Genomic DNA, 56,393 nt, shown 5'->3' with positions numbered 1-56,393 from the left:
GCATCCAGTCCATCCCCACGCTGATGATCGTCCGTGACCGTGTCGCCGTGTTCGCGCAGCCGGGCGCCCTGCCGGAGGCCGCTCTGGCGGACGTCATCGGGCAGGCCCGCGAGCTGGACATGGACGAGGTCCGCAAGTCGATCGAGGAGCAGCAGGCCGCCGGTCAGGGCTCCCAGGCCGCCGCCCAGGGCGAGTAGAGCGCCCGGGGCGCACGGGCGCCGGGGGAAGCGTCAGAAGGGGTACGGCGCCACGTCGCCGCGCACCGTCGTCCAGCGCACGTCGGTGAAGGCCTCCAGGTTGGCCTCGCCGCCGAAGCGGGCGCCGGTGCCGGAGGCGGCGACCCCGCCGAAGGGGGCGACGGCCTCGTCGTTCACCGTCTGGTCGTTGACGTGCACGATGCCCGTCGGGATGCGTTCGGCGAGGTCGAGGCCGCGGGCGGCGTCCCGGGTGACGATGCCCAGGGAGAGGCCGTAGGAGCTCGCGGCGGCGAGCGCGGCGGCTTCGTCGGGGGTGGTGAAGGCGCGTACGGGGGCGACGGGGCCGAAGACCTCCTGCGCGTAGGCGGGGGTCCGTTCGTCCACTCCGGCGAGGACGGTCGGGCGGTAGAAGAGGCGCTCGTGGGCGCCGCCCGCCGCGAGCCGCGCGCCGGCGGCGGTGCTGGCCTCCACCAGGGCGTGCACCTTGTCCCGTTGGCCGTGGTCGATGAGCGGGCCGAGGTGGACCTGGTCGCGGTGCGGGTCGCCGACGGCCAGGGAGTCCGCCTTCGCCGCGAGCCGTTCGACGTACTCGCCGTAGAGCGAGGCGTGCACCAGGTGGCGGCCGGTGGTCATGCAGATCTGGCCCTGGTGGAAGAACGAGCCCCAGGCGGCCGTGGAGATCACCGCGTCGAGGTCGGCGTCCTCCAGCACGATCAGGGCGGAGTTGCCGCCGAGTTCCAGGTGGGCGCGCTTGAGGTGGCGTCCGGCGGCCTCGCCGACGGCCCGCCCGGCCGCGGTGGACCCGGTGAAGGAGATCACCGGCACCCGCGGATCGGCGACCAGGGCCGCGCCGGCGTCGGGGCCGCCCGGCAGGACGTGCAGCAGGCCGTCGGGGAGACCGGCCTCGGCGAGGACGGCGGCCAGGGACAGCCCGCCGCAGACGGCCGTGCGCGGGTCCGGCTTGAGGACGACGGCGTTGCCGAGCGCGAGGGCGGGCGCCACGGAGCGGATGGACAGGATCAGCGGGGCGTTGAACGGCGCGATCACGCCCACCACCCCGACGGGGACCCGACGGGTGTACGACAGCCGGGGCGCCTCGCTGGGCAGCACCTGGCCGACCGGGCGGGAGGCGAGCGCGGCGGCCTCGTAGCACTCCTGGGCGGCGACGTGCAGCTCGAAGTCGGCCTTGCCGGGGACGGACCCGGACTCGCGCACCAGCCACTCGCGCAGTTCGCCGGCGTGCGCGGCGAACAGGTCGCCCGCCCGGCGCAGCACGCCCGCGCGGACGAAGTGCGGGGCGCGGGCCCAGGCGGCCTGCGCGGTCCGGGCGGCCTCGGCGGCCGGTGCGACGTCCTCGGCGGCGGCCAGGACGACGGTGCCGAGCCGCTCGCCGGTGGCGGGTTCGGTGACGGCGTACTCGGGACCCGACAGGGGACGGGACTGCCAGGTCGTGGGGTCGAGCAACGGCATGACGGCTCTCCGATCAGTGCCCCGCGGGAACCGGGTGGGAGCCACGTCCCGTGGTGGTGCGCCGCCGGTCCGGCGGGCGCGTGGCGGGACGTGGTGCTCCGGCACGGCGGCCGGGCGAGCCGCGTCCGGTGGTCGAACGCCTCCCATCCGGTTGAGCGTGCAACATCCTAGGTCCGCGGACCGCGTTCGGCGGGGTGCGTGCCCCCCATGTCTCCGGTGTCTCCGGTTTCTCCGGTTTCTCTGGTGTCTCCGATGTCTCCGGTGTCTCCGGTGTCTCCGATGTCTCCGAGCACGAGTACCCGTCGGGGGCGTACCCAGCCCGTGGTGGACGGAGGCTGGGCGGGAGGTGGGCCGGCAGCCCGCCTCCCGGTCGGTCACGTGGAGTCGCGCTGCACCACCGTGGCCTCGAAGAGCTCGTGCGACTCGGGTTCGGCGCCGGGGTCGCGGACGGCCCGGTCGACCAGGCCGGCGAGGTCGCGGCCGGAGGGCAGGGCGATCCGGACGGTGCTCAGCCGCGGGCGCAGCAGCCGGCCCAGCATCAGGTCGTCCGCGCCGATGACGGCCGTGTCCTCGGGGATGCGCACGCCCGCGTCCTGGAGGGCGCGCATCAGCAGCATCGCGTACTCGTCGTTGTAGGCGACGACCGCGTCCAGGCCGAGGCCGGGCCAGCGGGCGGCGAGGGCCGCCGCGGACTCCTCCGTGTGGGCGAGGGGCAGTTCGGTGACGGTGGCGTCGGTACCGCGCAGGGTCTCGCGAACGCCGGCCAGGCGGGGGACGGCGAACACCTCCAGTCCCGGGTCCTCGGGGACGACGACGCCGATGCGGCGGCGGCCGCGCGCGTACAGGTGCCCGGCGGCGCTGCGGCCGACGCCGGCGTGGTCCATGAGCAGGGCGTGGGCGCCCTGGACGGCTTCGGAGCCGAGGGTCACCACGGCCCGGGCGCCGGAGCGTTTGAGCACGGCGACGCCCTGCGGGCCGAGCCCGGGTCCCGGCACCAGGACGGCCACCGGCCGCAGTTCGGCCCAGGCGCGGGCGGCGGCGTCGCCGAACGGGCCACTGGCGCCGTACTGGACGACGGTGTAGTCGAGGCGGCTGAGCGCGCCCTGGAAGTCGTGCACGAACTGCGTGTAGAGGGGTCCCGCCGGGGCGGGCGGGGTGGGCATCAGGACCATACGGCTGTGTCCGCTGCGCAGGCTGCGGGCGGCCGCGTGCGGGACGTAGCCGAGGTCCTTGGCGGCCTGGCGGACCCGGCGGCGCGTGGGTTCGCTGATGCGGACGGCGCTGGTGTTGTTCAGCACGTAGGAGACGGTCGCGCGCGAGACGCCGGCCAGGCGGGCCACGTCGGCGCTCGTGGGCACGGAGTGCGGCGCCGACGACGGTGTCGGCGCGGGCGGATTCGGTATCTGCACCATGACGTACGGCATCTTGGCAGAAGTCCGGCCGGGGCCGCCGGGCGGGTCCGGACCGGGCCGGGACGCGCTCCCCGCGGCGCGGACGGACCAACTCCCCTTTCCCGCAGGGGAGGTGAGTGGTCGTCAGCCTTTGGTGACCCGGTCGACCAGGTCGCACCAGGCGGCCTCCAGCCGGGCGAGCGGCAGGTCGCGCTGCCGGGTCAGATGGTGGATCAGGGCGGGGTCGAGGTGGCCCATGAGCGTGTGGGCGAGCAGCTCGGCGTCCGCGTCCGGTGCCGCCTCGCGCAGCAGCAGCGCGACATGGCTGTGGTGGAGGCGGCGGGCCGGCACGAGGAAGCGGCGGTGCGCGTCGGGTTCGGCCGCCAGTTGCAGGTCCAGCTCGTCGTGGGCGCGCCGCATCAGGGCGGCCCCGAACGCCCGGAGCCGCTCCACGGGCGGCGCGCCGGGGCCGAGGGGCGGGGGGCCGCTGAGGAAGGCCGCCTGGAACTTCCGCTCCGAGTGGTCCAGCAGGGCCGTGAGCAGACCGGTGCGGTCGCCGAAGCGGCGGAAGACCGTCCCTTTGCCTACGTCGGCCGCGGCGGCCACCGCCTCCATGGTGACGGCGCCCGCGCCGTGCTCGGCGATCAGGCGGGCGGCGGCATCCAGCAGCCTGGCCCGGTTGCGGGCCGCGTCGGCACGCAGACAGGGCTCGTCCGCGGTCGGCCCGAGCTGGAGCAGCAGGGGCTCGCCGATGGTCTCCTCGGGCCCGTCGAAGGGCGGCACGACGGTGGACATGAAGACAGCGTAAAGCACCGGGAATGAAACTGGACCCCGGTCCGTTTGCAGTGATAGAACTCAAACGGACCCCGGTCCGGATCGTTACGGCCCTGTTTCAGCCCCCCTGGGAGTTACCCATGTCTGTTCGCATCCTCGCGCTCGTCGGCAGCCTCCGCGCCGGCTCGCACAACCGCCAGCTCGCCGAGGCGGCCGTCAAGCTCGCTCCCGAGGGTGCCGAGGTCGAGCTCTTCGAGGGCCTGGCCGACATCCCCTTCTACAACGAGGACATCGACGTCGAGGGCAGCGTTCCGGCCGCCGCCGTGAAGCTGCGCGAGGCCGCCCAGGCCTCCGACGCCTTCCTGCTGTTCTCCCCCGAGTACAACGGCACCATCCCGGCCGTCCTGAAGAACGCCATCGACTGGCTGTCCCGCCCGTACGGCGCCGGCGCCTTCGGCGGCAAGCCCGTCGCGGTGATCGGCACCGCCTTCGGCCAGTACGGCGGCGTGTGGGCGCAGGACGAGACCCGCAAGGCCGTGGGCATCGCCGGCGGCAAGGTGATCGAGGACCTCAAGCTGTCGATCCCCGGCTCGGTGACCCGTTTCGCCGACACCCACCCGGTGGACGACGCCGAGGTCGCCGCGCAGCTCACCGAGGTCGTCGCCCGGCTGCACGGCCACGCGGGCGAGCCCGCTGCCGCCTGACCCGCACGGCCCCGCGCGGGGCACGGCCGTCCGACCGCCGTGACCTGGCGGGACACACGGCGAAGGGGCCCGGAGTGATTCCGGGCCCCTTCGCCGTGTGCCGCGGTCGGACGGCCGTCGGTCAGACGGCGGCCTGGGCCGGCTCGGACGCCGGGTCGGCCGTCCGCTCACCGGACTCCGCGGTGCGGGCGGCGGGGATGAGGGCGGCGATGGCGGCGGAGACCAGGGCGAGGCCGCCGCCGACGAGGAGCGCGGTGCGGAAGCCGTCCTCGGAGGCGAAGGTGTGGCCGCCCAGGGTCGTCGTCATCTGGGCCAGGATCACGCCGATGACGGCGGCGCCGACCGAGGTGCCGAGCGAGCGCATCAGGGTGTTGAAGCCGTTGGCGGCGGCGGTCTCCGACAGCGGCACCGAGCCCATGATCAGGGCGGGCATCGAGCCGTAGGCGAGGCCGACACCGCTGTTGATGACGATGCCCACCACCATCAGGCCCCAGGCGGAGCCCATCAGCGCCATGGACAGGCCGTAGCCGGCCGCGATGACCAGCGCGCCGCAGATCAGCGTGAACTTCGGCCCGCGGGCGTTGGTGAGCTTTCCGCCGAGCGGGGAGACGAACATCATCATGATGCCGCCGGGCGCCATCCACAGGCCGGCCGCGAGCATCGACTGGCCGAGGCCGTAGCCGGTGGCCTCCGGGAACTGCAGCAGCTGCGGCATGACGAGCATGCTCGCGTACATCGCGAAGCCGACGAAGACCGAGGCGATGTTGGTGAGCAGCACCCGCGGGCGGGCGGTGGTGCGCAGGTCGGTCAGCGGGTCGGTGGTGCGGGTCTCCCACAGCCCCCAGGCCGCGAACACGACGACGGCGGCGGCGAACAGGCCGAGCGTGAGGCCCGAGCCCCAGCCCCAGTCGGCACCCTTGGAGACCGCGAGCAGCAGACTGACCAGACCGGCGCCGAGGCCGAGCGCGCCCGGCAGGTCGAAGCGCTGGCCCTTGGCCGCGGCGGGCACGTCCGGGATCAGGAACCAGATCAGCACGGAGACGGCTACGGCCATGCCGGCCGAGCCCCAGAACAGCACGCGCCAGTTCGCGTACTGGGCGATCGCCGCGGCGATCGGCAGACCCAGGCCGCCGCCGATGCCCATGGAGGCACTGACCAGGGCGATGGAGGAGCTGAGCTTCTCCGCCGGGACGACGTCGCGCAGCAGGGCGATGCCCAACGGCACCATGCCCATGCCCATGCCCTGCAGACCGCGTCCGACGATCATCGTCACGACGTCGGAGGCCAGGGCGCAGACCACCGAGCCCACCACCAGCGGCACCGCGCACACCAGCAGCATGCGCCGCTTGCCGACCAGGTCGCCGAGCCGGCCGACGACCGGTACGCAGACCGCGCCGGCGAGCAGGGTGACCGTGATCACCCAGGCGGCGTTCGAGGACGAGGTGTGCAGGATCTGCGGCAGCTCGGCGATGAGCGGGGTGACCAGGGTCTGCATGATCGCGGCCGTGATGCCGGCGAGCGCGAGCGTGGCGACCACGCCACCCGCGCGGGCCGTGGGCTGGGGGGCGTCCATGGGCGGACTCCTCGACTTTCTCTCGGTCCCGGAACGTGCGCCGGAGGTCTCGGAGCAGGTGCCGGAGGTCTCGGGACAGGTGCCGGAAGGGAAGGATGTGCATCATACATGCGGCATGTATCCAGCACATGATGTGGCTGGTGCACGACGGTGTGCCAGGATGGAGTGGCCGCCCCGGGACGTGCCGCGGGACGGTCGCACGAACAGGAGGCTGGGCACATGGAGAGGCCGACGCACGAGGTCGAGTACGAGCAGATGCTGCTCAGCCGCCACACGTTCCTGAACCAGCGCGGAGGCCGCCGCAAGGACGGCGTGCTGGAGCGCAGCGCCTACATCCTGCTGAGCCGGATCCGGGTGCAGGGGCCGATGTCCATCGGCGAGCTGAGCGACGCCTTCGGCCTGGACGCCTCCACCCTCAACCGGCAGACCGCGGCGGCGGTGCGGGCGGGACTCGTCGAGCGGATCCCCGACCCGGCGGGCGGGATGGCCCGCAAGTTCCGGATCACCGACGACGGCCTGCGGCTGCTGGACGAGGAGCGCGAGGGCATCGTCGAGACCCTGGACCGGGTGATGGAGGACTGGTCCGACCACGACATCGCCGCCTTCGCGACGTACCTGCGGCGCTTCAACCACGGCATCGAGCGCATCGGCGGCCGCCCGTGGCCGCGCCCGTCCGAGCCGGGGGCCGTCGAGGGCGGCCGGGAGGCGCCGACGGGGCAGGCATCGGCGGGAGCCGGCCGGCGCTGACCGCTCCCGGCCTCCCCCGACCGCCCTGGGCCTCCCCTGACCGTCCCGGGCCTCCTCCCGATCGTTCCCAGGCCCCCTGACCGTCCCGGGCCCCCGACTGTTCCCAGGCCCCCTTTCCGGTGCCGCGCCGCCGCCGACCGGTCCCGCGCCGCCGCTCACCGGCTCCGACCCGGTCCGGCACCTCCGCTCACCGGTGCCGCACCTCTGCTGACCGGGTCCGCGCCGCCGCCCGCCGGGCGCCCGTCGCCCGCCGCCGACCGGTCCCCCGCCGCCGCTCACCGGCTCCGACCCGGTCCGGCACCTCCGCTGACCGGTGCCGCACCTCTGCTGACCGGGTCCGCGCCGCCGCCCGCCGCCGACCGGCCCCCGCCGCCGCTCACCGGCTTCGCCCCGGTCCCGCACCTCCGCTGACCGGTCCCGCACCTCCGCCCGGCGTCGCCCGGCGTCGCCCGTCGGCGCTGACGGCGGGCTCCGGCGCGGGGCCGAGTCGGGCGAGGGTGCCCGAGGGTGTTGCCCTTCCGACCGTCCTGTGCCCTAATCGGATGGCCCATCAGTACGGATCTTGGCGCTACGGTCCGCCGCGCCGGAGGGAGCGGCTCGTATGCGCGGGGTTGTGTCCACCGACGACGAGGTCACGACGGCGCCGGGCGGCCTGCTCGACCTGCTGAAGGTCGCGGCCGTGGTCCTGGACGCCACCGGGCACATCGCCCTGTGGAGTCCCGAGATCGAGCAGCTGCTCGGCCACTCCGCCGACGAGGCCCTCGGACAGCGCGCCGACGCGCTCCTCGTCGAGCCCCCGAACCGGCCCCGGGCCAGGGAGCTGTTCGCGCAGGTCCGCTCGGGAAAGAGATGGGCGGGCGTCTTCCCGCTGCGGCACCGGGACGGCACCGAGCGCCCCGTCGAGTTCCGTACGATGCGGCTGCTCGACCGCGAGGGACAGCCGCACCTGCTGGGGCTGGCCGCGGACGCGACGACCGTGCGGGGCCTCGAGCGGGATCTGGCGCTCTCCCACAGCCTGGTCGACCAGACGCCCGTCGGCATCGCCGTCTTCGACACCGACCTGCGCTGGGTGGCCGTCAACCCCGCGCTGGAACGCATGAACGGCGTGCCCGAGTCGGTGGTGGTGGGCCGCCGGCTGGGCGAGGTGCTGCCCGGTCTGGACGTGGACGCCATCGAGGGCCGGATGCGCCACGTGCTGGAGACCGGCGGATCCCTGCTCGACCAGCAGACCATCGGCCGTACCGTCGCGGACGCCGAGGACCGCGCGTACTCGGAGTCGTACCACCGCATCGAGGACACCGACGGCCGGGTGCTCGGTCTGGCGGTGGCCGTCCTGGACGTCACCGAACGCCAGCAGGCCTCGGCCGAGATCGCCCAGGTCCGGCAGCGGCTCTCCGTGATCGCGGAGGCCGGGGTGCGGATCGGCACCACGCTGGACCTGCGGCAGACCGCGCGGGAACTGGCCGACGTCGCGGTGCCGCACGTGGCCGACCTGGCCGCCGTCGACGTCCTGGAGTCCGTCGTCGCGCACGGCACCATCACGCCCGTCACCGGCAGGTCCCCCGCCGAGTTCCGGGCGCTGGCCGTCGCGTCCGGCTACCCCACCGACGCACTCCACGCCGCCGACCCGGTCGGGGAACTGGCCACCTACGGGCCCTCGCGGATCATCACCCGGTGCGTGCGCAAGGCGCGGCCGGTGCTCGTCGAGCGCGTGGACGGGCGGACCATGCGGCGCATCGCCCGGGACGCCCGCGCCGCCCGGACGCTGGAGGAGGCCGGCGTCCACTCCTACCTCGCGGTGCCGCTGATGGCCCGCGGGAAGGTGCTCGGCACCCTCAGCCTGTACCGCACCGTCAACGACCGCCCCTTCGACGAGCAGGACCGCGTCCTCGCCCTGGAACTCGCCGCGCGGGCCGCGATCTCGATCGACAACGCCCGCCTCTACGGGCGCGAGCGCACCACCGCCCTCACGTTGCAGCGCAGCCTGCTGCCGTCCGCGCCGGCGCGGCGGGAGGGGCTCGACATCACCGCCCGCTACCGGCCCGCCCTGAGCGAGGTCGGCGGCGACTGGTACGACGTACTGCCGCTGGGGCCGCGGCGCACCGGGTTCGTGGTGGGCGACGTGATGGGCAAGGGCGTCCAGGCCGCCGCGATCATGGGGCAGCTGAGCACCGCCACCCGCGCGCTGGCCCGCCTCGACCTGCCGCCCGCCGAGCTGCTGCGGCACCTGGACGACATCGCGGGCTCGCTCGGCGACGCGATCGCCACCTGCGTGTACGCCGTGTGCGACCTGGAGCGCGGGACCTGCGCCCTGTCCAGCGCCGGTCATCTGCCGCCGGTGCTGGGCCGCGGCGACGGCACCGCGGACCTCGTCGAGGTGCCCGGCGGCGTTCCGCTCGGGGTGGGCGGGGTGGACTTCGGCACCGTGGAGGTGGAGCTCACCCCCGGCACCCTGCTCGCCCTGTACACCGACGGGCTGGTCGAGAACCGGGCCGAACCGATCGACACCGGCCTCACCACGTTGACCCGGCTCCTGCAGAGCCCGGACGACTCGCTGGAGCGGACCGGCGACACCCTCCTCGGCGCCCTGCGCCCGGAGCCCGACGACGACGTCGCCCTCCTCCTGGTCCGCACCCACGTCTGACCCCGGAACGGAGGCCGCGCGGGACCCGGCAACCTGGACGGCTCCGCGGTCCGCCTCACGATGGCCTCCCTGTTCCTGCCCAGGCCATGGCCATGGGCATCGACTGATCGACACCGGCACGCCCTTCGGCGCCGGCGAAGACCTCGCTCCGCCTCAGTGCCTCGGGCCAGGTGACACTCTCACCTGCGGCGGCGAAAGACTTGGCGGCCGGCGCCGGAGCGTCGTCGCCGGCCGCTGATCGGACACACGAAGCACAGGCAAGGAAGAGGGATGCTGGGAGTTCTCACCGGCTTCACGGTGATCGCCGTCGTCGTCGGCGTCGGATACGCCATGGGCCGCCGCACATACCTGGGCGACGAGGGACGGCACGTCCTGACCAGGCTCGCCTTCAGTGTCGCCACGCCCTGTCTGCTCTTCACCACGCTCGCGGGCGCCGACCTGTCCATCCTGCTGTCGACGCGGCTGCTCGTCACCGCCGTCGCCACGGCCGCGGCAGCCGTCCTCTTCGCCGTCGTCGGCCTTCGCAACGGCTGGAGGGCGGGACCCCTCACCATCGGCGCCCTGTGCTCCAGCTACGTCAACGCCGGCAATCTCGGCATACCCATCGCCGTCTACGTGCTGGGGGACGCGTCCCTCGTCGCGCCGGTCCTGCTCTTCCAGCAGATCATCGTCACCCCGCTCGCCCTGACCGTGCTCGATCTGACCCGCCCCGGCGAACGCCTGCCCCTCTTGCGACGGCTGGCCACGCCCCTGCGCAACCCGATGGCCGTCGGCTCGCTCGCGGGCGTCACCGTGGCCGCCACGGGCCTGCCCCTCCCCCGGCCCGTCCTCGAACCCCTCACCCTCATCGGGAACATGTCCGTTCCGGCCGTACTGCTCGCCTTCGGCATCTCCCTGTGCGGCAGCGGCCTGCCCGCGTGCGGGGACGACCGGCCGGCGATCTGGCTGTCCGCCGTCATCAAGACCGCCGTCCAGCCCGTCATCGCCTGGGCCCTGGCGGCCGGGGTCTTCCACCTCCAGGGCGCGGCACTGCTCGACGTCGTCGTGGTCGCAGCCCTGCCCGCCGCCCAGAACCTCTACACCTACGCCTCCCGGTACCGCGTCGCCGAACAACTCGCCCGCGAGTCCATCCTGCTGTCCACTCTCCTGTCCGTCCCGGCGCTCATCACCGTCGCGGCGCTCTTGGGATGAACCAGGACCCCTTACCCCACGACCCGGCCGACGTCGATGCGGTCGAAGTCCGGGGCCCACCCGCGCGCGTTGGCGAAGGTCACGCCGTCGGGCCCCTTCCGCAGGTCGACGGGCACGCCCACGGTCCAGTGGTCCTCGCGGCTCCAGGTGTTGCGGAAGGTGGCCGTGAGGGGGTCGCCGGCGCCGACGGTGATGTCCGCCGTGCGGGAGACGACGTCGGTGTTTTTGTAGGCGTGGCCGCTGTCGCGGCGGTCGTCGTGCGCGTAGTGCACGACCAGCAGATGGCGGCCGGCGCGGGGGGCGTCGACCGTCCGTGCGGGCGCGGTGGGCTCCGTTCAGCGTGGACGGGTAGGTCACGGTGACCGGGTCGCTGCCGTCGGCCGACTCGGCGGACGGCGGCTGGTGGGACGGCGTCGGCGAGTGGCTGCCCTCGCGGCGCCGCTTCCCCGGCGGTCTCGGGGTCGTCCTGGACCGGATCCGGGAGCGGGGCATGGTTCCCGGGCTGTGGCTGGAGCCGGAGGTCGTCGGCGCGCGCAGTCCGGTCGCGGCCGCGCTGCCGGCGGACGCCTTCTTCCAGCGGGACGGCGTACGCCTCGTCGAGCAGGGCCGCCACCAGCTGGACCTGCGGCACCCGGCCGCCCGCGCCCACCTCGACCGGGCGGTGGACCGGATCGTCGGCGACTGGGGCGTGGGCTACCTCAAACTGGACTACAACATCGTGGTCGACCCGGGCACCTGCGCCCCGGGCGACCTCGCACCGGGCGCCGGACTGCTGGGCCACGCCCGGGCGTACCTGGACTGGCTGTCCCGGGTACTGGACCGCCACCCCGGGCTGGTGATCGAGAACTGCGCCTCGGGCGGCATGCGCATGGACGGCGCCACCCTGGCCGTCGCCCAGCTCCAGTCCACCAGCGACCAGCAGGACCCCCTGCGCTACCCGGCCGTCGCCGCCGCCGCGCCGACCGCGGTCCCGCCCGAGCAGGGCGCCGTCTGGGCCCACCCGCAGCCCGAGTACGACGACGACCTGATCGCCTTCACACTGGGCGGCGCCCTGCTCGGCCGCGTCCACCTGTCGGGCCGTCTGGACCGGATGTCGGAACGTCAGCTCGCACTGGTCCGAGACGCGGTGAGCACGTACAAGGCGATCCGCGGCGATCTGGCCCACGCCGTGCCCTTCTGGCCGCTCGGTCTGCCGGGGTGGACGGACCCCTGGCCGGTCTGGGACGGGGAGGCGCTACGGGTGTCACTGCCGCGCACACCCGCCGTGCTGCTGGTGCGCCTCACCGCGAAGCCGTAGCGGCGCTGTTGCCGCGCCGTAGCGGAGCCGTAGCGGAGCCGGCGCCGGGCTCCGGCCGCTCCGCCACGGCGGACCGACGGCCGTCGCCCGCTCAGGCCCAGGCCGTCACCGGCACGAACGAGCTGTCCTGCCGGAACAGGTCCGTGCCGTCCGCCTGTTCCACCCGCAGCTGGTAGTCGTAGTGGCGCAGGTAGTGGCCGGGGTAGTTGTACGACTCGAAGCGCACGGAGCCGCTCGCGGTGCCCGTGCGGGCGACGAACGTGGCGTCCCGGGCGAAGGTCGTCGTGCCGTCGTGGGCGTCGAAGCGGGCACGGAAGGCGTAGTGGCGCAGGTAGTTGCCGGCCGCGTCGCGGAAGGAGCAGCCGTTCGCGTCGGCCAGGCCGGGCACGACGGTGAAGGTGGCGTTCTGCTTCTCGGCGGCCGTGCTGGAGGCGCTCACCACCGGCAGGTTGAGCAGTGCGGACTGCGCCTGCCAGTAGCGGGTGGTGTAGTTGGCCGACCGGAAGGAGCGGGCGACGTTCTTCGTGACGCTCACCCCGCCGGACACCGTCTCCTTGAGGACGGTGAAGTGGCGTGCGGTGCCCGAGACGGCCGGCAGGGCCTCGGGGGTGCTCCAGGTGGCGAAGGTGTCGTAGCTGTCGCTGTAGTAGTAGGTGCCGTCGCCGTAGCCGTCGAAGAAGATCCGCCAGGCGCCGTTGTCGAGCTGGACGAGCGCGGGGCCCTCGCGGTAGCTGCCCCAGCCCGCCCAGTCGCCGGTGCGGGAGATGGTGTAGGGGCCGGTGAGGCCGGTGGCGGTGGCGTACTCGATGTACTTGGTCGTCTCGTTCTTGGTGAAGGCGTGGTACGTCGAGCCGAGCCGCACGACGTAGGTGTCGATGTGGTTCTCGCCGATGCCGGCCAGCGCGACCGGCGCGCTCCACGCGGTGAGGGTGGAGTCGGTGGCCCTCAGCCGGTACGGGGTGAAGATCCACTCGTCGTCGGTGGTCGAGCAGGACACGATGACGTTGACGCTGCCGTCGCCGTCGACGAACCACTCCGGCGCCCAGGCACGGGAGAGGCCGGCGATCGGCACGGTGTGGTCGTACAGGAACGTCCAGGTGACCCGGTCGGTGCTGCGGGCGAAGCCGATGGTGGTGCTGACGTCCTGCCAGGTGTGGGTGGTGTAGGTGAGGTAGTAGGCACCGTCGGTGTGCTTGAGGACGCTGGCGTCCCGGATGCGGTTGGCCGGCGGGGTGTAGGCGGAGGACTTGACCAGCCGGAAGTCGGTGGCGTCGTCGGACTGGTAGACGTTCACGGTGCCGTCGTCGCTGTCGAGGAACGGCACGATGGTGTAGCGGGTGGCCGAGCCGCCGGGCGGGGCCGCGGCGAGGGCGGTGCCGAGCAGGCCGGGCGTCTCGCCCAGGACGAGCGCGGTGGCGGGCAGGACGGCCATCGCGCGCAGCAGGGTACGGCGGGACGGGGCGGGCGGAGGCGTGGTCATGGGCGGCTCTCCCAACGGCTCGTGAGTTCGACAGGCCGAACCGAGTTCGGAAAATCGGTCAGAAGGTAGGGGCGAGCACCCCACCCGTCAATGCCTTGCGCAGGAACACGCGGGCGCCCCACGGCAGGAAGGCGCGGGCGTCCCACGAAAGACCCGTCCCGCCACCGTCCGACGACCACCCCGCCACCGGCCCGGCACCACTCGCGGACACCCCGCCACCCGAACCGGCACCACTCGCGGACACCCCGCCACCCGAACCGGCACCACTCGCGGACACCCCGCCACCCGAACCGGCCACTCCCCACGGGCAGCCCGCCACCGGACCCGCCACCGGACCCGCCACCGCCCGAGGGTCGTTCCGTAGGCCCCCGCCAGACGTTACCGTTCGGTAGACGACGTGCTCACGGAGGTGTCCCGCATGACGCTCGACCGTTCCGCCGGCCTCAAGGACACCGCCCGTGCGCTGGCCGACGGGGAGGTGTCCTCCCGTGACCTGGTCGAACAGGCCCTGGCGCGGATCGAGGCGACCCAGGACGTCCTCAACGCCTTCCGCGTCGTACGGACCGAGGCCGCGCTCGCCGAGGCCGACGCGGCGGACCGGGAGCTGGCCGCCGGAGCGCGCAGGCCGCTGCTGGGCGTGCCGGTCGCCGTCAAGGACGACATGGACGTCGCGGGCGAGCCGACCTCCTTCGGCTGCCGGGGCACCCACCCGGTGGCCGCCGAGGACGGCGAGGCCGTCCGCAGGCTGCGCGCGGCCGGCGCCGTGATCGTCGGCAAGACCAACACCTGCGAACTCGGCCAGTGGCCGTTCACCGAGGGCCCGGCCTTCGGCGCGACCCGCAACCCCTGGAGCACGGACCACACCCCCGGCGGCTCCTCCGGCGGCTCGGCGGCCGCGGTCGCGGCGGGTCTGGTGCCGGCGGCGCTCGGCTCCGACGGTGCCGGTTCGGTGCGCATCCCGGCCTCCTGGACCCACCTCATCGGCGTCAAGCCGCAGCGCGGCCGCATCTCGACCTGGCCGCGCGGCGAGTCCTTCCAGGGCATCACCGTCAACGGCACGCTCGCCCGCACGGTGGCCGACGCGGCCCTGCTGCTGGACGCGGCGAGCGGCAACCACGCGCTGGATCCCCACCGGCCGCCCGCCGTCGACGCCTCGGCCGCCGTCGGCCGCGACCCCGGCCGGCTGCGGATCGCGCTCGCCCTGAAGCCCCCGTTCACCGCCGTCCGCGCCCGGCTGCGGCCCGAGGTGCGCGCCCGGGTCGTCGAGCTCGCCGACCGGCTGGCCGGTCTCGGGCACACCGTCGAGGAGGCCGGCCCGCCGTACGGGCGGATCGGGCTGACGTTCGTGCCCCGGGCGACCGCCGGTATCGCCGAGTGGGTCGCCGAGGCGCCCTTCCCCGCGCTGCTCGACCGGCGCACCCACGGCGCCGCCCGGCTGGGCCGGCTCCTGGGCGGGGCCCCGCTGCGGGCGGCCCGGCGCGCGGAGGCGGCCCTGCACCGCCGTATCGGCGCGTTCTTCGGGACGTACGACGTGGTCCTCGCGCCGACCACGGCCGCTCCCCCGCCCCGGATCGGGGCCATGCTGGACCTCGGCGGGCTCGCCACCGACCGGGCGATGATCGCCGCGTGCCCGTACGCCTGGCCGTGGAACGTCCTCGGGTGGCCCGGTGTGAACGTGCCCGCGGGGTTCGCGCCCGGCGGCCTGCCGGTGGGGGCGCAGTTGCTGGGCCCGGCGCACAGCGAGCCGCTGCTGCTGTCCCTCGCCGCGCAGTTGGAGGCGGAGCTGCGCTGGCACGAGCTGTGGCCGCCGCAGCCGGAGCCGGAGCGGGTGACGACGGCCGGATGAGCACGGGCGGCGTGCGTCTCACCGGCCGTGACGCCCCCTCACCGGCCGGGTCCGTCACCGCAAGCCGGGGATCGAGATCCCACCTGGTCACGGACCGGAACGGACCGCCGCTTAAGGTGCCACCGTGACCGCGTCTACCGAAGAGAACGTCCCGGGCCGCTTCGGCCCCTCCGCGACCGTCGAGGCCGACCCCCGTGAGATCGGCCGGGTGCGCACGGAGTACTCCCCCGCGCACGACGGGGACCCCGATCCCGGTGAGATCGTCTGGACCTGGGTGCCCTTCGAGGAGAACGACGGGCGGGGCAAGGACCGCCCGGTGCTCGTCGTCGCCCGGGAGGCGGCCGGGACCTTCCTGGCCGTCCAGCTGTCCAGCAAGCGGCACGACGGCAGCCGCGACTGGGTGCCGATCGGCAGCGGGCCCTGGGACCGGTCCGGACGGGACTCCTGGGTGGACGTCGACCGGGTGCTGCGGCTGCACGAGGACGGTATGCGCCGGGAGGCCTGCGCCCTGGACCGGATGCGGTTCAACCTGGTCCGGCACCGGCTGCACGAACGCTACGGCTGGACCTGAAAGGCCCCCGCGAAGGCACCGCGCACGGCGGCGTCCGGAGTCCGGTCCAGCACGCCGAACACCACGTGTGCGAACGTCCGGGCGAACCGCCCGCCGGGCCCCAGCAGCGCCCGGAACGCCCCCGCCACCTGCGCGGGGTCGTTGCGGAACACCCCGCAGCCCCAGGCGCCCAGCACCAGCCGCCGGTAGCCGTGCGCGGCGGCCGCCTCCAGCACGCGCTCGGCGCGCACGGCAAGGGCGCGCGGCAGCTCGGCGGCGCGCTCCGGCGCCGTCCGCAGCACCACCCCGGCGTTCGGCGCGGCCGCCGTCAGGAAGCCGGCGGCGAACGGCTCGCCGAGCAACCGGCCGCGGTCGTCGCGGAAGACGGGAACGGCCGGCGCGTGGATCACCCGGTCGGAGTAGAACGGGTCCCGGTGGGCGCGGTGGTGGTCGTAGAACGCGCGGGCCTCGACCAGGCAGGTGTACAGCGCGGAGGCCCGGCACAGGGCCTCCTCCTGCGCCTGGGCGCCGTTGAGGTAGCCGCCGCCGGGGTTCCGGGCGGAGGCGAAGTTCAGCACCGCGACCGGGCCGTCCGGCGCGAGCCGGCGGGCCGCCTCGGTGCTGCTCTCGCCGGTGACCTCGACGAACGGGTCCACGCCTGGGACGCCGGGCACCGGGACCGGGTCCGGTCCCAGCATCCGCGTCCCGGCGCGGGCCGCGGCGATCGCCGCCGCCAGGGACACCTCGCGCCCGTCCGGCGCGCGGTACCCGCCCGCCGCGACGATCCGCTCGTTCTCGCGGGCGACACCGCGCAGGCGCGCGCTCACGGCGCCACCCCCGTGGGCGCCGTGAGCCCGCGCCGTGCGGCCTCCCCCGTGCCGTGCGTCGCGCCCGTCGTCCGCGGGTGCGACTCCCCCGTCGTGCTCATGAACGCATCGTGAGCGATGCTGGTCGTGCGGCGCAACAGAGTTTCCCCGCTGCGCCTGCGGCGCGGAATCGGCGCTTCCCGGTCCCGAACGTGCCGTTGTGCACCCTTGTGTGAATCCGGCAGAGAGGCTTGGGTGGGACGAACGATGCCGGTCCGGCCCCACCGACGCCGGACCGGTGACATGGTGGAATCTCAGGAGGATCCCGACATGTCCGACACATCAAGCGATCCGTCCGCGGGTGGCTGTACGGACCCCCGTACCGCCCTCACCGAAGCCGAGGTGGAGGCCCTGGTCAGGGGCATCTGCTTCAAGACCGGCCCGCCGCGCACCGTGGGGGCCGAACTGGAGTGGCTCGTCCACGAGCTGCGCGCGCCGCAGCTCCCCGTGACACCCGAACGACTCGAGGCGGCCTACGCCGCCCTGAACAACGTCCCCCTGAGGTCGGCCCTCACGGTCGAACCCGGTGGCCAGCTGGAGCTCAGCTCGCCGCCCGCCGCCTCCCTGATGGAGTGCGTCGACACCCTCTCCGCCGACCTGGACGCCGTCCGCGCGGTCCTGCGCGAGGCGGGGCTCGGCCTCTCCGGGCTCGGAACCGACCCCTGGCACCCGCCCCGCCGGTTCCTGCGCGAACCCCGCTACGACGCCATGGAGGCGTACCTCGACCGGACCGGTCCGGCCGGGCGGGCCATGATGTGCACCTCGGCCTCCGTGCAGGTCTGCCTGGACGCCGGGTACGAGGAGCCCGGCCCGCTGGGGCTCGGGCGGCGCTGGTGGCTGGCGCACACCCTGGGCGCGGTCCTCGTCGCCGCCTTCGCCAACTCCCCGGCGCTCCGGGGCACCCCGACCGGCTGGCACTCCACCCGGCAGCTGCTGTGGACGGAGATCGGCGCCGGCCGCGCGGGCGCCCCCGCCCCGGACACCGAGCCGCGCGGGGCCTGGGCCCGGCACGTCCTGGACGCGCCGGTGATGTGCGTACGGCGCGAGGACGGGCCGTGGGAGGTGCCCGACGGGATGACGTTCCGGGAGTGGACCCGGACCGGGTCGCCCACCCGGGCGGACCTCGACTACCACGTCTCCACGCTGTTCCCGCCGGTCAGACCGCGCGGCCACCTGGAGCTGCGCATGATCGACGCGCAGCCCGGCGACCACGGCTGGATCGTGCCGGTCGCCGTGACGACGGCGCTGTTCGACGACCCCCAGGCCGCCGAGAGCGCCTACCGCACGGTCAAGCCGCTGGCGGAACGGACGCTGTCCCGGCCCGCCCCGGACAATCCGCTGTGGCGCGACGCGGCCCGCTCCGGGCTGACCGACCCCGAGCTGCACGAGGCGGCCCTGGCCTGCTTCGCGGCGGCCCTGGAGGCCCTGCCCCGGATCGGCGCGACCACCGCCGTCACGGAGGCCGTCACCGTCTTCCGCGACCGCTACGTCCTGCCGGGCCGCTGCCCCGCCGACGACCTGATGGACCGCCTGCGCGGCACCGACCTCGCCGCGTCCGGGCTCCGCCCGGCCGGGGGAGCCCCCACCGCGCACGGGAAGGACAACCGCTCATGACCGACACCGCCCTGGACGGGACCGGCCACGATCCCGTCCACGACGCCGACGCGCTCCGCGACCGGGCGCTCGCCTCACTCACCGCGGCCCGTGCCCGCACCACGCTCCTGACCAGTTGCGTCGAGGACCCCGACCTCACCGCCCAGCACTCCCCGCTGATGTCCCCGCTGGTGTGGGACCTCGCGCACATCGGCAACCAGGAGGAGATGTGGCTCCTGCGCGCGGTGGCCGGCCGCGAGGCGATGCGCCCCGAGATCGACGGCCTGTACGACGCGTTCGAGCACCCGCGTGCCGAACGGCCCTCGCTCCCGCTGCTGCCGCCCGAGGAGGCCCGCCGGTACGCGGCGGAGGTACGGGGGCGGGCCCTGGACGTCCTGGAGTCGGCCGACTTCCACGGCACCCGGCTGACGGAGGCCGGGTTCGCCTTCGGCATGATCGCCCAGCACGAACAGCAGCACGACGAGACCATGCTGATCACCCATCAGCTGCGCAGGGGTCCGCAGGCCCTCACCGCCCCCGACCCGGACCCGGTCCCGCTGTTCACCGGCCCGTCCGAAGTCCTCGTCCCCGGCGGCCCGTTCACCATGGGCACGTCCGAGGAGCCCTGGGCGCTGGACAACGAGCGCCCGGCCCACGCCCGTGAGGTCGCGCCCTTCTTCATCGACACCGTCCCGGTGACGAACGCCGCCTACCAGGCGTTCATCGACGACGGCGGGTACGACGACGCACGCTGGTGGACCCGGGAGGGCTGGGCGCACGTGCGCCGGCACTCCCTGAGGGCCCCGCTGTTCTGGCGCCGTGACGGCAGGCAGTGGCTGCGCCGCCGCTTCGGCGTCACCGAGGCCGTACCGCCCGACGAGCCGGTGCTGCACGTGTGCTGGTACGAGGCCGACGCCTACGCCCGCTGGGCGGGGCGGCGGCTGCCCACCGAGGCCGAGTGGGAGAAGGCGGCCCGCCACGACCCGGCGACCGGCCGCTCGACGCGCTACCCGTGGGGCGACGCCGACCCCGCGCCCGAGCACGCCAACCTGGGCCAGCGGCACCTGCGTCCGGCCCCCGCCGGCAGCTACCCGGCCGGCGCGTCGCCGCTCGGGGTGCGGCAGCTGATCGGCGACGTGTGGGAGTGGACCGCGAGCGACTTCCTGCCCTACCCGGGCTTCCGGGCGTTCCCGTACAAGGAGTACTCGGAGGTGTTCTTCGGGTCCGACCACAAGGTGCTGCGCGGCGGTTCGTTCGCGGTGGACCCGGTGGCCTGCCGGGGCACCTTCCGCAACTGGGACCACCCGGTCCGGCGGCAGATATTCTCCGGCTTCCGCACCGCCCGGTCGGGGGGCGTCTGATGTGCCGTCACGTGGCGTGCGTGGGTCCCGTGGAGCCGCTGGGCCGGCTCCTCGTGGAGCCCCCGCACGCCCTGTACCGCCAGTCGTGGGCGCCCCGGCGGCAGCGCCACGGCACCGTCAACGCCGACGGGTTCGGGGTCGGCTGGTACGCCGAGGGCGATCCGGCGCCGGCCCGCTACCGCCGGGCCGGCCCCATCTGGGCGGACCTGTCCTTCGCCGACCTGGCCCGCGTCGTGCGCTCCGGCGCGCTGCTGGCCGCCGTCCGGGACGCGACGCTGGCCGGGGCGGACGCGGAGGCCGCGGCGGCGCCGTTCGCCGCGGGGCCGTGGCTGTTCAGCCACAACGGGGCGGTCCCGGGATGGCCCGGCTCCCTCACACCCCTGGCCCGGGGCCTGTCCGCGGCCGACGTGCTGTCGATGGAGGCGCGCAACGACTCGGCGTTCGTGTGGGCGCTGGTCCTCGCCCGGCTGCGCGCCGGGGACACCGAGGGGCAGGCGCTCGCGGACACCGTGCAGGAGGTCGCCGCGGCGGCCCCCGGCTCCCGCCTCAACCTGCTGCTCACCAACGGCACGACGATCACCGCCACGGCCTGGGGCGACAGCCTCTGGTACCTGGCCGGGCCCGGCCGCGCGGTCGTGGCCTCCGAGCCCCACGACGACGACCCCCGCTGGCAGGAGGTCCCCGACCGCACCCTGCTCACCGCGAGCCGCACCGAGGTCCTCCTCACCCCGCTCAAGGACCCGGACACGGACGCGGCACCCTCCCCCACCCCCGGCTCCGCTCGACCGGGGGGACCCCCATCACCGGAGGAGACCTGCCCGTGAGCCCGTTCCAGATCACCCGCACCCTCCCCGAGGACGCCACCGACGCCGCGCTGCGCGCCGACGTCCGCGACGGCCTCACCGCCACCCCGAAGACCCTGCCGCCGAAGTGGTTCTACGACGCGCGCGGCAGCGAACTGTTCGAGCGGATCACCGAGTTGCCCGAGTACTACCCGACGCGGGCCGAGCGCGAGATCCTCGTCGACCGCTCGGCCGAGATCGCCGCGGCGGCCGGCGCCCGCACCCTCGTCGAACTGGGCTCGGGCTCCTCGGAGAAGACCCGCCATCTGATCGCCGCGCTGGACGGCCTGCACACGTACGTGCCCGTCGACGTCAGCGAGAGCGCCCTCGGGCAGGCCGGACACGCCCTGATCGCCGAGCGGCCCGGCCTCGGCGTGCACGCGCTCATCGCCGACTTCACCGCCCCGCTGACGCTGCCCGCCACACCGGGCCCGCGTCTGCTGGCGTTCCTCGGCGGCACCATCGGCAACCTGCCGCCCGGCGAACGGGAGACCTTCCTCGCCTCGGTCCGCGCCCTGCTGGCGCCGGGGGACGCGCTGCTGCTCGGCACCGACCTGGTGAAGGACGAGCGGGTGCTGGTGCGCGCCTACGACGACGCGGCCGGGGTGACGGCCGCGTTCAACAAGAACGTCCTGGCCGTGGTCAACCGCGAACTGGGCGCCGACTTCGACCCCGACGCCTTCGACCACGTCGCCCTCTGGGACGCCGGGAACGAGTGGATCGAGATGCGGCTGCGGGCCCGTACCGCGCAGACCGTCAAGATTCCCGCGCTCGACCTCGCCGTCGACTTCGCGGCGGGCGAGGAACTGCGCACCGAGGTGTCGGCCAAGTTCCGGAAGGAGGGAGTGCGGGCCGAACTGCTGGCCGCGGGGCTGGAGCTGACCCACTGGTGGACGGACGGCGCGGGGCGCTTCGCGCTGTCGCTCAGCGTGGTGCGCTGAAGGTGCCGTGAAGGTGCTCCGCCCGGCCGGGCGGCGCCGGACGCGTACGCTCCGGTGTCCGCCCGGCTCCAGGACGAGCCGTCGGGGCGGTCCCGCCGGCCGGGGGTGAGCGCCGCCGTCACCGTGGTCCGGAGGGCGCCCGCGAGCTGGAGCGGGGCACCGCGGCCCGGTGGTCAGGCCGCCGGAACGGCCAGCACGTCGTGCCGTTCCCCGCCCAGCACCACCTTGAGGGCGCCGGTCTCGGCGGCACGGGCGAAGACGTCGTAGGCCTCCTCCATCCGGTCCAGCGGGAAGGTGTGGGTGACCAGCTCCGACGTGGGCAGCCGGCCGGAGGCCGCCATCCGCAGCAGGGTGGGCGTCGAGAACGTGTCGACGAGCCCGGTCGTGATCGTCACGTTCTTGGTCCACAGGTCTTCGAGGTGCAGGGTGGCGGGCCTGCCGTGGACGCCCACATTGGCCACCCGGCCCCCGGGCCGCACCATGCGCGTGCACGTCTCGAAGCTCTCCGGCAGTCCCACCGCCTCGACGACCACGTCGGCGCCCAGACCGCCGGTGAGGTCGTCGACGAGCTGCTCCGGGTCGTCGCGGACGGCCACGACGGCGTCGGCACCGAGGCGCCTGGCGGCGTCGAGCCGGGAGTCGGCGAGGTCCACGGCGATGATCCGTTCCGGTGTGTACAGCCGTGCGGTGCGGATCGCGGCGAGTCCGATCGGTCCGGCCCCGACGACGGCGACGGTGTCCCCGGGCCGGACGCCCCCGTTCAGCACACCCACCTCGTAGGCGGTCGGGAAGATGTCGGCGAACAGCACGGCGTCCTCTGCCCGCAGCCCGCCGGGCAGCGGATGCACGGACAGGTCGGCGTACGGTACGCGCACGTACTCGGCCTGTGTGCCGTCGATCCGGTGGCCCAGGATCCAGCCCCCGCCGCCCCGGCACTGGCCGTACGTCCCCTCCCGGCAGAAGCGGCAGCGGCCGCAGGCGGTGATGCAGGAGACCAGCACCCGGTCCCCGGGCCGTACGGTGCGCACGTCGCCGCCGGTCTCGACGATCTCCCCGACCGCTTCATGGCCCAGCACGGTCCCCGGGCGCAGCTCCGGCACGTCGCCCTTGAGGATGTGCAGGTCCGTGCCGCAGATGGTGACGGCGTCGACCCGCACCACGGCGTCGGTGGGTTCGTTGATGTCGGGGTCCGGGATCTCCTCCCAGGCGGACTGTCCCGTGCCGTGGAAAACGAATCCCTTCATGACCGTTCCTCCTTCGGACTCCGGCTCGCCGGAAATGCCCCCTGTAGCCAGCTTCGGTCACCGTGACCCGCATCCGCACACGGGCGCCGGCCGGGAAGCGGCAGCCGGCGCGTCCGTCCGGCTCCACGGCGTCGGTCCGGCCGGGCAGCCGCACGCCCCCGTGCCGTGGTAGCGCGGCGAGCATCCGTACGCCGACAGCCGGTGGAACCCGAGGGGGCCGAAGGGCCCCTGGCAGGGACCGGACGGCCCGTCGTGTCGCGCGCCGTGGCGGAACAGGCTGGTATCAGGGACCGAACAGCCGTCCGAGGGCGCACGGCGGACCCGCCGGCCGCCGGCCGCGGCGCGAGCAGCAGAAGGAGACGGAACCGTGACCACCACCCTGTCCACGGCCCTGCCGGCCGAGCACCGCGAACGGCTGATGCGCGTCGCCCGCGAGGTCTCCTTCGCGTCCGGGGAGCGTCTGTTCGAGGAAGGCCGGCGGGCCGACCGGTTCTGGATCGTCCGGACCGGAACCGTCGTCCTCGACCTGCACGTGCCCGGCCGCCGCGCCGTCACCGTCGAGTCGCTGGGCCACGGCGAACCGGTCGGCTGGTCCTGGCACTTCCCGCCGTACCGGTGGCAGCTGGGGGCCGAGGCGCTCAGCCCGGTGCGGGCCTGGGAGTTCGACGCGGAGGCCGTACGGGCCATGTGCGCGCAGGACCCCGGCCTCGGCCGGGCGATCGCGGCCTGGGTGGGCCAGGTCGTGGCCCACCGGCTGCACGCCTCCCGCATCCGCCTGCTGGACCTGTACGCGCCGTACGGCAGCGGGAGCCCGGTGTGAGCGGCCCTCGGTCCCCCGCCCGCCGCCGCGGCTCCCCGCCCCCTTGGAACCCGTCCGGGTGGAGGTCGGTGACGGCGTCGTCCCCCTCAGCGGCCACCTGCGGGACACACCGCCCCGGTGCCCGCCGCCGCACGCCTGGCGCTGCGCGCCGTCGAGGGGCTCGCCGACGTCGAGACGGACCTGTCTGTCCGGCGGGATGCGGGCGAGGGGGCGCCGGGTGAGCCCACCGCGTGTCCACGGCACGCCGAGGCCGAAAGCGCTCAGTCGTCGTCGGCCGGGGTGATGCGGCGTCCCGACAAGCGGTCGATGTCCAGTACCACCCACAGCGTGCGCGGGCCTCCCGCCCAGGGCTCGGTGTGCGCCCGCTGGTCGAGCCGGCGTACCGCGTCGGGGTCGGTGACGGCCCGGGCCCGGCCCACGGCCAGGACGCTCCAGCCCTGGCTCATGGCGTCGTCGACGCGGTCGACCTCGAAGGCCACCTCGTGACCGACCGCCGCGGCGGGGACGGCGCCGGGCGCGGTGCGGAAGGCGATGGCCTCGTCGACCACCTCGTAGTTGACGGGCACCACGGCGGGACCGTCCGGTGCGGTCAGCGAGACCCGGCCCACGCCGTGCGTCGAGAGCAGGGCCCGGCACTCCCCCTCGTCGAGGTCCCGCAGGCGGGGGTGGCGCAGTGCCCTGCCCTGTCCGGGTGGCCGGTCCCGGCCGCCGCCCTTGAGTTCGAAGAGCGTGGTGCCCAGTGCGTCGGCCAGCCGCAGGAGGGTCCCGAGGCTCGGGTCGGACGCCTGTGTCTCGAGGTAGTCGAGGTACCGCGGTGAGATGTGGGCGCGGCGGGCGGTCTCCGCCAGGTCCAGGCCCCGCCGTCGCCGCGCGGCGGCCACCCGCCGGCCGATGTCACCGGGCTGATCGGCGACGGTCCCGGCGGTGGCGTCCGCCGGCTCCGGTCCGCGTCCGCCCGCCGCCGGCTCCTCCCGGCCGCCGCCGGGGTGGACATGGGCGTCCGGTCCGGGGAAGACCAGCGTGATGTCGCCGGTGTCCGACCAGCGCACGTCGTACGGCGGTGTCCCGTCGTCGTGGTGGAGGCCGACGATCTCCCCGTCGCGCCGGACGGCACCGGTGGCCGGGCTCTCGACGATCAGCCGGTCGCCGAGGTGGGCGTGCATGGCCATGCCCTCTCCTTCCGTCGACGTCCTCCTCCAGCATCACCCGGGAACGGTGGCCGCACCAGGAGAGGGCCGGGGTCCGTCCCGGCGCGGGGCCGCGCGGCGGGCCCGGTCGCCGCGGCGGGCAGGGCCGATCGGCCCTGGTGCGCGGGGCCCGTCCGGTGTGTGCTCGGAGCATGTCCGAGCACCACGACGGGTCCGCGCACCACCACACGGAACGTGTCGTCGGCGGCACGACCGTGGTGGAGCTGCGCGGCGAGATCGATCTCCTCACGGCGTCGCCGCTCTCGGCACGCCTCGACGCCCTGACCTCGCGCCCGCGCCCCGATCTGGTGGTGGACCTGCGTCCGGTGTCCTTCATCGACTGCAGCGGGCTGAACGTGCTGTGCCGGGCGAGGAACCGGATCCTGGCCGGACACGGCCGCCTGCGCCTGGTCGTCGACAGCGACGGCCTGTTGCGCGTTCTGCGGCTGGCGCGCCTGGCCGACGTCTTCGAGATCCTCAGCCACCTGCCCGGGCCCCTCGTCCGCGCCCCGGAGACGGGTGGCGCGCCCGCCTCGACGGACTGACCGGGCTGCCGTGGCCGGCGTCCCGGCCCCGGCAGGCCCCCGGCCCCGGCAGGCCCCCGGTGCCGGCAGGCCCCCGGTGCCGGCAGGTCCCCGGTGCCTGTCAGCCGGACGGGACCGGACTGGGCACGGGCGTCTGGCCGGGGGGCGGGGCCACACCCGCCGGCGGTTGCGGACTCGCAGGGGGGTCCGGGGCGGCGGGCGGGGCCGGCGCGGGCGCGCGGTCGTCACCGGATCCGTCCAGGCAGTCGACGAGGCTGACGAAACCGGCGCGTCCGGTGCCCTCGGTGACCACGAAGTCGCTCGCCGCGTGACTGCGCAGCAGGCACATGTCGTAGCGGGCGACGGCCGGGATGTCGTCCGGGGCGGCCTCGGTCCGGTACGCGTGGCGGCCCACCAGCTGGCAGGAGTCGTAGCGGATCAGCGGCCCTCGCGGGCCCACCGTGTAGCGGTGCGGGATCACGTCGGCGGAGAAGTCCTTGAAGGCCAGTCCGGTGTCGTCGCAGTCGCTGAAGTGGACCGTTCCGCTCTTCCACACGCAGTCGATGACCCGCACGTCCGGGTTGCGCACCTCGAACCGGATGTCCTGGGCGTGGAACCGCTGCACCGAGTCGTGGTGCTGGGCGACGGGGAAGCGGAAGAAGGTGCTGGTGGTGCCGTACTCCTCGGTCGGCCGGGGCCGTGTGCCGGTGATGATGTACGAGCCGCCCCGGCAGGTGATGGAGCCGCCGTAGGGGAACTCCAGGAAGTTGCCCCACTCGTACTCGACCTTCATGTCGGTGAACCAGTAGTTGAGGAACTGGTCCTGGTCGTTGGGGTCGGCCTGCCGGCGCCGGGACAGGCCCGAGTACAGGAACGCCTTGCGGTAGCTGCCGCCGACGCGGCACGCCTCCCAGCGCATCTCCGAGTTGGTGTCCGTGCCGTCCAGGGCGAGCCCGAACTCCCACTCCCCCATCCACTCGCACTCCGAGAACCGGTAGTCCTGCGCCTGGCCGGTGGAGTACGAGCCGAAGAAGGAGGCGCCCGGCGTGGCCGAGCGGAACTGCATGCGCTCGAAGGACAGGTTCGACCAGATGTCCTCGTTGCGGCACAGGAAGGAGCCCGGGCCGCGGGCCGGGCGGAAGACGAGGGTGGTCATGCGTTTGCCCGCCCCGCTGAAGCGCAGGCCGTTGGCCGCGCGCAGCGGGGCGACGCCGTTGAGCAGCGCGTGCGGACGGGTGATGAGGAACTCGCCGGCCGGGATCTCGATCACCGTGCGCCCGACGCCGCGGGTGACGCGGGAGGCCGCGAGCGCGTAGGCGATCTCGAACGCCGTGGTGTCGTCGGCCCGCCCGTTGCCCACGGCCCCGAGGTCGGCCACGTTGATCACGAGCGGCAGCCGGGCGGCGGAGCGGCCCCGCCCGGGGACCGCGGGGTCCGGGGGCACTTCGGGAACGCGTTCCGGTCCGACGGCCGCGGACGCGTTGTGCGCGGTCAGGGCCGTCGCGGTGAGCACCGACACCCCGCCACGCAGAAGTTGACGACGGCTGACACGAGACATCCCGGCTCCCCGTTCTGCCATAATTGCCTTCTTTCCAACCGTTTTCTTAATAAAGGAGGGGTATGACCGAGTTTGCCGAGACTCTCAGGCATCTGTCGGCGGCACAGAAGCCCGCGAAAGGGGTCTCGCTCTACACCCTGTTCGTCAACCGCCCGGCCGGCCGGTTCCTGGCCGCGGTGGCCTACCGGGTGGGGGCGACGCCCAATCAGCTGACCGTCCTGAGCGCCCTGTTCACCTTTCCGGCCCTGGCGGCGGTGGCGCTGCTGCCGCCCGGGCCGGGGATGGCGGTCTGCGTCGGCGCGGCCCTGGCCGTGGGGTTCGCGCTGGACTCGGCGGACGGTCAGCTGGCGCGTGGACAGCGCTCGGGCAGCCCGTCGGGCGAGTGGCTCGACCATGTCCTGGACTGCGTCAAGATCGTCACCCTCCATCTGGTGGTGCTGGTGTCGCTCTACCGGTTCTTCACCCTGCCGAGCCCGCTCCTGCTGCTCGCGCCGATGGTCTTCCAGCTCGCCGCCGTGGTGATCTTCTTCGCCGGGATCCTGACGGAGAAGCTGAAGGGGCGGACACCGGGGACGGCTCCGGCCGGGTCGGCCCCCGCGCTGCGGTCCGTGCTCCTCCTGCCCGTCGACTACGGCGTGACCTGCGTCGCCTTCCTATTCCTGGGGAGCCAGCAGGCCTTCCTCACGGTGTACGGAGCGCTGCTGCTGGCCCACGTTGTGTTCATGGGCGCCTTCCTCGTGAAGTGGTTCCGGGAGCTGCGCTGAGGGGATCTCCGGCGACCGGCGGGTGGAGAGCAGTTCCAGGGCGCCGCGCAGCAGGGTGCTGGAGGTGTGCATGGTGTACGGGAAGTACACGACCTCGACGCCCACCTGCGCGAAGCGCCGTTCGAACTCCTCCCACTTGGGGGTGCCCCGCCAGTCGTCGCCCTTGAAGATGACGTGGAAGCCGATCCGCTTCCACGTCTTCAGCTTGTCGACCTCCGACTCCACGGCGACCTCGTCGACGTAGCGCACACTGCGGACGATCTCCAGGCGCTCGGCCAGCGGGACGACCGGCACCCGGCCCTTGAGCTGCGCGGTCAGGTCGTCGGAGGTCACGCCGGCCACCAGCCGGTCGCAGTGCCGGCGCGCCTCGCGCAGGATGTTGAGGTGCCCGATGTGGAACAGGTCGTAGACACCGGGCGCGAATCCGATGCGTGTCACTGGGAGTCACCCGCTCCTTGGGTTCTGGCCGCCGCCTTCGACGGCACGGTCACGGTCACGGAGTTCGACTTGGCCGAGGTGTTCGTCCCGTCCGTCACCTCGAGGGTGTACCGGTGGCTGCCGCCGGCCACGGAGTCGGTGTGGGTCATCTGCGGCAGCTTCCAGTAGGTGGACTCCTGCGTCTTCGTCGCCACGGCCTTGCCGTCGCGGTAGACGCGGTACGTCAGGGAGGCGTCGTCCCGGTCCCAGGTGGCGCGCCAGGTGAGGGTGACGCTGCCGGGGTCGGTGTCCGACACCGCCAGGACGGGCACCTCCGGCGCACCGGTGTCCCGGCTCCCGAAGCGGGTCAGGCCCTGCTGCGGCACGTCGTTGACCCGGGTGAACTCACCGCCCGTCCACAGCACGCCCTGCGAGATCGCCAGCGCGCGGGGGCCCACGTGCTCCCCGATCCCGTCGTTGGTGTCGGGGAACCAGTGCAGGATCCTGCGGTCCTCGAGCGACTGGACCAGCAGGTGCTGCCGGTCGCCGCGCTCCGGGAACCCGCCGGGCGTCTCGTTGCAGTTGTGCGCGTGCGACGCGCTGTAGAGGAGTCCCTTGTACGGCAGGATGGCCTGGGTCGCCCCGAAACAGGTGTCCTTCCACACCATGCTGCCGTTGGTGAGACGGCCCGCGATCCGGCCGTCGAAGATGCCGGGACCGTGGCCCTCCGCGCCCACGTAGAAGCGGTCGTTGTAGCGCGCGATCGTCTTCACCGACGACTGGGGCGGGAACCATCCCGGGTAGGTGAGCACCGTCTTGCCGCTGCCGGGGTTCAGCGTGACCAGCGAGCGGGCCGCCCGCCCGTTGACCGACTCGAAGTCGCCGCCGACGAACAGCCTGCCGTGCGAGGTGGCGGCCGACAGGGCCCGCACCGACTGGTCGACGTCCGCCTGGAAGGGCTGCAGGGCGCCCTTGGTGGTGAGGGCGGCGACCCGGTTCCGGGACTGTCCGCCGATCCGGCTGAAGTCACCTCCCAGGTAGACGGTGTCGGCCGTGGTCTCGATGGCCCGGACGGTGGCGGACACCGACGGCCGGAAGTCCTTGCTCAGGGTGCAGCCGGCGGTGTCCAGGGCGACGGCGTTGGCCACCCGGGTCGAGCCGACGTGGTCGAAGGAGCCGCCCACGTAGAGCACCCGCCCGTCGGGGGAGGCCTTCAGGGCGCGCACGGTGTGGTTGTGGCCGGTGAACGTGGGCGCACAGGGCAGGAGGGCGCCGGTCTTGGCGTCGAAGGCGGCGAAGTTGCGGCGGGCGACCTGCCGTTGCCCGGGGGCGGCTCCCGGCGGACGGACGGTGTCGAAGGATCCTCCGACGTAGACGACCCCGTTCGCGGCGGCCAGCGACCAGACGATCCCGTCCGTCTGCCAGGTGGACAGCGGGTCGGCGGAGAAGGCGGGCGTGCCGTCGGCGGCCGCGGCGAAGGGGGCGTCGAGCAGGACGGTGGTGCAGCAGACGAGCGCTGTGGCAGCGACCCTGGCGACCGGCTTCGTACGGCGTTTTCTCAGGTGCAAGGGAAACCCCGGGTGGCAGTGGTGTGTGGGGGGTGACGCCGGCGGGGTGGGCCCGGGCGAGGGGGCCGGGTCCGGGCTCATGCGGCGCGGCGACGCAGCACTCCGCCCAGGTCGCTCACCCTGAGCGACGTCCGATACCGCCACAAAGTAGTACCAAATACACACGATCCCAAAGCCATTCCGACGGCGAGTCCTGACGGTGTGTCACCAGTCGCCCGGCGGACCGCGGCCAGGACCGTCACGACGGCGCACGAGACGGTGAGCGCCCTGGTGTAGCCCTCGCCCACGGTCGTGAAGCCCAGGCGCCACCGGACGAGCACGGCCGCCGCGAGGTTCTCCACGACGATGGCCGCGCCCCAGGACACCGCGGCGCCGAGCACTCCCCAGACCGGTACGGCGAGCACACCGATGACGAGCTGCACCGTGAACGCCGCCGCGGTGACGGCCAGGTGCCAGGAGCTCCGGCCGGCCATGAGCAGCACGGTCTGGGCGTTGCCGACGGCGATGTTGACCATGGCGGCGGCGCACAGCAGCACCAGGGCGAGGGCGCCGTCGGTGAACTCCGGTCCGAAGACGGCGAGGACGGTCGCGGGGAAGCAGGCGACGACACCGAACAGCGGCCAGGAGAACAGCACGGTCCAGCAGGTCGACACGCGGTGCAGGTCGTGTGCCTCGGCGGTCCGGCCGACGGCGAGCAGTCGGCTGAGCTCCGGCGCCACGGCGAGCCGCACGGCGAGCTGGACCAGGGTGCCCGCGGTGACGACGCGGCCGATGGCCGTGTACACCCCCGCCTCGGCGGCGGTGGCCAGCGCGGAGAGCAGGATGACGCCGACCCAGACGGCGCTGATGTCGAAGACGGAGGAGATGGCGCGGGGTGCGGCGAAGCCCCAGAAGGCCCGCCAGGCCACGGGCCCGTCCCCCGCCGGGTGCGGTGCGGGACGGCCGGCGCGGCAGCGGCGCAGGGAGAGCCAGGCCGCCGCGGAACCGGCCAGCGCGGGCAGCAGCCAGGCCGAGGCCAGGGAGAGCACTCCGGGCGCGTACCAGGCCACGGGGACGGCGATCAGCACCCGCAGCACCGGCTTGCCGATCTGCTCCACGCCCACGAACGGCACCACCGTGCCGTATCCCCGGGTGGCGCCGAGCAGGATCATGCCCACGGTGGCGGCGGGCAGGAAGAGCCCGAAGAGCCGGACCAGGGCGACGGCGTCCCCGGGCGGCAGATGGGGCAGCAGGGTGGTGGCCACCGCCGGGGAGAACACCAGCGGGACGGCGGCCGCGGTGGCGGCCACCGTGGCGGGCAGGACGGCCGTGCGCAGCAGCGCGTCCACCGAGCGGCCGCCGTCGACAGCGAGGTCGCGCGGCACGAAGCGCACGAGCCCGGTGTCGGCACCGAGCTTGCAGGCGTTGCTGAGGATGGTGAACAGGGCGACGCCGGTGAAGATGGCTCCCGCCCCCTGCGCTCCGACGGCCCGGGTGATCAGGCCGACGAGGAGGAACGAGAAGACGGCGTTCGCGACGGAACCCGCCATCCCCCACCAGCCGCCCCGCGCCGTGGCGGCCACCCCGCTGGGGGCGGCCGCCCCGGCGCGGGGGCGGGCGGTCGTCTCGGGGGCGGTCATCGGCGGGAGGCGCTCAGCGTGCCGTCCTGCACGGGGAGTTCCATGGACGCGGTGTCGGCGTGCGCCGCGTGACCGTACTTCGGGCGGCGGCGCAGGACCCGCAGGCGGCGGCCCGGGCGGCCGGTGTCGAGGACGGCCCCGAGGAGGCGTCCGCCGGAGCAGGCGATCAGCTCCTGCACCTGCCGGAGGTCCTCGCGCCGGGTGCGGTCGAGGTGGGCGACCACGAGGACGCCGTCGACCCGCTGGGCGACGGCCAGCGCGTCGGCCTGCGTGAGCAGCGGACCGGCGACGACGACGGTCGACGCGTCGTGGTCGGTGAGGACCGGCCGGTGCCGGCGGCCGCTGCCGGCGCTGGAGGAGAAGGCGAGGCGGCCGACGACGTCGGTGTCGACGAGGACGCTCCCGGCGGGCAGGAACGCCTCCTCCAGGGTGGGGGCCTGGTACGGCATCAGCGGCAGCCGCGTGGCGAGGTCGCTGGTGTCGGGGGTGGTGTCCACCAGCAGCACGTCGCTGCCGTCCTCGGCGAGGGCGGCGCCCAGGTTGGCGGCGACCTCCTCGGCGTCGGCGGTGGTGCGGGGGGCCACCACGAGCACGTGGCCGGAGCCGGCCGTGCGGTCGAGCTGCCGCATCCGGAACGCCAGGGCCCGGTAGGCCTCGGTGCGCGGGCTGCCGGTGCGGCCGACCGTCAGCAGCGCCTCGTCCCCCGCGTCGTCGGAGGGCAGGATGCCGAGCACCGGAGCGCGCAGGGCGGCCTGGACCTCCCCGACCGAGCGGACCCGGTTGTCCAGGGCGGAGCGCACCCAGGCCAGCACGATGCCGAGGAGCAGTCCGCACACCAGCCCGAGGGCGAGCAGGGTCCGCAGGCCGGGGCCCACCGGCAGGGTGGGGACCGAGGCCCGGCGGACGACGTCACCGCCGTCGGTGTCCCGGGTCTTGATGTCCAGGACGCGCTTTTGGAGGTTGTAGAGCTGGTTCTGCGCGGCGGGCTTGGCCGACGCCCGCTCCAGCTGGTCCTGCGCCAGCCGCTTGTTCAGCACGGCGATCTGCTGCTCCAGGGCGTGGGTGGCCCGCTGCACCGTGGCGTCGTTGCGGCTCTTGCGGTCGGCGAGGTACGCCTCGGCGAAGGCGTTGGCGCCCTGCGCCGCGCGCTGGGCGGCGCCGGAGGTGAACTCGAAGCGCAGCACCTGGGACTTCTGCGGGTTGGTGACCCGCACCCGGGCGCCGAACGCGGTGGTCTGGTCGGCGGGCCGGCCCAGGATGCGCACCGCGCGCTGGGCGACGGCGGCGCTGGCGGCGATCCGCTGCTCGGTGCTCATGCTGACCTGGTTGTCGGCGGAGACACCGACCGTGCCGAAGGGGTCGGTGGTGGAGCGTACGAGGACTTCGCTGGTCGCCGTGTAGGTGTGGGCGCGCTGCACGGAGAGGGCGAGTCCGCCGACCGCTCCCAGGCAGATGCCCAGGGCGATCAGGGCTCGGTGGCGCAGGATGCGGCGCAGTTGGTCGCGTAGCTGGTCCGGCTCGTCGTACCGGTCGTCGAATGGGGTGGGGCCGGTCACGGGTGCCCTCCTGTTCCGGGGATCGATGCGTGACGGATGGGTGTGGGCTGCGCGGCCGGTGAGGGGAACCGGGATGCCCGGGCGGTACGGGTGCTGATGAGCAGCGGGACGGCCATCAGGAGCGTCAGCGGGCCGGCGATGGCGAGCAGGCTGCCGCGCAGGAAGACCATCTGGTAGAAGGCGAAGGCCGGCACCAGGAGCGCCGCGAGGGTGCCCGGCCGGCCACGCAGCAGGTGGCGTACGTCGTCGGCGCGCCGTCCGACCGCGCCGAGCAGGCAGAACACGACGACCACCGCGAAGGGGCCGGCCCACAGGTAGCTCTCGATCCACAGGGGCGCGGACAGGTTGAGGAACTCGTAGCCCGCGTACCGGGCCAGGGCGATGCCGGTGTCCTCGGGTTTCTCCGGCCACATGGAGCGCGGCACCATGAACAGCGGGGGCCCGAGCGCGTCCTGGGGGGAGAACCCGTTCTCCCGCGCGTAGTCGATCCCGGTCTGCACCTGCTGGAAGGCGTCGTAGTCGCCGTTGGTGGTGAACTGGTCGGTGAGGGAGACGACGGTGACGTCCTCCCGGTCGCTGTAGCGGAAGTAGTCGCTGTAGGGGAAGACGACCAGGAGCGCGGCGATGAGCGCGGCCGCCGTGACCCGGAAGGCCCGGGGCCGGCACAGCCGGGGCACGGTGAACACCAGGGTCAGCAGGACCGTGCCGATCCAGAACCTGGGCTTGCTGATGGGGTTGTTGACGACCGCGTTCAGCACCAGGAACACCGGCAGCAGCAGCCAGCGCAGGCCGCGCAGCCAGCGGTCGCCGCGCACCACCCGCGGTACGTGCAGCAGGCCGAGCAGCGCCCAGAACGCGGGCACGGACAGCGACCAGCTGAGCAGCACCTGGAGGAAGGCGCCCTGGGTGTCGGCCGCCGCGCCGGCCTCGGTGATGGCCTGACGGCTGGTGAAGTACGCGCCGAGGCGGCCGGGTTGGCTGGAGATCAGCAGGACCGCGAAGGCCAGGGCCAGCCCGCAGAGCGCCAGCAGGCGCCACGGGGCGATCCGGCGCGAGAGCAGTCGTTCCAGGAAGCCGGGCGGGGCGGAGCCGGCGCGGGTCTGCCGGCGACGGGCGGCGAGGGCCGTGCCGGCGCTGTAGGCGAGGAGCCCGAGCTCCACGACGGCGACGGCCTCGAAGGCGTTGGCCTCGCGGGCCCGGTAGGGCCACGGGTAGGTGTCGGAGACGAGCATCGCCAGGGGCGCCAGGCCGAGCCAGATGTAGGCGAAGACCCAGAAGCCGAAGGCGACCAGCCGCACCGTGGGCGCGGTGAGCACACGGGCGAGCGCGCCACCGGTGTGCGCCACGACGACGCCCTGGAGCGCGAGCGCGACCGACAGCCGCACGCCGTCCGACTGGAGGATCAGCCCCGGCAGCAGGACGGTGAGCACCACGGCCCAGAGGGAGACCGCAGCCGCACTGCGGACGCGAACGTCCTGCATCCCGACCTCTCTGCCGAGCGAGTTTTCAGGCTGAAACATCACCGAAAGATATATAGCGCTCTTACCGCTCAAATCATCCAAGGCGCGCACAAATCATTCACTTCGGTGCAGCGGTCACCAAAGAGGAACATCGGGTGATGTTCTTTTTCGGCAGCGTGCCTTTTACCCCAAATCATGACAAGTCTGCATAGCTTGTCGCGCAGGTCTCCGCAGGAGCCCGGCGCCGGACGGCGCCGCAGGCGGCGGAGGACCGGCTGACCGCACATCACATCTCCGGAGCACTCAGGGAGTCGCGCTATGAGCAAGCAGGTCGACGTCGTCGTCGCCGGTGGCGGGGGATTCATCGGAGGGCATCTCGTGGGCGACCTCCTCGCCCAGGGGCTGACCGTCCGCTCCATCGACATCAAGCCCCGGAACGAGTGGTACCAGCTCCACCAGGACGCCGAGAACGTGGTCGCCGACCTGTCGCTCCTGGACCGTGCGCGCGCGGGCGTCCGGGACGCCCGGCAGGTGTACATGCTGGCCGCCGACATGGGCGGCATGGGCTTCATCGAGAACAACAAGGCCGCCTGCATGATGTCGGTGCTGACCAGCACCCACATGCTCCAGGCCGCCCACGAGGCCGGCGTGGAGCGCTACTTCTACTCCTCCTCCGCCTGCGTGTACGCCGCCGGCAAGCAGACCGACCCGAACCTCACCGCCCTCAGGGAGGAGGACGCCTACCCCGCGCAGCCGGAGGACGGCTACGGCTGGGAGAAGCTGTTCTCCGAGCGCATGTGCCGCCACTACGCCGAGGACTACGGGTTCGTCACCCGCGTCGCCCGGTACCACAACGTGTACGGCCCGCACGGCACCTGGACCGGCGGCCGGGAGAAGGCCCCGGCCGCGGTGTGCCGCAAGGTGGCCGAGGCGGTCGTCTCCGGCGACCACCGGATCGAGATCTGGGGCGACGGCCTGCAGAGCCGCTCCTTCATGTACATCGACGACTGCCTCCACGGCAGCCAGATGATCATGAACGGGGACAGCGGCGTCCCGGTCAACCTCGGCTCCTCGGAGCTGGTCACCATCAACCAGCTCGTCGACGTCGTCGAGCGGATCGCGGGCGTGCGCTGCGAGCGCAGCCACCGGCTCGACGCCCCGCAGGGCGTGCGCGGCCGCAACTCGGACAACACCCTGATCCGCGAGATCCACGGCTGGGAACCGGCCGTCTCCCTGCTCGACGGCCTGGAGCGGACCTACGCCTGGGTCTACGACCAGGTCAAGCGCTCCCAGCAGTGAGACCCGACCGAGAACGCCGCGCACCGGGACCCGGAGAGCCGATGAGGATCCTCGTCCACGACTACAGCGGCCACCCGTTCCAGGCGCAGCTGAGCCGGGAACTGGCGCGCCGCGGCCACGACGTCGTCCACTCGACGTGCACCGCCTACGTCTCCGGCAAGGGCAACCTCGCCGGAGGCGCCCCGGGCCTGCGCTTCGCCACCATCGGGAACGGCACCGCGCTCAGGAAGGAGGCCTACTTCCACCGGCTCCGCCAGGAGACCCTGCTGGGCCTGGAGCTGGCCCGGCAGGTACGGCGGGAGAAGCCCGACGTGGCGATGCTCTCCAACCTGCCCATCCCGGTGCTGGTGGTGGCGGCGGCCGTGCTGCGGCGGCTGCGCATCCCCTGGGTGCTGTGGCACCAGGACGTGACCGCCGTCGCGCTGGAGAGCTTCGCCGCCGCCGACGTGGCGAGGACGATGGGGCTCGCCGCCAAGGTCTTCGGGGCGGGCGAGAAGTGGTCGGCGCGCCGGGCCGCGGCCATCGTGGTGATCGCCGAGTCCTTCGTGCGGATCCACCGGCGGTGGGGCACCGCGGGCAAGGTCACCGTCATCCCCAACTGGGCGCCGCTGGACGAGATCGTCCCCGTCGACCGGGCCAACGCCTGGTCGGCCGAGCAGGGTCTGGACGGGGTGCGGACGGTGCTGTACTCCGGCACGCTGGGCCTGAAGCACCACCCGGTGCTGCTGGTGCAGCTGGCCGAGCGGCTGCGGGACCGGGGCACGCCGGTCCGGCTCGTCGTCGTCAACGACGGCCCGGCCGTGCCCGTGCTCCGGCAGGCCGCGGCCGCCCGCGGGGTGGACCTGACCCTGCTGCCCTTCCAGCCCTACGAGCGGCTGCCCGAGGTGCTGGGCACCGGCGACCTCCTCGTCGTCCTCCTGGCGGCGGACGCCGGCGAGTTCTCCGTACCGTCCAAGACACTGTCGTACCTGTGCGCGGGGCGCCCGGTGCTCGGTCTGATGCCCGCGGGCAATCTGGCCGCGCACCTGCTCCGCCAGGCGGGGTCCGCGGTCTTCCCGCCGGAGGAGTCCGCACTCGACGAGGCCTGCGCCTGGGTCCAGGAGGTGCTGTCCGACCCGGCGCGCGCCGAGTCGCTGGGCAAGGAGAGCCGCGCCCTGGCGGAGCGGGAGTTCTCCCTGGAGGACTGCGCCTCCCGCTTCGAGGACATCCTCCGCACGGTCGGCCGCGCCCCGGCGCGCTGACGCCCCGCCGTGCCGCCGGCCACCGCGGGCCAGCCGTTGCGACGGCGGGCCCGCGGTGGCCGGCGCCGGGCTTTTCCGGGTCGTCCCCGTCGGCGCCGGGCCGTGCGTGCCGTCCGTGCGGTGGGGGGTTACCGATGTCGTCCGGGTGCGGGACGGTCTTGGTAGACGTCCTCGAGCCGGTCCGCGACCGCGCGGATCGAGAAGACCTCGTCGATCGCGCGGCGGCCGGCCTCGGCCAGCCGCTCGCGCAGGTCCTCGTCGGCGAGGAGCAGGCACACCGCGTCGGCCAGGGCCTCCGGGCTGCCGTCGGTGACGAGCGCCGCGTCCCGGCGCGCCAGTTCGGCCGCGATGCCGCTGCTGTCCGTGCACACCACCGGCGTGCCCTCGGCCAGCGCTTCCAGGACGGTCATCGGGAACGGCTCCCGCACGCTCGGCAGGACGTAGACGGCGGCCCTGCGGTAGGCCTCCAGCGCCGCGGAGTGCTCCAGCGCGCCGCCGTAGGTGACCACGTCGGTCAGCCCGCGGTCCGCGACGAGCCGCCGCACCGCCGGCAGGGAGCCCTCGTCCGCGCCGTAGAGCGTGAAGCGCGCCTCGGCCATCTCCTTGTGGACCAGGGCGGCCATCTCGACGAAGGCCTCGGGGCGTTTGCGCGGGTGGAGGCGGGCCAGGAAGATCACCTCGTGGTCGTCGCGCCGCCGGGCACCCGTCTCGCCACCGCCCACGCGCAGCCCGTTGGGCAGGGACACCAGCGGTGGCCGGGCCGGGCCCAGTACCTCGGTCAGCGCCCGCCGCTCCCGCTCGGTGAGGACCAGGCAGCACCGCGCCCGGCGCAGCAGGGGCACGAAGAGGCGGTCGAAGACCCGGGCGACGGTCGCGGTGCGGGGCTCGACCATGCCGTGCGTCTGGGTGACGAAGAGGGTGCGCCGCAGCCGGGCGACGGCGAGCGCGGCGAGGGAGACGAGGTCGCGTCCCGCGTGCACGTGGACGGCGTCGGCGTGTCCCATGGCCCGCCACAGGTCCCGCAGCAGCAGCGGGTGCATCAGGCCGAGGCAGCCCTGGCCGGGCACGACGCGCCACGCCGGACGGGAGACGAACCGGACGGCGCCGATGCGCCCGGCGGCGGGTGTCCTGCCCCGCCACAGCGACACCAGCGTCACGTCGTGGCCGCGGGCGGCGCACTCCTCGAGCTGGGCGACGGCCACGCTCGTCGGTCCGCCGAACGCGCCGTCGTCACTGACGAGCGTGACCACATGGACCAGTCTCATGCCGTGGCTCCCTTCGCCTCAGGGGTGGACACGGCGGTCGCGCCGGACGCGCCGGACCCGGACGGGTCCGTTGCGGGCGTCCCGCCCGCCGTCAGGACCGCGCCCGGCGCGAGGTCCCGGTGGGCGACGGCCCCGGCGCCGACCACGGCGCCCCGGCCGACGGTGACGCCCCGCAGCACGACCGCGCGGGCGGCGACCCAGCTGCCCGGCTCCAGCCGGATGGGGCCGTTGTCGAACTCGAACGTGGCGGAACGGCGGCGGTGGCTGCCCGTGCAGAGCAGCGCGCTCTGCGAGACGCAGCAGTCGCTGCCGATCGTGACCGGTTCGAGGTTGAGGATCCAGGCGTCCTCGCCGATCCACACGTCGTCGCCGACGTCCAGCTTCCAGGGCCAGTGGACGCGCACCCCGCGCCGGATCAGCACCCGCCGTCCGACGCGGGCGCCGAACGCGCGCAGCAGGGCCGGCCGCCAGCGCGCCGGGAACCACCACTTGACGAACAGCAGGTGGCAGGCGGCGAACCAGGCGGCCTGGACCGGCAGCGGACGCCCCTTGTCGTATCCGGCGCCGGTGAAGCCGCGCAGCGACCACGCCACCGCGGACCGGTGGGCGCCGGCACCGGCGGGGCCGTCCGAGGGCGGGGCCGGCGCGCGCTGTGCGGCGGTGGGGTGTGCGGCTGAGGTCTGTGCCATGGCGGTGTCCCTTCCCGAGGGCCAAGACGTCCCCGTCGCCGCGATCCTTCACGTCGCCCGGGGCGGATCCGCCGCGTTCACCGCGTGTTGGCCGCAGACGTGCCCGGATGGCGGATGCGGTCCGGGAAGGGGACCGCATCCGTCCTCAGTAGGCGCCCTGTCCGTCCAGTACGACGCGCAGGGTGCGGGCCATGACGTTCATGTCGCCGGCCAGCGACCAGTTGTCGACGTAGCGCAGGTCGAGGGCGACCGTCTCGCGCCACGACAGGTCCGACCGGCCGCTCACCTGCCACAGGCCGGTCAGGCCCGGCTTGATGCTGAGCCGGCGCATCTCGACGCCGTTGTACTTGGCGACCTCCTCGGGCAGCGGGGGGCGCGGACCGACCAGGGACATGTGGCCGAACAGGATGTTGAACAGCTGGGGCAGCTCGTCCAGCGAGTAGCGGCGCAGGACGCGTCCCACCCGGGTGACCCTCGGGTCCTGGCGCATCTTGAACATGTGCCCGTCGTTCTCGTTCTGCGCCTCCAGCCCGCTCTTCATCCGGTCGGCGCCGACCACCATCGTGCGGAACTTCCACATGGGGAACGGCTCCCCGTTGCGGCCGACCCGGGTCTGGCGGTACAGGATCGGACCGGGCGAACCGAGCCGGACGGCGAGGGCGAGCAGGAACAGCAGCGGCGAGAACAGGGCGATCAGCGCCAGGGCGCCCAACCGGTCCACGAGCGACTTCGCCACGGTGTGCGCACCGCGTTGCAGCGGTGGCGCGATGTGCAGCAGCGTCAGGCCGGCCGCCGTGGTCAGCCGCACCCGACGGCGTGACACCTCGACGATGCCGGGCAGCACCATGAGGGAGCGGCCCTGGTCGTGCAGTGCCCAGGACAGCCGGCGCACCCGCTCGCCGGACAGGTACGGGCCGGGCGCCACGAACACCAGGTCGGCCGCGAGTTCGTCGGCCGCCCCGAGTACGGCCGTGGCGTCCTCCTCGGGCGCCTCGGGCGCCGCGCGGGGCAGCCGGACGCACTCCGGCACCCCGGAGCGGACCTCGCCGTCGCCCACCGGGCAGGCGCCGACGACCACGTACTCGTGGTCGGTGCGCTGGGCGAGCTGCTCGACCACGGCGTCGACGGTGGAGGCCTCGCCGACGACCAGCACGTGCCGCAGGGCGCGGGCGTCCCGGCGGGCGGCCAGCAGGTGACGGTGGATCAGCTTCTGGCTGACGCCCGTCAGGACCAGCGCGGGGATCAGCGCCGTGAACGCCTCGGCGGGGACGCTGTCCAGCCCGCAGACCACGCGCAGCGTCGCCAGGGCGCCGACCAGGACGAGCCAGTCCCGTATCACCGCCCTCAGGCCGCCTCCGTCGCCCCAGTTCTGGTGGGTGTACCGCTTGCTCACCACCCCGATGAGGGGCCACAGCAGGGCGGCGACGGCCGCGTAGCGCAGCGGGTGGGGTTCGTGGACCTCCACGAACGCCGCCGCGACCGGCAGGGCCGCGGCCAGGAGATCGACACCCACCGCGAAGGGGGCGTACCAACGGGCCCTCGTCTCCTCGCGGTGGATGGGGTGGCGCGCCACGGGGACCGGCGCCTGTCGGGACATCGCGTTTCTGAACCGCCGCATGGTCTCCTTCAAACCCCCAATCACGGATCGCGGGTACGGCTGTTGGAGCTTCGACGCAGACAGCCACACCCCCAGCAACATGATCCTTATATCATCAGATAGATAGGAATATCCCCTTTGACGCCTCGCGTTCTGTCGTGCCGTGGGGCACCGTGGAGTGACGCGGCGACGCGTGCACCGCGCGACGCGAGCACGGCCGCGGAGAGGAGCCCCGTATGTCGAACCACACCTACCGGGTCACGGAGATCGTCGGCACCTCGCCGGACGGCGTCGACCAGGCGATCCGCAACGGCATCACCCGGGCCTCGCAGACCCTGCGCAACCTCGACTGGTTCGAGGTCACCCAGGTGCGCGGCCAGATCGAGGACGGCGACATCGCCCACTGGCAGGTGGGCCTGAAGGTCGGCTTCCGTCTGGAGGAGTCGGGGTGACGGGCCTCGGGCCGCACCCCCGGGTCCGCACGCTCAGGTGCGGCCCTCCCGCTCCTGCGCCACCCGCAGGGCGGCCGAGGGCTGCGTCCAGCGCGCCCGGACCACCGTGAAGCCGGCCTGTTCGGCGTCGTCGCAGACCAGGTCGTCGTCGTCCACGAGGACCCGCACCTCCCGGTCGCGGGCCAGCCGGCGCAGCGTCTCCAGCTTGGTGCGGCGGGCCGGCCGGCGGTCGTCGTCGCGGCGCATGTACACCCGCCCGGCGGGCAGCCCGTGCCGCTCCAGCCACTCCAGGGTGTCCCGTCGGCAGCGCTCGGGCCGCCCGGTCAGGTAGACGACCTCGCACTCCCCCGCGCGCTCCACGGCCATCGCCACGCCCTCGGGGAGCGGCGGGTCCTGCGGCGCGGCCGCGAAGAAGGCGTCCCACTGCCGTGGCCTGCACTCCAGGAAGCGCTGCCGATGGGTGGTGTCGGCGAGGGTGTTGTCCAGGTCGAACACGGCGATCGGCCGCCTGCGGGTGTCGGTCACCCCCTCACCCTAGGGGGCACACCCTCGCCCTAGGGGTCCCCCCGCCGCCCGGCAACCGGCCTGAGCGGGCAGGACCGGCCGGGAGAGCGGCCAGAGGTCCGGCCAGAGGTCCGGCCGGGGGTCCGGCCAGAGGTCCGGCCGGGGGTCCGGCCAGAGGTCCAGCCGGGGGTCCGGCCGGGAATCCCGTGGGGGGCGCGCTGTTGAACCCTTCATGACCTCCGCGATCGCCTCGGCCCGATTCTCCGTCCTCGACCGCTCCCGTGTCCGTGAGGGCCACACCGGCGCCGAGGCGCTGCGGGACACCGTGCGGATGGCACAGGAGGCGGAACGGCTGGGCTACCACCGTTTCTGGGTGGCGGAGCACCACGGGGTGCCCGGGGTCGCCGGCTCCGCGCCGACGGTCCTGGCCGCCGCGGTGGCCGGCGCGACGCGGGCCATCCGGGTCGGCACCGGCGGAGTGATGCTGCCCAACCACCGGCCGCTGGTCGTGGCCGAGCAGTTCGGCGTCCTGGAGTCCCTGTTCCCGGGGCGGATCGACATGGGCCTGGGCCGCTCGGTGGGCTTCACCGACGGCGTGCGCAGGGCCCTGGGGCGCGACAAGGACGACGCCGACGACTTCGCCGGGCAACTTCAGGAACTGCTGGGCTGGTTCCGGGGCACGTCCCCGACCGGCGTGCACGCCCGGCCCACCGAGGGCCTGACGGTGCCGCCGTTCGTGCTGGCCATGGGCGAGGGCGCCCGGATCGCGGCGGAGGCGGGCCTGCCGATGGTCATCGGGGACCTCCGCGACCGCGACAGGATGCGGCGTGGCATCGACCGCTATCGCGCCCGTTTCCGGCCCTCCCCCTGGGCGGCGGAGCCGTACGTCGTCGTCTCGGGCACGGTCGCGGTGGCCGGCACCCCCCGGGAGGCCCGCCGGCTGCTGCTCCCCGAGGCCTGGTCGATGGCGTACGCGCGCACCCACGGCACCTTCCCGCCGCTGCCGCCCGCCGAGGAGGCCGAGGCCCGCGCCATGACCGCGAAGCAGCGCGGCCTCTTCGAGGCGGGCCTGACCGGCCACATCGCGGGCACCGAGGACGAGGTGGCCCCCGCGCTGGAGGCCCTGCTGGCGGAGACCGGCGCGCAGGAGGTCCTCGTCACCACCAGCACCCACGACCGTGCGGCCCTGCTGGACTCCTACCGGCGCCTGGCCGGGATCGTGCACCCGGGGCGGACCGCCGCCGACACGGGCGGGCAGCCGGGGAGGACCACCGCCGACACGGGGGCGCCCCTCGCCTGAGCGGCGCGCCGCGGGGGCCGCCGCACGGCGAGCCGGCGGCCGCCGCGCGGTGGTCGACGGCCGCCGCGCGGACAGCAGCGGGTCCGCTATCCGCTCGTCGCGTGACGGCCCCGGTCCGGCACAGGAATCGCGTCCCCCGGGTGCGGCCCGTCACGCCGCACGGGACACGCGCCCACCGCGTCGGAACCGCCCTCCGGCGGGCGAGAGGCGCGCACCGCGTCGGGCCCGCCCTCCCGCAGGCGAGACGCGTCCGCCACGCCCGGCACACCTGTCCCCACGCGAGACGCGTCCGCCACGCCCGGCACACCCTCCCCCACGCGAAACGCGTGCACCGTGTCCCGCCCGCCCTCCGCCGCGTGGGAGGTGGCCGTCGTGTGCGGCCCCAGTACCCGCGCCCCGGCGGCGGCCGCGAGTTGTTTGCGGTCCGGGTGGGCCTCCGGCGGGATCGACGGCAGCACCTCCACCTCGGCCACCAGTCCCCGCGCCGTCGCCACCCGCCAGAGCGAGGCGAGCAGGGAGTCGTCGCCGACGAAGGCGGGCACCGTGCTGGCCCCGCCTCCCTCCGCCCGGTACCGGATGCGCACCGGTTGGACGGGGACCCGCGCGTCCAGGGCCGCCTGGAACACGGCCCGCCGGAAGTGGCCCTGGGCCCGGCCGCACCAGGTGCTGCCCTCGGGGAACACCGCGACGGCCCGTCCGGCGCGGAGTGTCCGGGCGATCCGGTCGACCGTGGCGGGCAGGGCGCGCAACCGGTCGCGGTCGATGAACAGGACACCGGCCCGGGCGGCGATCGCCCCCGCCACCGGCCACCGCCGGATCTCGGTCTTGGCGAGCATCCGGGCCGGGCGGACGGCGGCCAGCAGGGGGATGTCCAGCCAGGAGATGTGGTTGGCCACCAGCAGCAGCCCGCCGGCGGGCGCGGCGGCGCCGGTCGTACGGACCCGTACGCCCGCCGCCCGCACGACCGCCCGGCTCCACCCCCGTACCGCACCGGCCGGGATCCTCCCCCACAACCGGGGGCACCCACTGCCGAGCGTCGACAGCAGGACCCCGGTGAGGACGAGCAGCACCACCGCCACGAGCCGCGGCACGGCCCGCGGGACGGCGGTGACGGATCCCGTCGCCTCCACGCACGCCCGCGGGGTGCAGGGCGCGCCGGGCAGCCAGACGCTCATCAGGCCGGGACGAGGGAGAGGAAGTGCCGCAGGTAGCGGGGGTTGACCCGGCGCATCGACAGCAGCACGTACAGGTCGGCGACCCCGAAGTCGGGGTCGTGGGCGGGCTCGGCGCACACCCAGGCGCCGAGGCGGAGGTAGCCGCGCAGCAGGGCGGGCAGTTCGGTGCGGGCGGGCGGTGCGACGTCCGCCGGCGGCGTCCACGGCAGCAGCGGCCGTACGCGGAACTCCTCCGGCGCCAGGTGCTTGTCGCGCACCCGGTCCCAGGTGCCGGCCGCGAGGGTGCCGCCGTCGGCGAGCGGGACGGAGCAGCAGCCGGCCAGCCACTCGTGGCCGCGGTCCACCATGTAGCGGGCGATGCCGGCCCAGATGAGCCCGATGACGGCGCCGTCGCGGTGGTCGGGGTGCACGCAGGAGCGGCCGACCTCGACGAGTTGGGGCCGGATGCCGTCCAGCGCGGTCAGGTCGAACTCGCCCTCGGAGTAGAGGCGCCCGGCGACCGCGGCGCGTTCGGGCGGCAGCAGCCGGTAGGTGCCGACGACCTGCCCGGTGCCGGTGTCGCGCACCAGCAGGTGGTCGCAGTAGGCGTCGAAGGGGTCGACGTCGAGGCCGGGCTGCGCGGAGGTGAGCAGGGCGCCCATCTCGCCGGCGAAGACGTCGTGCCGCAGCCGCTGCGCGGCCCGTACGTCGGCCTCGTCGCGGGCGAGGGTGACGGTGTAGCGGGCCGGCGCGGTGCTCTGCGGGGGACGGTCGAGGGTGGAAATCCCGGTCATGGCACTCTCCTGGTCACGGGCCGGAAATGGGGACGGCACCCGGTGGGCCGGGGAGATCCGGCCCGCCGCCCCTGTTCTTCCGATGCCGATTGGCGTGTACGTGACCTGTGCCAGGAGAGTGGATGTGCGGATGTTGAACGGCACGGACGCGTTCCGGGCGTCCATGTTCCGGTGCCCGGACCGTCAGCCGAAACCCGCGGCGCCGTTCACCTGGAAGCCAGACGGGGCCGGGGATGAGCACCACTCCCGGCCCCGCCCGTCCACCGTCTTCTCCGGCGAACGTCTGTCACGCCCGTACCGGCGCTCCGATGCGCCTGTGCCGGCGCTCCTGCGCGCCCCCTGTCAGCGCTTGGCCTTGCGGGTGGCCCGCAGCCATTCCTTGTTCATGCCGGTGATGGAGACCAGAGGGATGCCCTTGGGGCAGGCGGTCGCGCACTCACCGGCGAGCGTGCAGCCGCCGAAGCCCTCGGCGTCCATCTGCGCCACCATGTCCAGCACCCGGGTCTCCCGCTCGGGCGCGCCCTGCGGCAGGACGTTCAGGTGGTTCACCTTGGCGGAGGTGAAGAGCATCGCCGCGCCGTTCGGGCACGCGGCCACGCACGCCCCGCACCCGATGCACTCCGCGTGCTCGAAGGCGAGGTCGGCGTCCGGCTTGGGCACCGGCGTGGCGTGCGCCTCGGGGGCGGCACCCGTCGGCGCGGTGATGTAGCCGCCCGCCTGGATGATCCGGTCGAAGGCCGACCGGTCCACGACCAGGTCCTTGACCACCGGGAACGCCGAGGCCCGCCACGGCTCGACGTCGATCGTGTCGCCGTCCCGGAAGGAGCGCATGTGCAGCTGGCAGGTGGTGGTGCGCTCGGGGCCGTGGGCGTCGCCGTTGATGACGAGGGAGCAGGCGCCGCAGATGCCCTCGCGGCAGTCGTGGTCGAAGGCGACCGGGTCCTCGCCGCGCAGGATGAGTTCCTCGTTGAGGGTGTCGAGCATCTCCAGGAAGGACATGTCAGGCGAGATGCCGTCCACCTCGTACGTGGACATGGCGCCGTCGGCGTCGGCGTTCTTCTGCCGCCAGACGCGCAGGGTGAGCTTCATGCGTAGCTCCGCTGAGTGGGGTGGACGTACTCGAAGACCAGGTCTTCCTTGTGCAGGACGGGCGCCTCGCCGGTGCCGGTGAACTCCCAGGCGGCCGCGTAGGCGAACTCCTCGTCCCTGCGGGCGGCCTCGCCGTCCGCGGTCTGCGACTCCTCGCGGAAGTGGCCGCCGCAGGACTCGGAGCGGTGCAGGGCGTCGAGGCACATCAGCTCGGCGAGCTCCAGGTAGTCGACGACGCGGTTGGCCTTCTCCAGCGACTGGTTGAACTCCTCGCCGGTGCCGGGCACCTTGATGCGCCGCCAGAACTCCTCGCGGATCTGCGGGATGCGCTCCAGCGCCTTGCGCAGTCCGGCATCCGTGCGGGCCATGCCGCAGAACTCCCACATCAGCTCGCCGACCTCGCGGTGGAAGGAGTCGGGCGTGCGGTCGCCGTCCACGGACAGCAGCAGGTCGAGGCGGTCCTGGGTCTCGGCCAGCACCTCCCGCACGGCCGGGTGCTCGTCGGTGACCTCGCCCTGGCGCGGGTTGCGGGCGAGGTAGTCGTTGATGGTCGCCGGCAGCACGAAGTAGCCGTCGGCCAGGCCCTGCATCAGCGCGGACGCGCCGAGCCGGTTGGCGCCGTGGTCGGAGAAGTTGGCCTCGCCGATCGCGAACAGGCCGGGGACGGTGGTCTGGAGGTCGTAGTCGACCCACAGGCCGCCCATGGTGTAGTGCACGGCCGGGTAGATGCGCATCGGCACCTCGTACGGATCCTCGTCGGTGATCCGGTGGTACATGTCGAAGAGGTTGCCGTACTTGGCCTCCACGGCCTTGCGGCCCATGCGCTTGATGGCGTCGGCGAAGTCCAGGTAGACGCCCTGGCCGCCGGGGCCGACGCCCCGGCCCTCGTCGCAGACGTTCTTCGCGGCGCGGGAGGCGATGTCGCGCGGGACCAGGTTGCCGAAGGAGGGGTAGATGCGCTCCAGGTAGTAGTCGCGCTCGTCCTCGGGGATCTTGTTGGCCGGCCGGTCGTCGCCCTTGGCCTTCGGCACCCAGATGCGGCCGTCGTTGCGCAGCGACTCGCTCATCAGGGTGAGCTTGGACTGGTGGTCGCCGGTGCGCGGGATGCAGGTGGGGTGGATCTGGGTGAAGCAGGGGTTGGCGAAGTGGGCGCCGCGCCGGTGCGCCCGCCACACGGCGGTGGCGTTGGAGTTCATGGCGTTCGTCGACAGGTAGAAGACGTTGCCGTAGCCGCCGCTGGCGAGGACGACGGCGTCCGCGTAGTACGTGTCGATCTTGCCCGTGATCAGGTCGCGCGCCACGATGCCGCGCGCCCGTCCGTCGATCACGATCAGGTCGAGCATCTCGGTGCGCGGGTGCAGCTCGATGTTCCCGGCCGCGATCTGCCGGGACAGCGCCTGGTAGGCGCCCAGCAGCAACTGCTGGCCCGTCTGGCCGCGGGCGTAGAACGTGCGGGACACCTGGACGCCGCCGAAGGAGCGGGTGTCCAGCAGACCGCCGTACTCGCGGGCGAAGGGCACGCCCTGCGCCACGCACTGGTCGATGATCTCGACGGAGATCTGCGCGAGGCGGTGCACGTTGGACTCGCGCGCCCGGAAGTCGCCGCCCTTGACGGTGTCGTAGAACAGCCGGTGGACGGAGTCGCCGTCGTTGCGGTAGTTCTTCGCGGCGTTGATGCCGCCCTGCGCGGCGATGGAGTGGGCCCGGCGCGGGGAGTCCTGGTAGCAGAACTGGACGACGTGGTAGCCCTGTTCGGCGAGGGTGGCCCCGGCGGAGCCGCCGGCCAGGCCGGTGCCGACGACGATGACGGTGTGCTTGCGCCGGTTGGCGGGGTTGACCAGCTTGGCCTCGAAGCGGCGCTTGTCCCAGCGTTCGCCGATCGGGCCGGACGGTGCCTTGGTGTCGGCGACCGGCTCGCCGGTCAGGTAATCGGTGTACGAGGTCATGTCAGCTCACCACTCCGGTCATGACGGCCACGGGGACGGCGACGAAACCGGCCGTGAGCACCAGCGCGAGGACGTCGGCGACGGTCTTGAGGGCGCGGTCGCGGCTGCGGCTTCCGGCGCCGAGGGTCTGGGCGGCGCTCCAGAAGCCGTGCCGGACGTGCAGGCCGAGGGCGAGCATCGCGACGATGTAGATCACGTTGCCGTACCAGGTGGAGAAGGTGTCCACGATGTTCTGGTACGGGTGGCCCTCCTGGAAGCCGCCGGAGTGCACGGTCCCGGTCGTCAGGTCCAGGATGTGCCAGACGATGAACAGGCCGAGGATGATCCCGCCCCAGCGCATGGTGCGGGTGGCGTAGCTCGCCCGCGGCTTCTTGTGGACGTACTTGTTCGGGCGCGCCTTGATGTCGCGGCGGCTGAGCTGGTACGCGGAGACGGCGTGGGCGACCACGGCGACGACCAGCACCACCCGGACCAGCCACAGGGTCCACTCGTAGTGCATGAACGGCTCGCCGACCGTGCGCAGCCAGTGCGCGTAGTGGTTGAACTCCTCCGCTCCGAAGAAGATCTTCAGGTTGCCGATCATGTGGACGACCAGGTACAGCAGCATGATCAGACCGCTGACGGCCATCACCGTCTTCTTGCCGACGGAGGAGTCCCACACGGTGCGTGCCATGGACGGCCGTCGGTCCGTCCGCGTTGCCAGAGCCATGGACGAGACGCTAGGGCCGAACGACCCCATCGGTCCAAGACATGGTCCAGCTCGTTTCCATAGCCGATGCCTATGGAAGCCGTATGCTGGCGGGATGCAGTTCCAGCAGCTCCAGTACTTCGTGGCGGTGGCCGAGACCCGGCACTTCACCCGCGCCGCCGACCTCGTACACGTCGCGCAGCCCTCGCTGTCGCAGCAGATCAAGTCGCTGGAGCGGGAGTTGGGAGCCGATCTGTTCCTGCGGGCGCGCGGCAACATCACCCTCACCGACGCGGGCGAGGCGCTGCTGCCGCTGGCCCGGCGGATCCTGGCGGACGCCGAGACGGCGCGGTACGAGGTGCAGGAACTCGTGCAGCTGCGCGGCGGCCGGGTGCGGCTCGGCGCGACCCCGAGTCTGTGCACGGGCCTGCTGCCGGACGTGCTGCGCGCCTTCCACGACCGGTACCCGGGCATCCGCCTGCTGATCGAGGAGGGCGGCTCGCACGACCTGGTCCGCGGGCTGGCCCGCGGCGCCCTGGATCTCGCCCTGGTCGTCCTGCCCCTGCCGACGCCCTCCCCCGCCCTGACGACGGTGGAGCTGCTGCGCGAGGACCTCGTGGTGGTCTCCTCCCCGGAGGCGCCGCGGCCGGGCAACGGCCGGCGCACGGTCCGCGTCGCCGACCTGGAGGGCGAACGCCTGGTGATGTTCCGCCACGGCTACGACCTGCGCGAGCTGACCGTCGCCGCCTGCCGCGCGGAGGGCTTCGAGCCGGACTTCGCGGTGGAGGGCGGGGAGATGGACGCGGTGCTGGGCTTCGTGCGGGCGGGGCTGGGCGTGGCGGTCGTCCCGCGCATGGTGGCGGCCCGGTCGGGGCGCGGACTGCGGGTGACCCCGCTGGCCCGTCCCGGGCTGCACCGGACGATCGCGCTGGCCCACCGCAGCGATGTGGCCCCGCCGCGGGCGGCCCGGGAACTCCAGCGGATGCTGCTGGAGCGGTGACCCGCGCGGCACGGCGGGGGCGGGGGCGGTGACGTCGCGTCGTCCGGTCGGGCGTCGCACCGCCGGCCCCCGCTCCGCGCCGCACCCCCGCCGTACCCGCCCTCAGCCGTCACGCGGCCCGGCGCCGCACCGCCCCGCAGCCCGCGCCGCACCGCCTCACGGCCCGTGGTGCCGGCCGCCGGCCGGCGTCTCCGGGCGGGAGCCCGAAGGACCCGACGGACCCGGCGAACCCGACGGACCCGACGGACCCGGCGAACCCGCCAGCCCCGGCGGGCCCCGGCCTCACCCCGTGGCGTCCACCAGGGCCAGGTCGTGCAGCCGCTCGGGCGGGCCCGGGCGGGCGTAGTACCAGCCCTGGGCCGTGTCGCAGCCCAGTATCCGCAGCTGTTCGGCCTGGGCGCCGGTCTCCACGCCCTCGACGGTCACCGCCAGGTCCAGGCTGTGCGCCAGGGAGACGATCCCCTCGACGATCTTGAGGTCGACGGGGTCGGCCGGGAACTGCTGCATGCTCTGGGTGAAGGACCGGTCCAGCTTGAGCACGCTCACCGGCAGCCGGCGCAGGTTGGCGAGGTTGGAGTAGCCGGTGCCGAAGTCGTCCAGGGCGATGTCGACGCCCATCTCGGCGAGCCGGCGCAGCGGCTTGAGCAGGTCGTCGTCGGCGCCGATCAGGGCGGACTCGGTGACCTCCAGGCACAGGGCCTCGGGCTCGACGCCCGCGCGCTCGAGGATGTCGACGGTGTCCTGCACCAGTCCGGGGTGGGTGAGCTGGCACGGGGAGAGGTTGACGTTGATGCGCAGGGGGCTCGTGTCCCCACTGCGTTCCCGCCACGCGCGGGCCTGGCGCACCGACTGCTCCAGGACCCAGCGGCCCAGCGGCACGATCAGCCCGGTGCGCTCGGCGAGCGGGATGAACCGGTCGGGGCCGAGCACGCCGTGCTGCGGGTGCAGCCAGCGCACCAGGGCCTCCGCGCCGCGCACGCTGCTGTCCCCGAGGTGGACCAGGGGCTGGTACTCGATGAAGAACTCGCCCCGCTCCAGGGCGACCGGGAGGGAGGTGGTCAGACCGTGCCGGGTGATCGCGCGGGCGTCGGCCTCGGGGTCGGCGAGCTCGAAGCGGTTGCCGCCCGCAGATTTGGCCCGGTACATGGTGATGTCGGCGCTGCGCAGCACCTCGGCGGGGCTGCGCTCCCCCGCCGGGCCCTCCACGATGCCGATGCTGCCGCGCACGGTCAGCTCCCGGCCCTCGATGCGCACGGGCGCCAGCAGGGCGTTCATGATGCGCGCGGCGAGCTCGTCGACCTCGCGGCGGGTGTCGGGGCCGGTGGTCAGCGCCACGAACTCGTCGCCGCCGAGCCGGGCGACCATCTCGCCCGGCGCGGTCGCGCAGGACTGGAGCCGGTCGGCGACCTCGACGAGCAGCCGGTCGCCGGCCGCGTGGCCGAGGCTGTCGTTGATGGTCTTGAAACCGTCCAGGTCCAGGTAGCACAGGCCGAAGCGCTGGCCCTGGCCGGCGGCCAGCGCCTTCTCCAGGCGTTCGAAGAACAGGGTGCGGTTGGGCAGGCCGGTGAGCGCGTCGTGGGTGGCCTCGTAGCGCAGCCGCAGGTTGAGCAGGCGACGCTCGGTGGTGTCCTCCATGAGCGCCAGCTGGTACTGCGGGTTGCCGTCCGCGTCGCGCAGCAGGGAGACCGTCAGGTTGGTCCACAGGACCGTTCCGTCAGGGCGGTAGAACGCCTTCTCCACGTGGTAGTGCTCGCGTTCGCCGCGCACCAGCTCCTCGTAGAGCCGCCAGACCTGGGGCGCGTCCTCGGCGTGCGTCCACGCGCGGACGTTGCGGCCGCGCAACGACTGCTCGCCGCCGCCGAACATGCGCAGCATCGCCCCGTTGACCTGGAGGACGGTGCCGTCCAGGTCGGCGATGCCGATCCCTATGGCGGCGCCCTCGAAGACGGCGCGGAAGCGGGCCTCGCTGGCGTGCAGCGCCTGGGCCACCACGCCCTGCGCCTGGAGCGCCGCCTGGGCGATGGCCTCCTGCTCGGCCAGGGTGCGCTCCCGCAGCGCCTGCGCGAACCCGGCGGCCATGGCGTGCTGGAGCCGGGAGCAGCGCGTGCGCAGGTCCTCCTGGGGCCCGTCCTCACCGCAGTAGAGCACCAGGTAGGCGTCGACGCAGTCCAGGCTGTGGCCGAGTGCCTCCGGGTCGGTGCAGTGCGCGTCGACCAGCGCGGCACCGATCGCCTTCGCGGTCTCGGCCTCGAACGTCCTGGCGCGCAGTGCCGTGCTCAACCGCCGGGCCAGCGGCAGCAGTCGCTCCTCGAACTCCGGCCTGGTCAGCGACGTCGAGGTCACCGGGTACACGGCCCGGCTCCAGATCGTCGCGAACCGCCGCAGTCTGTCCTCCGGCCCGTCCGGCTCGGCGATCACGAAGTACGCCCCACGCCCGCGAATCCGGAGAAGGCGTACGGATCCTCGTCCTCCGGCGCTGTCTCCGGCCGCCAGCGCGGCATCGGCACCAGTCCCGGTTCCACCATCTCGTACCCCTCGAAGAACCGCGCGATGTCGTCGCGCGAGCGCATGATCAGCGGGTTGCGAATGTCCTGGTACACGTCCACCGCGCCGCCGGCCCGCTCGGGCGGCAGCGGTATGCCCTCGTACGAGGCGTGTGTGAGGACGAGCAGGCTGCCGGGCGCGAGCGCGGCGGTCAGCTCGGCCACCGCCGCGTACGGGTCGTCCTCGTCCTCCACGAAGTGCAGTATGGCAACGAGCAGCAGGGCCACCGGCCGGTCCAGGTCGAGCAGGTGCTCCACCTGGGGGCTGGTCAGGATCTCCCACGGCTTGCGCAGGTCGGCGGCGACGACGTCCGCGTCCTCGTTGCCCTCCAGCACCGCCTGGCTGTGCGCGACGGCCACCGGGTCGTGGTCGACGTAGACGACCCGGGCGCCGGGGCTGGCCTCCTGGGCCACCTCGTGGACGTTGCCGAAGGTGGGGATGCCCGACCCGATGTCGAGGAACTGGGTGATGCCCTCGCCGGCCGCGTACCGCACCGCACGGCGCATGAACGCCCGGTTCGCCTGCATGATCTTGGGGAGTCCCGGCAGGAACTCCATGGCCCTGCGGGCCGCTTCCCGGTCGACCTCGAAGTTGTGCGAACCGCCCAGGTAGTAGTCGTAGATCCGCGAGACACTGGGCACGGAGATGTCGACGCTCCGTGGAGCCCAGGCGGTTCGCTCCATCTGTCTCTCCAAGGCGTAGGCGATCCGGTGTTCGAGCAGAGGCTACTGATCGCCCGCCAAACGGGCGAGCCGAAACGGAAATTGACCGTCCGTTCCCGGTCACTGCCTGCGGCACGTGCCGCGTCGCTCTCCCCGAAGAAGCTCACGCAAAGTACCCGACGGAGGACGGGGCCGACAGCACAGTGGTCCGCCCCCTCCGTGCGGCGCGGAGGGGGCGGACCGGGGGTCGGACGTGCCGGGACAGGTACGGGGACCGGCCCTGGGGAGGCGATCCCTACTGCTCCGGCGCACCGACCAGCTCGCCGTCGGGGGCCACGGCGTACCACGTGCCGCCGACCCCCTGGCCGTTGATGTCCCCCGGAGCCTTGTCACCGGAGAAGGTGTAGATCGGCGAGCAGTTGACCGTCATCTGCTTGATGCCGTCCGGCCGGGTGAAGCTCATCAGGCCCTTTTTCTGGACGCCTTCGGTGTCGTCGGTGGCGACCGGGGCGACGGCCGGCCACTTCTCCAGGCAGGCGCCCAGGCACTCGGTCACCGGTTCGGGCCACGCCTGGTCCTTCACGAAGCGGTAGACCGTCATGCCGTTCTTGTCGACGACGATCTCGCCGAGGTTGGCGTCCTTGCGCACGGACAGCCCGGGCAGGTCGGACACCTTGGCCTTCTTGCCGTCGGGGGCCAGCGCGAACCACTTGCCGCCCACGCCCTGGCCGTTGGTGTCCCCGGCGTCGGTGTCCTTGGCGTAGCGGTAGACCGGCCAGCCGTCGACGGTGAGCTGCTTGGTGCCGTCGGACCGGGTGACCTCGCCGAGCAGCGACTTGTCGATGCCGTCGCCCGCCGTGGCGTCGTCGGCGGGCACGGGCGGCCAGGTCGTCGCGCAGTCGCCGTCGCAGTTGGACTTGGGCGGTTCCGCGGTGTCCGCGTCGAAGCGGTACAGGGTCATGCCGTCGGCGTCGATGAGCACCTTGCCGAGTTCCGCGTTGGCGGAGACGGCCAGCTCACCCGCGGTGCCCGCCCCCGCGGCCGCCCCGGTGCCGCCCGCGGCCGCCGAGGCGCTGGGGCTGATGCCGGCGCCGACCCCGCCGTAGCCGCTGCCCACGCCCGCGATGCTGCCGGCCTGAGCGGTGGCCCCCACGTTCTGGCTCGCGTTCGACGATCCGTTTTCCTGACCGCACGCCGTCGTCAGCGCCAGAACGGACACGGCGCTCGCCACGAGTGCGGCGCTCCGCCAGGAGGTCTTCATCGTCAACAACTCCCCGATCATCACAAGGGTGTTGCAGCGCCCTGCTGCGCCGCCGCACGGCCATGGGTACGCACGTCGGTGGTCGTTGTGTTCAACCGCGGCAGGAAATTCTTTCCGCCGCCTGTGACCGGGCCCGTTCACCCCCAACGCATTCGTACACACGTACGGTGGGCCGGACAGGCGAGCGCGCTCCGGCCGGACCACCGGGGGCGAATGTCCTTCGTTCGGGGAATTGACTCCCGCGCGCGGGCGTGCACGCGGGCGAGTGGCCGCATGATCTCCGTCGTGCATGGACTCGAAACGACCCGATCCGCCCTCGTCGCCCGGGCGTTGGCCCTGACGACCGCGGCCTGGATCCTGGCGGCCGCGCCGGCGGGTACGGCCGCGGCCGACGCCTGTGCGTACGCCTCGACGGGCCCGGACGGCACCGAGGCGGTCGCGGTCGCGGGGAAGCCCCCGTGGCCGACGTCGCCGGCGTGCCCGGTTCCGACCCCGACGCCCACCCCGACCCCCACCCCGCCCAAGCCGAAGCCTCCGCCGAAGCCGACCCCTCCGCCTCCCCCTCCGCCCGAGCCGACGCCTCCGCCGAAGCCGACACCGACACCGACGCCGACGCCGACGCCGACGCCGAGCCCGACACCGACGCCGAGCCCTACGCCGAAGCCGCCGCCCAAGCCCGCGCCGTCCCCTCGGCCGGCCCGTCCCCCCGCCCCCGCACCGCCGCGGCCGGCCCCGGCCGTCGTACCACCGGCTCCCGCCCCGGCTCCGACACCCACCCCGACCCCGAAGCCGACCCCGAAACCGACCCCGAAGCCCACGCCGCGCCCCTCGGTGACTCCCGTGCACTACCCCGCGTACCACACCTCGCCGCGCCAGCGGCCCACCCGCCACGGCCCCTCGCCGGTCACCTACGTCCTGCTCATCACCGCGCCCGCGGTGGTCGCCGTCGCCGCGCTGCGGCCGCGTTAACGCCGACCCTGGAGGCATCTCTTGCCGGAATGGCTTGTTCTCACCCTCGCGATGCTCGCCGCCTGCGCGGTGGTGGTCGTCATCACCCTCGTGCGGCACCGCACGGCGTCGGAGGACGAGGACCCCTCGGAGACCCCTGACGTCATCGAGTACATGACGATGTGGATCGGCGTGGTGTACGCCATCGTCCTGGGCCTGGCCATCGCCGGGGTCTGGGAGGCCCGTGGCGTCGCGCAGGACCACGTACAGACGGAGGCCCAGGCACTGCACGAGATCTCGGAGCGGGTGCGGGTGTACCCGGCCGACGTCCGTGACCGTGTTCGGGAGGATGTCAACGCCTATGTCGGACACGTCGTCAGCACCGAGTGGAAGGTGATGGCCGACAAGGGGGAGGTGACCCGGCGCGGCGACGAGCTCCTCGGGCGCCTGCGCGCGGACCTCACCGACTACCAGCCGAAGTCCGACTTCGAGGCGCAGGCCTACCAGCCCCTGCTGGACCAGATGGCCGTCGCGGACCAGGCACGCAACGCCCGGGCGGGCTCGATGGATCCCACGATGCCCGGTGTGGTGTGGTTCGGGCTGGTCATCGGGGCCGTCATCACCATCGGCATGGTCTTCGCGCTCCAGATCCGGCGCACCATGCGCGAGCTGATCCTGGCGGGGCTCTTCTCGGCGCTGATCGCCTTCCTTCTCTTCCTGATCTGGGACTTCGACGCGCCCTACAGCCGGGGCATCACCGCGACCACCGAACCCTTCCTGGCCCTCTTCCCGGGCGCCGGGGACTGACGCCCTCCCGCGGCCGGAGTCCGGCGCCGGCGGCATGGCAGGCCTTCGCCCCGGATCCCGGGAGGGACCGGGGCGAAGGCCTGTGCCGCGCGCGGCCCACGGGGCGTCCCTGACCGCACTGTCAGGAGCGGCGTTCGGCGCGGCGCCGCATCCAGAAGACTCCGCCGCCGATGACGGCCGCGGCGACGAGCCCGCCGCCGATGGCGATGTCGGCCGGGGTGGCGCCGCTGGAGCTGCTGCCACCGAGACCGCCGCGGACGCCGCCGATGACGGTGAAGGCGGCCGGGTTCGTCAGGGTGCGGCCGTTGCAGTTGACGGTGATGCTGTGCGAGCCCGGGCTCGCGTTGCTGTTGACCGTGGTGGTGCCCCGCGACGTTCCGCCGGCGCCGTTGATCGGCGACAGGTTGGCCCTGCGGAAGGCGTCCGAGGTCATGGTGCCGCCGTTGCGGCAGCCGTCGACCGTGACGGTCAGCTGCCCACCGGGGGCCACGACGTTGGGCAGCGCGACGATGTTGCTCGGGGACAGCCCGAAGTGGTTGTTGCCGTTGCCGCCGAGGTTGCCGCCCTGGCCGCCGTTGTTGCCGCCGTGGCCTCCGTTGTTACCGCCGTTGCCGTTGTTGCCGTTGTTGCCGTTCCCGTTGTTGCCGTTCCCGTTGTTGCCGTTACCGCCGTTCCCGTTCCCGTTGCCGCCGAAGTTGTTGTTGCCGTTCCCGTTCCCGTTACCGTTACCGTTACCGCCGAAGTTGTTGTTGCCGTTCCCGTTCCCGTTCCCCCCGAAGTTGTTCCCGTTCCCCCCGAAGTTGTTCCCGTTCCCCCCGAAGTTGTTCCCGTTGCCGTTGCCCCCGTTCCCGTTACCGCCATTCCCGTTACCGTTGCCGTTTCCACCGCCGCCGTTACCGTTGCCGCCACCCCCGCCGCCGCCACCCCCGTTGCCGTTCCCGTTACCGCCGTTCCCATTCCCCCCGTTGC

The 56,393-nt window shown here is 73.7% G+C and carries 44 protein-coding genes and 6 pseudogenes (1 of these 50 cut by a window edge); 22 read left to right on the top strand and 28 right to left on the bottom strand.

What is annotated here, in order from left to right; translation table 11 throughout:
• Positions 1-197, top strand: partial view of a thioredoxin gene (gene trxA, locus ACFV9M_RS03095; protein ID WP_385074531.1) — the final stretch only. The gene continues 205 nt to the left of window position 1, outside the view; only the last 197 of its 402 coding nucleotides appear in the window; the start codon falls outside the window, past its left edge; its stop codon occupies positions 195-197.
• 33 nt (positions 198-230) lie between these two features.
• Here the strand turns inward: trxA and ACFV9M_RS03090 are convergent, their stop codons facing one another.
• From ACFV9M_RS03090 to ACFV9M_RS03080, 3 genes are all read right to left on the bottom strand, one after another.
• Positions 231-1,667: an aldehyde dehydrogenase family protein gene (locus ACFV9M_RS03090; protein WP_385074529.1), complete on the bottom strand. Its 1,437-nt coding sequence runs from the start codon at positions 1,665-1,667 to the stop codon at positions 231-233.
• 374 nt (positions 1,668-2,041) lie between these two features.
• Complete coding sequence (locus ACFV9M_RS03085; protein ID WP_385074526.1) at positions 2,042-3,079, bottom strand: LacI family DNA-binding transcriptional regulator; 1,038 nt, start codon at positions 3,077-3,079, stop codon at positions 2,042-2,044.
• Between the two features lie 123 nt (positions 3,080-3,202).
• Entirely contained in the window at positions 3,203-3,853 is a 651-nt protein-coding gene (locus tag ACFV9M_RS03080; RefSeq protein WP_385074524.1) for a TetR/AcrR family transcriptional regulator, read from the bottom strand.
• 119 nt (positions 3,854-3,972) lie between these two features.
• Between ACFV9M_RS03080 and ACFV9M_RS03075 the strand changes: the two genes are divergently transcribed.
• Entirely contained in the window at positions 3,973-4,536 is a 564-nt protein-coding gene (locus ACFV9M_RS03075) for an NADPH-dependent FMN reductase (RefSeq protein ID WP_385074522.1), read from the top strand.
• A 121-nt stretch (positions 4,537-4,657) separates the two neighbouring features.
• Here ACFV9M_RS03075 and ACFV9M_RS03070 read toward each other — a convergent pair whose 3' ends face one another.
• A complete protein-coding gene (locus ACFV9M_RS03070; RefSeq protein ID WP_385077079.1) occupies positions 4,658-6,109 on the bottom strand; it encodes an MFS transporter in 1,452 nt (483 codons plus the stop codon).
• A 219-nt stretch (positions 6,110-6,328) separates the two neighbouring features.
• Here ACFV9M_RS03070 and ACFV9M_RS03065 point away from each other — a divergent pair.
• The 3 genes and pseudogenes from ACFV9M_RS03065 to ACFV9M_RS03055 all read left to right on the top strand — a co-directional run.
• Positions 6,329-6,781: pseudogene (locus ACFV9M_RS03065) on the top strand (MarR family winged helix-turn-helix transcriptional regulator); the annotation flags it as partial.
• A gap of 676 nt (positions 6,782-7,457) precedes the next feature.
• On the top strand, positions 7,458-9,500 hold the full coding sequence (locus tag ACFV9M_RS03060) for a SpoIIE family protein phosphatase (protein WP_385077081.1): 2,043 nt from the start codon (positions 7,458-7,460) through the stop codon (positions 9,498-9,500).
• 270 nt (positions 9,501-9,770) lie between these two features.
• Positions 9,771-10,691, top strand: a complete 921-nt coding sequence (locus tag ACFV9M_RS03055) for an AEC family transporter (RefSeq protein ID WP_385077084.1) — start codon at positions 9,771-9,773, stop codon at positions 10,689-10,691.
• 11 nt (positions 10,692-10,702) lie between these two features.
• On the opposite strand, the pseudogene ACFV9M_RS03050 reads toward ACFV9M_RS03055, so the two are convergent.
• Positions 10,703-11,002: pseudogene (locus tag ACFV9M_RS03050) on the bottom strand (cellulosome protein); the annotation flags it as partial.
• Positions 11,003-11,073: 71 nt separating this feature from the next.
• On the opposite strand from ACFV9M_RS03050, the pseudogene ACFV9M_RS03045 reads away from it, so the two are divergent.
• Positions 11,074-11,988 (top strand): annotated as a pseudogene (locus tag ACFV9M_RS03045) (glycoside hydrolase family 36 protein); the annotation flags it as partial.
• Positions 11,989-12,079: 91 nt separating this feature from the next.
• Here ACFV9M_RS03045 and ACFV9M_RS03040 read toward each other — a convergent pair.
• Positions 12,080-13,468 carry a glycoside hydrolase family 43 protein gene (locus ACFV9M_RS03040; RefSeq protein ID WP_385077087.1) on the bottom strand — a complete coding sequence of 463 codons (1,389 nt, stop codon included), beginning with the start codon at positions 13,466-13,468 and terminating at the stop codon, positions 12,080-12,082.
• 418 nt (positions 13,469-13,886) lie between these two features.
• Here ACFV9M_RS03040 and ACFV9M_RS03035 point away from each other — a divergent pair, with 418 nt between their 5' ends.
• Positions 13,887-15,314, top strand: coding sequence for an amidase (locus ACFV9M_RS03035; protein WP_385077090.1), 1,428 nt, complete (start codon positions 13,887-13,889; stop codon positions 15,312-15,314).
• A 124-nt stretch (positions 15,315-15,438) separates the two neighbouring features.
• Complete coding sequence (locus ACFV9M_RS03030) at positions 15,439-15,885, top strand: type II toxin-antitoxin system PemK/MazF family toxin (RefSeq protein ID WP_385077093.1); 447 nt, start codon at positions 15,439-15,441, stop codon at positions 15,883-15,885.
• On the opposite strand, the gene ACFV9M_RS03025 is transcribed toward ACFV9M_RS03030, so the two are convergent.
• Positions 15,870-16,691, bottom strand: a complete 822-nt coding sequence (locus ACFV9M_RS03025) for a TIGR02452 family protein (protein WP_385077096.1) — start codon at positions 16,689-16,691, stop codon at positions 15,870-15,872. The two genes, ACFV9M_RS03030 and ACFV9M_RS03025, sit on opposite strands and share 16 nt — an antisense overlap.
• Before the next feature lie 309 nt (positions 16,692-17,000).
• Between ACFV9M_RS03025 and egtA the strand changes: the two genes are divergently transcribed.
• From egtA to egtD, 4 genes are read left to right on the top strand one after another with little or no spacing between them, the layout of a single operon-like run.
• Positions 17,001-18,344: an ergothioneine biosynthesis glutamate--cysteine ligase EgtA gene (egtA, locus tag ACFV9M_RS03020; RefSeq protein ID WP_385077099.1), complete on the top strand. Its 1,344-nt coding sequence runs from the start codon at positions 17,001-17,003 to the stop codon at positions 18,342-18,344.
• Positions 18,341-19,684, top strand: a complete 1,344-nt coding sequence (gene egtB / locus ACFV9M_RS03015; protein WP_385077101.1) for an ergothioneine biosynthesis protein EgtB — start codon at positions 18,341-18,343, stop codon at positions 19,682-19,684. Before egtA ends, egtB begins: the two co-directional genes overlap by 4 nt.
• Positions 19,684-20,508, top strand: coding sequence for an ergothioneine biosynthesis protein EgtC (egtC, locus tag ACFV9M_RS03010; RefSeq protein WP_385077104.1), 825 nt, complete (start codon positions 19,684-19,686; stop codon positions 20,506-20,508). The genes egtB and egtC overlap by 1 nt, the downstream gene beginning before the upstream one ends.
• Positions 20,505-21,467 (top strand): L-histidine N(alpha)-methyltransferase, encoded by a 963-nt coding sequence (gene egtD, locus ACFV9M_RS03005; protein ID WP_385077106.1) that lies wholly within the window; start codon positions 20,505-20,507, stop codon positions 21,465-21,467. Before egtC ends, egtD begins: the two co-directional genes overlap by 4 nt.
• A gap of 173 nt (positions 21,468-21,640) precedes the next feature.
• On the opposite strand, the gene ACFV9M_RS03000 is transcribed toward egtD, so the two are convergent.
• On the bottom strand, positions 21,641-22,711 hold the full coding sequence (locus tag ACFV9M_RS03000) for a zinc-dependent alcohol dehydrogenase family protein (RefSeq protein WP_385077109.1): 1,071 nt from the start codon (positions 22,709-22,711) through the stop codon (positions 21,641-21,643).
• A gap of 418 nt (positions 22,712-23,129) precedes the next feature.
• On the opposite strand from ACFV9M_RS03000, the gene ACFV9M_RS02995 reads away from it, so the two are divergent.
• The gene (locus ACFV9M_RS02995) at positions 23,130-23,531 is read left to right on the top strand and encodes a Crp/Fnr family transcriptional regulator (protein ID WP_385077125.1); all 402 of its coding nucleotides are present in this window, start codon (positions 23,130-23,132) and stop codon (positions 23,529-23,531) included.
• Positions 23,532-23,791: 260 nt separating this feature from the next.
• Here ACFV9M_RS02995 and ACFV9M_RS02990 read toward each other — a convergent pair whose 3' ends face one another.
• On the bottom strand, positions 23,792-24,694 hold the full coding sequence (locus ACFV9M_RS02990; protein ID WP_385077127.1) for a pyridoxamine 5'-phosphate oxidase family protein: 903 nt from the start codon (positions 24,692-24,694) through the stop codon (positions 23,792-23,794).
• A gap of 176 nt (positions 24,695-24,870) precedes the next feature.
• Between ACFV9M_RS02990 and ACFV9M_RS02985 the strand changes: the two genes are divergently transcribed.
• Positions 24,871-25,263, top strand: coding sequence for an STAS domain-containing protein (locus ACFV9M_RS02985; RefSeq protein WP_385077112.1), 393 nt, complete (start codon positions 24,871-24,873; stop codon positions 25,261-25,263).
• A gap of 100 nt (positions 25,264-25,363) precedes the next feature.
• Here the strand turns inward: ACFV9M_RS02985 and ACFV9M_RS02980 are convergent, their stop codons facing one another.
• Positions 25,364-26,800, bottom strand: a complete 1,437-nt coding sequence (locus tag ACFV9M_RS02980) for a hypothetical protein (protein ID WP_385077115.1) — start codon at positions 26,798-26,800, stop codon at positions 25,364-25,366.
• 62 nt (positions 26,801-26,862) lie between these two features.
• On the opposite strand from ACFV9M_RS02980, the gene ACFV9M_RS02975 reads away from it, so the two are divergent.
• Positions 26,863-27,564: a CDP-alcohol phosphatidyltransferase family protein gene (locus ACFV9M_RS02975; RefSeq protein WP_385077117.1), complete on the top strand. Its 702-nt coding sequence runs from the start codon at positions 26,863-26,865 to the stop codon at positions 27,562-27,564.
• 18 nt (positions 27,565-27,582) lie between these two features.
• Here ACFV9M_RS02975 and ACFV9M_RS02970 read toward each other — a convergent pair.
• The 5 genes and pseudogenes from ACFV9M_RS02970 to ACFV9M_RS02950 all read right to left on the bottom strand — a co-directional run.
• Positions 27,583-28,002 (bottom strand): annotated as a pseudogene (locus ACFV9M_RS02970) (adenylyltransferase/cytidyltransferase family protein); the annotation flags it as partial.
• Positions 27,999-29,549, bottom strand: coding sequence for a fibronectin type III domain-containing protein (locus ACFV9M_RS02965; protein ID WP_385077120.1), 1,551 nt, complete (start codon positions 29,547-29,549; stop codon positions 27,999-28,001). The gene ACFV9M_RS02965 and the pseudogene ACFV9M_RS02970, both read right to left, overlap by 4 nt.
• Before the next feature lie 77 nt (positions 29,550-29,626).
• On the bottom strand, positions 29,627-31,168 hold the full coding sequence (locus tag ACFV9M_RS02960; protein ID WP_385102322.1) for a lipopolysaccharide biosynthesis protein: 1,542 nt from the start codon (positions 31,166-31,168) through the stop codon (positions 29,627-29,629).
• Entirely contained in the window at positions 31,165-32,724 is a 1,560-nt protein-coding gene (locus tag ACFV9M_RS02955) for a hypothetical protein (protein ID WP_385079632.1), read from the bottom strand. The genes ACFV9M_RS02960 and ACFV9M_RS02955 overlap by 4 nt, the downstream gene beginning before the upstream one ends.
• Positions 32,721-34,244 (bottom strand): hypothetical protein, encoded by a 1,524-nt coding sequence (locus ACFV9M_RS02950; RefSeq protein WP_385102319.1) that lies wholly within the window; start codon positions 34,242-34,244, stop codon positions 32,721-32,723. Before ACFV9M_RS02950 ends, ACFV9M_RS02955 begins: the two co-directional genes overlap by 4 nt.
• 258 nt (positions 34,245-34,502) lie before the next feature.
• Between ACFV9M_RS02950 and ACFV9M_RS02945 the strand changes: the two genes are divergently transcribed.
• Both ACFV9M_RS02945 and ACFV9M_RS02940 read left to right on the top strand, forming a co-directional pair.
• The gene (locus tag ACFV9M_RS02945) at positions 34,503-35,483 is read left to right on the top strand and encodes an NAD-dependent epimerase/dehydratase family protein (RefSeq protein WP_385079628.1); all 981 of its coding nucleotides are present in this window, start codon (positions 34,503-34,505) and stop codon (positions 35,481-35,483) included.
• A 41-nt stretch (positions 35,484-35,524) separates the two neighbouring features.
• On the top strand, positions 35,525-36,724 hold the full coding sequence (locus tag ACFV9M_RS02940) for a glycosyltransferase family 4 protein (protein ID WP_385079625.1): 1,200 nt from the start codon (positions 35,525-35,527) through the stop codon (positions 36,722-36,724).
• A gap of 128 nt (positions 36,725-36,852) precedes the next feature.
• Here the strand turns inward: ACFV9M_RS02940 and ACFV9M_RS02935 are convergent, their stop codons facing one another.
• The 3 genes from ACFV9M_RS02935 to ACFV9M_RS02925 form a co-directional block, all read right to left on the bottom strand.
• A complete protein-coding gene (locus tag ACFV9M_RS02935) occupies positions 36,853-37,989 on the bottom strand; it encodes a glycosyltransferase (RefSeq protein ID WP_385065008.1) in 1,137 nt (378 codons plus the stop codon).
• Positions 37,986-38,678, bottom strand: coding sequence for a DapH/DapD/GlmU-related protein (locus tag ACFV9M_RS02930; RefSeq protein ID WP_385065005.1), 693 nt, complete (start codon positions 38,676-38,678; stop codon positions 37,986-37,988). The genes ACFV9M_RS02935 and ACFV9M_RS02930 overlap by 4 nt, the downstream gene beginning before the upstream one ends.
• Positions 38,679-38,823: 145 nt before the next feature.
• Positions 38,824-40,296, bottom strand: coding sequence for a sugar transferase (locus ACFV9M_RS02925; RefSeq protein WP_385065004.1), 1,473 nt, complete (start codon positions 40,294-40,296; stop codon positions 38,824-38,826).
• 215 nt (positions 40,297-40,511) lie between these two features.
• Here ACFV9M_RS02925 and ACFV9M_RS02920 point away from each other — a divergent pair, with 215 nt between their 5' ends.
• A complete protein-coding gene (locus tag ACFV9M_RS02920; RefSeq protein ID WP_385065002.1) occupies positions 40,512-40,727 on the top strand; it encodes a dodecin in 216 nt (71 codons plus the stop codon).
• A gap of 33 nt (positions 40,728-40,760) precedes the next feature.
• Here ACFV9M_RS02920 and ACFV9M_RS02915 read toward each other — a convergent pair whose 3' ends face one another.
• Positions 40,761-41,252: a hypothetical protein gene (locus ACFV9M_RS02915; protein ID WP_385064999.1), complete on the bottom strand. Its 492-nt coding sequence runs from the start codon at positions 41,250-41,252 to the stop codon at positions 40,761-40,763.
• Between the two features lie 211 nt (positions 41,253-41,463).
• Here ACFV9M_RS02915 and ACFV9M_RS02910 point away from each other — a divergent pair, with 211 nt between their 5' ends.
• Positions 41,464-42,531 (top strand): LLM class flavin-dependent oxidoreductase, encoded by a 1,068-nt coding sequence (locus ACFV9M_RS02910; RefSeq protein WP_385064996.1) that lies wholly within the window; start codon positions 41,464-41,466, stop codon positions 42,529-42,531.
• A gap of 359 nt (positions 42,532-42,890) precedes the next feature.
• On the opposite strand, the pseudogene ACFV9M_RS02905 reads toward ACFV9M_RS02910, so the two are convergent.
• The 5 genes and pseudogenes from ACFV9M_RS02905 to ACFV9M_RS02885 all read right to left on the bottom strand — a co-directional run.
• Positions 42,891-43,706: pseudogene (locus ACFV9M_RS02905) on the bottom strand (lysophospholipid acyltransferase family protein); the annotation flags it as partial.
• A complete protein-coding gene (locus ACFV9M_RS02900; RefSeq protein ID WP_385064994.1) occupies positions 43,706-44,479 on the bottom strand; it encodes a GNAT family N-acetyltransferase in 774 nt (257 codons plus the stop codon). The gene ACFV9M_RS02900 and the pseudogene ACFV9M_RS02905, both read right to left, overlap by 1 nt.
• A 342-nt stretch (positions 44,480-44,821) precedes the next feature.
• Positions 44,822-45,568 carry a succinate dehydrogenase/fumarate reductase iron-sulfur subunit gene (locus ACFV9M_RS02895; RefSeq protein ID WP_385064991.1) on the bottom strand — a complete coding sequence of 249 codons (747 nt, stop codon included), beginning with the start codon at positions 45,566-45,568 and terminating at the stop codon, positions 44,822-44,824.
• Complete coding sequence (locus ACFV9M_RS02890) at positions 45,565-47,514, bottom strand: fumarate reductase/succinate dehydrogenase flavoprotein subunit (RefSeq protein WP_385064988.1); 1,950 nt, start codon at positions 47,512-47,514, stop codon at positions 45,565-45,567. The genes ACFV9M_RS02895 and ACFV9M_RS02890 overlap by 4 nt, the downstream gene beginning before the upstream one ends.
• A gap of 1 nt (position 47,515) precedes the next feature.
• Positions 47,516-48,187 (bottom strand): succinate dehydrogenase, encoded by a 672-nt coding sequence (locus ACFV9M_RS02885; RefSeq protein WP_385064985.1) that lies wholly within the window; start codon positions 48,185-48,187, stop codon positions 47,516-47,518.
• Positions 48,188-48,317: 130 nt separating this feature from the next.
• Here ACFV9M_RS02885 and ACFV9M_RS02880 point away from each other — a divergent pair, with 130 nt between their 5' ends.
• Entirely contained in the window at positions 48,318-49,202 is an 885-nt protein-coding gene (locus tag ACFV9M_RS02880) for a LysR family transcriptional regulator (protein WP_385064982.1), read from the top strand.
• 282 nt (positions 49,203-49,484) lie between these two features.
• Here the strand turns inward: ACFV9M_RS02880 and ACFV9M_RS02875 are convergent, their stop codons facing one another.
• The 3 genes from ACFV9M_RS02875 to ACFV9M_RS02865 form a co-directional block, all read right to left on the bottom strand.
• Positions 49,485-51,620 (bottom strand): putative bifunctional diguanylate cyclase/phosphodiesterase, encoded by a 2,136-nt coding sequence (locus tag ACFV9M_RS02875; protein ID WP_385064980.1) that lies wholly within the window; start codon positions 51,618-51,620, stop codon positions 49,485-49,487.
• Positions 51,617-52,429 (bottom strand): SAM-dependent methyltransferase, encoded by an 813-nt coding sequence (locus ACFV9M_RS02870; protein ID WP_385064977.1) that lies wholly within the window; start codon positions 52,427-52,429, stop codon positions 51,617-51,619. The genes ACFV9M_RS02875 and ACFV9M_RS02870 overlap by 4 nt, the downstream gene beginning before the upstream one ends.
• Before the next feature lie 274 nt (positions 52,430-52,703).
• Positions 52,704-53,669 carry an SCO0930 family lipoprotein gene (locus ACFV9M_RS02865; RefSeq protein WP_385064975.1) on the bottom strand — a complete coding sequence of 322 codons (966 nt, stop codon included), beginning with the start codon at positions 53,667-53,669 and terminating at the stop codon, positions 52,704-52,706.
• 840 nt (positions 53,670-54,509) lie between these two features.
• On the opposite strand from ACFV9M_RS02865, the gene ACFV9M_RS02860 reads away from it, so the two are divergent.
• Together ACFV9M_RS02860 and ACFV9M_RS02855 are read left to right on the top strand one after the other, a co-directional pair.
• Positions 54,510-54,638, top strand: coding sequence for a hypothetical protein (locus ACFV9M_RS02860; RefSeq protein ID WP_385064972.1), 129 nt, complete (start codon positions 54,510-54,512; stop codon positions 54,636-54,638).
• A gap of 21 nt (positions 54,639-54,659) precedes the next feature.
• Complete coding sequence (locus tag ACFV9M_RS02855; RefSeq protein ID WP_385064969.1) at positions 54,660-55,424, top strand: hypothetical protein; 765 nt, start codon at positions 54,660-54,662, stop codon at positions 55,422-55,424.
• A 121-nt stretch (positions 55,425-55,545) separates the two neighbouring features.
• On the opposite strand, the pseudogene ACFV9M_RS02850 reads toward ACFV9M_RS02855, so the two are convergent.
• A pseudogene (locus ACFV9M_RS02850) lies at positions 55,546-55,947 on the bottom strand (hypothetical protein); the annotation flags it as partial.
• Between the last annotated feature and the right edge of the window lie 446 nt (positions 55,948-56,393).

The sequence above is a fragment of the Streptomyces sp. NPDC059895 genome (genome assembly GCF_042731035.1).
Lineage (GTDB): Bacteria > Actinomycetota > Actinomycetes > Streptomycetales > Streptomycetaceae > Streptomyces.
Note: the sequence above shows the minus strand (reverse complement) of the source record. Positions and strands in the feature narration are given on the sequence as shown.

Bases quoted from the DNA above. Each gene is read 5' to 3' on its own strand.
- ACFV9M_RS03090 (WP_385074529.1), bottom strand. From the start codon at position 1,667: ATGCCGTTGCTCGACCCCACGACCTGGCAGTCCCGTCCCCTGTCGGGT.
- ACFV9M_RS03085 (WP_385074526.1), bottom strand. From the start codon at position 3,079: ATGGTGCAGATACCGAATCCGCCCGCGCCGACACCGTCGTCGGCGCCG.
- ACFV9M_RS03080 (WP_385074524.1), bottom strand. From the start codon at position 3,853: ATGTCCACCGTCGTGCCGCCCTTCGACGGGCCCGAGGAGACCATCGGC.
- ACFV9M_RS03075 (WP_385074522.1), top strand. From the start codon at position 3,973: ATGTCTGTTCGCATCCTCGCGCTCGTCGGCAGCCTCCGCGCCGGCTCG.
- ACFV9M_RS03070 (WP_385077079.1), bottom strand. From the start codon at position 6,109: ATGGACGCCCCCCAGCCCACGGCCCGCGCGGGTGGCGTGGTCGCCACG.
- ACFV9M_RS03060 (WP_385077081.1), top strand. From the start codon at position 7,458: ATGCGCGGGGTTGTGTCCACCGACGACGAGGTCACGACGGCGCCGGGC.
- ACFV9M_RS03055 (WP_385077084.1), top strand. From the start codon at position 9,771: ATGCTGGGAGTTCTCACCGGCTTCACGGTGATCGCCGTCGTCGTCGGC.
- ACFV9M_RS03040 (WP_385077087.1), bottom strand. From the start codon at position 13,468: ATGACCACGCCTCCGCCCGCCCCGTCCCGCCGTACCCTGCTGCGCGCG.
- ACFV9M_RS03035 (WP_385077090.1), top strand. From the start codon at position 13,887: ATGACGCTCGACCGTTCCGCCGGCCTCAAGGACACCGCCCGTGCGCTG.
- egtA (WP_385077099.1), top strand. From the start codon at position 17,001: ATGTCCGACACATCAAGCGATCCGTCCGCGGGTGGCTGTACGGACCCC.
- egtB (WP_385077101.1), top strand. From the start codon at position 18,341: ATGACCGACACCGCCCTGGACGGGACCGGCCACGATCCCGTCCACGAC.
- egtC (WP_385077104.1), top strand. From the start codon at position 19,684: ATGTGCCGTCACGTGGCGTGCGTGGGTCCCGTGGAGCCGCTGGGCCGG.
- ACFV9M_RS03000 (WP_385077109.1), bottom strand. From the start codon at position 22,711: ATGAAGGGATTCGTTTTCCACGGCACGGGACAGTCCGCCTGGGAGGAG.
- ACFV9M_RS02995 (WP_385077125.1), top strand. From the start codon at position 23,130: ATGCGCGTCGCCCGCGAGGTCTCCTTCGCGTCCGGGGAGCGTCTGTTC.
- ACFV9M_RS02990 (WP_385077127.1), bottom strand. From the start codon at position 24,694: ATGCACGCCCACCTCGGCGACCGGCTGATCGTCGAGAGCCCGGCCACC.
- ACFV9M_RS02985 (WP_385077112.1), top strand. From the start codon at position 24,871: ATGTCCGAGCACCACGACGGGTCCGCGCACCACCACACGGAACGTGTC.
- ACFV9M_RS02980 (WP_385077115.1), bottom strand. From the start codon at position 26,800: ATGTCTCGTGTCAGCCGTCGTCAACTTCTGCGTGGCGGGGTGTCGGTG.
- ACFV9M_RS02975 (WP_385077117.1), top strand. From the start codon at position 26,863: ATGACCGAGTTTGCCGAGACTCTCAGGCATCTGTCGGCGGCACAGAAG.
- ACFV9M_RS02960 (WP_385102322.1), bottom strand. From the start codon at position 31,168: ATGACCGCCCCCGAGACGACCGCCCGCCCCCGCGCCGGGGCGGCCGCC.
- ACFV9M_RS02950 (WP_385102319.1), bottom strand. From the start codon at position 34,244: ATGTTTCAGCCTGAAAACTCGCTCGGCAGAGAGGTCGGGATGCAGGAC.
- ACFV9M_RS02945 (WP_385079628.1), top strand. From the start codon at position 34,503: ATGAGCAAGCAGGTCGACGTCGTCGTCGCCGGTGGCGGGGGATTCATC.
- ACFV9M_RS02940 (WP_385079625.1), top strand. From the start codon at position 35,525: ATGAGGATCCTCGTCCACGACTACAGCGGCCACCCGTTCCAGGCGCAG.
- ACFV9M_RS02935 (WP_385065008.1), bottom strand. From the start codon at position 37,989: ATGAGACTGGTCCATGTGGTCACGCTCGTCAGTGACGACGGCGCGTTC.
- ACFV9M_RS02930 (WP_385065005.1), bottom strand. From the start codon at position 38,678: ATGGCACAGACCTCAGCCGCACACCCCACCGCCGCACAGCGCGCGCCG.
- ACFV9M_RS02925 (WP_385065004.1), bottom strand. From the start codon at position 40,296: ATGCGGCGGTTCAGAAACGCGATGTCCCGACAGGCGCCGGTCCCCGTG.
- ACFV9M_RS02920 (WP_385065002.1), top strand. From the start codon at position 40,512: ATGTCGAACCACACCTACCGGGTCACGGAGATCGTCGGCACCTCGCCG.
- ACFV9M_RS02910 (WP_385064996.1), top strand. From the start codon at position 41,464: ATGACCTCCGCGATCGCCTCGGCCCGATTCTCCGTCCTCGACCGCTCC.
- ACFV9M_RS02900 (WP_385064994.1), bottom strand. From the start codon at position 44,479: ATGACCGGGATTTCCACCCTCGACCGTCCCCCGCAGAGCACCGCGCCG.
- ACFV9M_RS02895 (WP_385064991.1), bottom strand. From the start codon at position 45,568: ATGAAGCTCACCCTGCGCGTCTGGCGGCAGAAGAACGCCGACGCCGAC.
- ACFV9M_RS02890 (WP_385064988.1), bottom strand. From the start codon at position 47,514: ATGACCTCGTACACCGATTACCTGACCGGCGAGCCGGTCGCCGACACC.
- ACFV9M_RS02885 (WP_385064985.1), bottom strand. From the start codon at position 48,187: ATGGCACGCACCGTGTGGGACTCCTCCGTCGGCAAGAAGACGGTGATG.
- ACFV9M_RS02880 (WP_385064982.1), top strand. From the start codon at position 48,318: ATGCAGTTCCAGCAGCTCCAGTACTTCGTGGCGGTGGCCGAGACCCGG.
- ACFV9M_RS02870 (WP_385064977.1), bottom strand. From the start codon at position 52,429: ATGGAGCGAACCGCCTGGGCTCCACGGAGCGTCGACATCTCCGTGCCC.
- ACFV9M_RS02865 (WP_385064975.1), bottom strand. From the start codon at position 53,669: ATGAAGACCTCCTGGCGGAGCGCCGCACTCGTGGCGAGCGCCGTGTCC.